The sequence below is a fragment of the Roseimaritima sediminicola genome, assembly GCF_009618275.1.
GTDB classification, from domain to species: domain Bacteria; phylum Planctomycetota; class Planctomycetia; order Pirellulales; family Pirellulaceae; genus Roseimaritima; species Roseimaritima sediminicola.
In genome coordinates this window covers 1-41,297 of sequence record NZ_WIAD01000054.1, presented here as the reverse complement: position 1 = coordinate 41,297, position 41,297 = coordinate 1, and the positions used below count along the sequence as shown (strand labels likewise).

Below are 41,297 nucleotides of genomic sequence, written 5' to 3'. Positions count from 1 at the left end.
GTCAAGACTCGCCGGAGCCTGTGGGAGCGTACTCGCGCGGCAGCATTGTCGTTCGTGTTCACAAGCTTCCGGCAGCTCTTCGAAGCCATTCTCTTGGATCGCTGTCGCAACCAAGTCTATCCTGGCCCATCCGGCTAACGGGCCGACATTCGCCCGGCCACAAGGCCGCTTCAACGTCCAAACGCTACACAGCAGTGGCTCTGACCGAGCGCACTTGATGATCGACTGTGCAGTCAACAGAAAAAGGCAGTCTTTTTCGCGTCAAGCATGGGGCGCAGTGCGGTAAAACGAGTCTTCGCCGCCTTCCACCACCATCGTCATGCCTCCAAGCGCCTCCATCTGCTCGTCGCACCCACCGCCGGGCCGAAAAACAGCCATGGCCGGGAATTGCTGTCCAGGCGGTAAACCGTGCCGAACGTTCGAAACGGCCGAAATGCCGAAAGACTCCCGCCTACCTGCTTGGAAGAGGGGGGATTCGGATCCTGCTGTGAAGTTTCCAGGCAAGCTGCGCCGATGAAGGCGAGGAGGTAATTGCAGCATTAAGGTCGGGCACGCCCGCGCATGAAACAAGGATCAATGAAAGCATATGAAGCTAAGTTGATTTGTGCCGTTCCCTAAGCACGTAGCAATGGCGGGCAGGCAGCGCCGGGGTCGGGCCTTGTCTTCGGTGTTCGAGGCGGTTAGCAGTCAAAGGCTGCTCCTTTTGTTTTGCCTCCGCAGCAGGCCGATGGGGTTGTTGTTCTCACCGCAACTATAGCAGTGAGCCAGGTTGTTCTTCGGCTTCACGGTCGCTCGCGGTTCGCCACAGCCAGGACACTGGGCGCCGGGTTCCGCATTGGTCCGGAGGGCGACACAGCCGGGACGCTCCTCTATCGTCACTGTGAGGCTTTTGTTGGTTTGCTTGGGATGGGGGCCGGCGGTTGACACCTATTTTATCTACACGCGTCCGCTAGCAATTCACACCCCGGGATAATTTCGAGTGGTGCGAAATTTGCTTACAACTAGGGTGGCCCGAAACCACCATTTCGGCAGCGTTGTAATTCAGATGCCCTAGGAATCTCAGTTGCCAGACTATCCGGTTGAACCAGTCGTTGACCCAGGTGTCTTTCAGTGGAGAACTTACGTACGTCCGCCGGCGGACACGCTCCCAGTAGGCTATAACGATCGCTATGAAAGACTTGTTGCGGAGCATCTTTCGCCAGCACATCGAACGGCCGCTGGACTGCGAGCTTTGCCAGCCGACCACACGTCCAAGGCTTCCACGCAAGCAGCGTGGCGTTTTTTCAATGATAAAGCTTCTACGCTAAAGCAAGTTTTCTCTCCGATCTTAGCCAAAGTGCGATCGCAGATCCAAAGCGATTGCCAGCAGTTTGTCCCGGTCGCATGCGACTGGTGCAACCTTCACTACAAAGATCATCATGGCAAAAAGGGACGGGTGGCGTTATCGCGAATCCAGGACCTTGGCTACGAGATGTTCAGCGGACTCGCGTTGAACGACGTCGATGGTCAGCCGATAGGCCCGTTGTGGTTTGAACTTCGAGACGAACAAGGTGTACATTCGACGCGCTGCCATGAAGTGCGACGGGCAATTTCAGTACTCGACGAGGTCGCTGCAAGCATGGAGTTTGCTGCCAGTCTGAACCTCGGGCCGGTGCCGATCTTCATCATTGACGCCGAATGCGATAGCATCGCTCACCTTCGCCAGTGGGATGCCGCCGGAATGACTTTTCTGGTTCGCGGCCAAGCAAAGAACACCGCGAAACATGAGAACAAACGTCGCAATCTCAAGGAAATTGGCGATGTGCTCCATGACTCGGGTGGCTTCACGTACGTTCGAAAAGTCAACTATGAGGGGCGCAAGCTGCAGCAGTGGGTCGCTGAAACGGCCATCATAATCACTCGGCCGGCAAGACCAGAACGCCTCGGCGAACCTCGCAAATCCATTCCAGGGGTTCCTTTACCCTTGCGGTTAATCGTCAGTGAGCTTCGCGATGAAAACGGCGAGGTGGTTGCGACGTGGTATCTGTACACCAACGCGCCAGCATCGGTAGCGAGCGCTACAATTGTTCTTTGGTACTACTGGCGTTGGCAGATCGAGGATTTTCACAAGCTTCTAAAGGCAGCGGGCCAAGAGATGGAGCATTGGGGGCAGGAGACATGTGAAGCTATTGCTCGCCGCCTAGCAGTGGCGACGATGGCATGCCTGATCGTGTGGTCGCTCGCCCGTGACCCCGGCGAGGAAGCGGCTCAAATACGCCAAGTCTTGGTTCGTCTAAGCGGACGCCAGATGTCTCGCAAACGGCCAGTGACTGCGCCGGCGATGTTTGCTGGACTATGGGTTCTGCTTGCATTCGACGATGCATTACGAAAATACGACCTCGACGCTCTGCGGCAGTACGCCGCGAACGTGCGCAATAGAATTGCAAGCATCTTCCTGTAGATAAAATAGGTTGACACCGCCGGCGGGGGCTGTGTCGCCCTGCGGGCTAATCCGTGGGTTGAGGCGGAAACAGACCACGGTTGATCACGTCGGTGTCGATCGTCGTTCCGGTTTTCAGGCAGAGTCTAATTTTTCGCTGCGTCTCGGATCGCTCTTCCTTTTTGCTGAAATACCTCCAGTTGATCCGGCTGGGCGAGAGCATCGCCAATCTCGTAAACTGCCGTAAAGCACTCTTTGCTGAACTCCAGGTCGCCGCGAGCCTTCGCTGCTTCCGCTTGGTCTATCAGGTCTCGGGCAAGGCTCGAGACTGAAGCCATGAAGTCTAAGGCCTCGGCTTGAACGGCAGTTCGTTCACCTGCTGGAAGTTCCGCGAACTCTGATTCGCTCAGGTTCAGGTACCCTCGCGGCGAGTCAGAGAACATCTGATCAATGCCTTCGGATCGCAACAAGGCGACGCATTCTTTGAAGTCTCCCTCCGCTGCAAATTGGAACGCAGCGGTAAAACCATCGGTCACGTCGCCTCCGGCTCGTGTGGAAACTGAGCCCTCGCGGCTCGAACAACCTAAAGCCATTGCAAAAAGCAAGCAGTACACAAAAGTAAATCTGTCCATTTTTTCTTAAAGATCCTTAGGTGCAATTCGACGGGTCTGCGAAATCACCACAACAGGAATGCTCAACCGCTCAACCTTTCCGCTCTGGGTCGCAATCCGAAATACAAACACCCCTAACCATCTATTATTTTCCCATACAAACCCACGTTTAGGACTGACCCGAAAGACAATATAGTTGTTCTCGTTCTCCTTCTTAATTTCTACTGTCAGCAGCTGGTCTAGCCGTGAGGAGCTGTACATCAGCTTAATAGCGTCCAGCGACGCCGGTTCTACCCGAATGCGGGTCTCGAAATTGCTGTCCTCAGGATAGACTGGACCAATTGAAACCATGGACGGACTTGCCGAAACCGTACCTTGTATAACGCCTCGCAGTGTAAGTTGCTCAGTCTCTCCCAGCTTTTCGGATGTGCTGATTGTCGTGAAAATTTCACCTGACGCCGCATTGCTCCTAACCGTCATGACTGGATCTTCCATTGTTCCGGTGGTGCCCTGTACATTAATCCCGATGGCCGCATGGTCCAATTTAGGCGAATCCACTAAAGTGCTGGAGGCAAGCTTGATCCGCCGGTGGATAGGAAGCTGCTCTCTCGCAACAACTCCGAGATCTACGTCTTGTGCCTCGACTTTTCGCGGCCGCGAAGGGGGTGCAAACGCAGTAATAACTAGGCAGGGACTGACTGGGTCATTCGAAAAAATGTAGACCGGAGTCGTCTTTCCCTGCCGCACCTCTGTTTCACCTAGTTTCATGGAAACACGCAGTTTGCCACTGCCGCCCGGCGGAATGACTTTATGTGTTAACTCCGTCTCCACGCAGCCGCAGCCGGTTTGGATCCGATGGATCAGCAAGTTGCGATCTCCGCTGTTGCCTATGACTACAGACTTTTCTTTCTTTCTTGCGGGATGCACGCCGTCAAACTCAAGGGCACCTGCTGTCGCATAAATCTTCGGGACCGGCCGTGCCGTATACAGCCAAGCTACAACTGAGCAAATTACTATTGCAGGGACAAGTAAATGGGTTTTCAACGGACTGCCCTCGTTTTTATATGTATCCACACTAAGAAGGCCACACCTGCGAACATAACTAGCGCGAGGCCGGCACGGGGCCGTGGAAACTGCTCTGAGGATCCCTCTTGGATAGGTAACGCACCTGAGTTCCTTAGCCGCTTCATATTTAAATCGTAGTCGTCTACATGACCGGCCATTGATGGCGACAACGAAAATATGGAACGGTCGACCGGCGTGTTGATTTCTATAGATTCCTCCGGTAGAAAATACTGATACCGTGAAAGCTCATCGGTCACATCGACGATTTGCGGTACCCACACTTCAGCGTCGCCTACCGCCGCCGAAAACAGTTTCCGGCTGCTTATCGTCGACTTCCTGTCAGGCAGCTCTACGTAAACCGGAAAATAATCATGTTCTGTCGCAAGCTTGACGACCGCTGAAGGCAAGCCGTTTGCTTGAGGAAACCTCACTTCGACACATTCGTAGTTCAGATGCATTGCGCCTTCCGAAATGCTAAATCCGCCAACCTTTCTTTGCTGCCAGGAATCAACATCCCTAACGTCGCTCCAGTCATGCGCCAGATCCGGAAAGAGCCAGATATAGGGAAGAATCATTGGGTTGGGCATACCGTAGGGCATTGGCACCCGGTTGTTCTTCGAGAATGACAGCGTGTCCACTTTCTGGTCAAAATTCTGATATCGTTCGCCGTCAAATGCAAAGATCATCTGCGGTTGATTCAACCCCCCTTCCCCAAAGCTGACATCGGTTCGATAGTAATCGCCAGCTTGTGTAATTTCGTAATGAAATTCCGCGACCTCACCCTCGGCGGAGGTTGTTTTCTGGGTAACGCGACAAACGTAGTTGCGAATCTTGCTAACGGCCATCGCCGCTCGCTGTATTGAAACATGATCTCTGCCTGTCTCGCCGGAAGCTGCGGCAACCGTTGTGGCTATCAGGCTAAGGATAGCTACTGCCACATTGGGGCCGCTGCGAACATTCATCAAATCTTCCCGGAGCTTTTGGGCTGGTTAGAGTGTCAGTTCCTGTGGACACGAAGCAGTCGCCATGATGTTTGCACAACATCGCGACTGCGATTCGACGGTTGCTGGAATTCGTGCCTTTGGTTTAGAAGCAATCGGCGAGCGCTGGGTCGCCGCAGTAAGTTGCAGTGGGCGTGGCACACGGATACCCAAGGTAAGGGGCATAGACCAGTCCGCAATAAGTTTGGGTCGTGTTTGGAATCCACATCGGTCTACCGTACTCGTCGTCGTCGTTGTGAGGGACAACCTGAGGGATCGACGAAATCGTCCAGCAGCACTGCCCGCCTCCCATAGAGAAGTCGCAGGGGATCGCGTCATGTGTGCAGTCTACACCATTCGCGGAATCGGAACCGCTTACGCACCTGAGCGTAATCGCGAGAATCGCACAAATTGCAGTCTTCAACATCTCAGTCTCCTAAAGAAAAAGTTTTTAGAAAACGCAGAAGCATCAGCGATGGGTGCGATCCGACCGCTCGAATTTCTTCTGCAGCCACCGCTGCTTACCATTTAAGTTCGGTTTTGCAGACCCTTTGCTTTACTCAGCGGGGATCTAGAAAAATCGCACAACTGCCGCGTGGACGAACTGGACATGCGATGGTTAATCGCAAGATATCAGCCGTGAGTCGCGTGTCAATAGTGCGGATGTGATTCTTGATTGAACGAGTGTGGATTCACGCTTTTTTGAGCGGCTCGGTTCGGTCTTTCCGATGGAGTGTACGCAACTGCTGTTTAGACCTGCCCTGTTCGTGTCACCCTCGATGTCGTTAGCCATTGGGCCGTTATGAGATGTGTAGATCCGATCAACGCAGCACCCGTTTGGCAAAACACACGGTGCAATCGACCGCATCGAGTTCGAGTGTGCATGGGCGTTTGTGGCACGTGCTCCGACTAGCGTGAGGCCGCTCCTCAAACTTAGGTCGCTCGAAGAAGTCGTCATTCCGCCCGGCGAAGAGATGATTGTCGCAGCGCCGATAGGGCTTCGGAAAGGAAGTAGAGCACTGCACGTCGCTGCGTATTTGACAAGCTGCCAGATTTGCCGCTTGCATAGGGGTGAAGGATCTGCTGCAGCATTTGCACGTGATTGATTGCGTCTTGAGTGACTTCGTCGGCCCCAGCAGGATCGTCTACAATTGCATCTCCTGGAGCGCCGGCCTGTATGTCCCTCGGCGGCTTCGCCGCTTTGCCGCGACGCGCCTTGGCTTTCTTGCCCTTGCCGCCGGCAGCCACGCGAAGCAAGCCGGCTGCGGTGATCTCCGCGCCCAGCACCGAAGCCGCACGTACGTAATCGGCGAACTGCCGGTCCGATACGGTGGCCTCTCGCTGCCACCGCTTGGACTGGTTCTGCGTGATTCCCAGATCACTCAATTTCAAACGGTCATCGTGACCATTTGATTTTCGGTCACCGCCCCTGAGCCGCAGTTGCGACAGCAGTTTTCCTGCTTTCCGCTCGGCCATCAACCTCAGCGTCGCTGCCCGGTTCTGTACTTCCAAGCTCTGGTTTGCGCTCTTGGCCCACGTTCGAATCGCTTCGGCGCGACTTCGCAGGTCGGTTAGCTCGTCGAGTCGTTCCGCTTCGGCGATGGCTCTGGAGCAGTCATCCAACATGATAATGTTATGTGTGTTCTCAGCGGTCACAGTTGCCCCTTAAATCGTCACGTTGTCGCAGCGTCAAGCTCGCCGCGCGGAAGCCCCACACGCCACGCAATCTGGTTGGTGACCGCTGATTATATGCCTTGGCGTAGGGGACATGCAAACACTTGTGGAACGTGCGACCCGAACGGAAATAACGCAGTCAAAAATACGAAGTTGTCTATTTCTGTCGGCATGATTAAATCGTTTTGCTATGATCCTTCGCTGTTTCACGCTGTTCAGCGGTTAGGGGGCAGTAGCAGTTTTCCTGAAGATTGGGTGGGGGAATGGTGCCAAGCACATGGATCGTAGTGCGTTCGCTGCTGGCTGCAGTGTTGTTGATGAGCGCGTCGGCGAAGGGGATGGATGCAGCTAGGATTCTTGGATCGGACGGACTACTTTCTTCGACGCCGCGACTTTCGGGGGTGATCGGTTTCGAAGTGTTCGCAGCTGTCTTCATCGCCCTGGCTCCCAGCCGGACCGCGCACCGGTTCGGGTTGCTCGTCTTCTCAGGACTGGCTTGCGTTGCTGCATGGGCATGGTGGACGCAAGCCGATTGCGGTTGCTTTGGCTCGGAAACACCCCAGGGATTTCCCCTGGTCGTGGATCTTATCGCAATTGGTCTTCTGCTGGCGGCTCGCCACAGCGTGAAGGCTTGTCGCATTGGCGGCGACGGCGAGTTCCGACGCCAAGTCGTCCTCGCGCTGACCGCAGCCGTTGTCTTGGGTGGGTTCGCTACAGTCGCGACAAACTGGCGAATGGATGCGACCTTAGATGAGCAGGAAATGCCCGCCTGGTTCGGCGACAATCTGGTTGGAAGGAAGATGCCCCTGCTCCATGACAAACGCTTTGCGGCGGTGATGCCAACGTCGGGCGAAGCGTTAATTGTGCTGCTCCGTCCGGATTGTGAGCACTGTCACGAAGTGGCAAAGTCGTGGCGAGAATTCGGCACGAGCGGGTCGCGAAGAGGGGTCTTTGTGGTTGGCGTTAGCGTAGCGACCGATGGCTGGACCGTGATGCCTGGAACGGTGTCGGCTGCGCCAAGTGACAGCGAAGATGAGTTCAAGCTTGTTTGGGGCGGCGCCCAAGAGCCGTTCATCGCCGCGCCGACATTCATCGCCGTTCGCGACCAAACCGTCGCTGCTGTCGTCAGTGGCGAGGATGCTTCGACACTGCATCGAAACGCGGACTGGGTTGAGCAGTTGTTATCGCGTGCCGATGAGTAGTGATTGACTCGTCGAGTATTTCGCCGGTGATGAATCGCTGTTCAGTGCGAGGATACTTTGGATGCAGTGAGGTTTTCCCGCGAAGCTTCGGGAGGGCCGGACTCTGGCTGCCAGTTTCGGTACCGCATCAGCGTGCCCAGGCACTCGAGGCCGTCGGATACCAGCCGCAGTTTCTTTCCTTCTTGCGTCCGCCGCGGCGTGTACTGCACCGGTACCTCTCGCACCGTGAGGTTCAAGCGGGCCGCTTTGGCAACGAACTCGGGACAGAACTCAAATCCCTCGCACTGCAACTGCATCGCGCGCACCCGCTCGGTTTCGGCGACTTTGTAACAACAGGCCGCGTCCGACAACCGGTAGCCATACAAGAGGCGGACCATGGAGTTGACCAGAGCCAGTCCCAGGCGGTGGGCCGTGCGGAAGCGTCGCCGGTCGGCTTGTCGCGTCCCGATCACCCAATCCACTTCGCCCTCCGTCAGCGGCGACAGGAGCGATTGGTAGGCCGATGGGCAGAGCTCTAGATCCGCATCCTGCACTAAAAAATAATCTCCCTCGGCCACCTCAAGGGCCGTGCGAATCGCTCGGCCTTTGCCTCGATTGGCTCGATGCGACAGGTGCACGATCCGCGTTGTCTGCGAATTTAAACTTTCTCGCTTCGGCATCCACTCGGCAATCAAAGCCCCCGAGTCATCCGTCGACCCATCGTCCACCACGACGATTTCTTTGCTGGTCGGTTCGGCGTACAAGCGATCGAGCAGTCGTGAGACGGTCGCCGCTTCGTTGTACACCGGAACGGCGACGGTTAGATTGGACCTGCCGCGGTTGGATGTCGATTCGGCTGCCGACGCGACGACTTCCCCGATGCTTTGGTAATGATTCAATTCGCTTACCGCATTTCATGGTTGTGAAATGAGGGGCCTTCGATTCCTGCCCTCTGTGTGATGGGGATTCTCCGGCAAGGGCGATCACAATGCAAGAAAAACTCCTTCCGGGTTCAACTTGGGAAGGCCAAGGACGGTGGATTTTCGGAGGTCTTGCGGTGGTGTCCGGATGATTTGCTGCTGTTCTCAGGAAGCTGAGTCACCTCTACAGCCAATGAAGCGGCCCGTCGTCCCTGCCGCAGTTCGACGTTGAAACTCTCGCATTCCCACGAAAGCACAGAGACAGTCATCTTCCATGCCTTCGGGCCCAATCTGGCAACTTTAACCGCGACGTGCTCGTCCATCGCGTTGGTTGTCACGGTTAAGTCGCCCGCCTTAATGGCCTGCACAAAAACTGTTCGGCTGACCGGAAAGCCGCCGCCATAATCGAGCGGTATCCACAACTTAGGGGCGGACAGAAGAAGTCCATTTTCTGGCAGCATAGTCACCGATAGCTTACCGGGGTCTACGCTGGACTGCTCGGGGAGTAAATCGATCCAGGAGAATACCTTACTGTTACGGCAAGTTCCAATTGCGGTCACCTCGACGGTGCCTTTCCAGGCATTGCTGGCATCGTCCAGCCGTATATCTTGGACTTCCGATGCATGGATCAGGTCTGGGTGAGCGGCACGGACTGTAAGCTGCGACAAGTCAGTTGCGCTTGTTACAATTACTTGCCGTTTTTCACCGAAACTAAGCTTAAGATCTCTCGGGCTTGCCGTGATAGAGGGGAGCACCTTGAGTTGGAAGCGGTCGGTTAGACGGGTCTGTTTGCCGTGTTCATCAGCGATAAGGAGGCTGTAGCCAATGGCTGTATCCCCACTCTTCAAGTGGGTATCCGACACTATCTTTATTGGCAGACGACCCGTCTCGAGCGCTAGCGGTAGGTGCCGACCATTGACCGTTGTGGCTCCAATGGCGAGCGAGGTGCAGCCGCAGTCGGTGTGGGTAGCAAGCAAGCGGAACCGCCTGTCTTTAGGCACCAATAGCTGCCTTACCGTCTCCACCGTTTGGCCTGCGATTACCGCATCGGGCAGCACCTGCCCTCCTTCTATAGCAGGCCATTGTTGGTGCGCAAGATTGCGAAGCGAATGCAGTCGAAGTACGCCGCTTCCTAGCAGTGCAAACGCAATCGTAAGCCCGATTGCCTGATAAGCCCGTCTGTACATAGCTCTCCGCACACTTGATTGGTCGTATCACAAATGCGGTCACGCAGCGGCGATACGCCTTCGCCGCAGAAGTCGCCAAGCCACGAATGCACTAATCAGTAACAGCGTCAGCGCGGTTGCCAAAACCTTAACCCTGTGTCCTGCGTTCCGCACTGGTGTCTTCTCTAGCATAAAGGCTTGCAGCTCCGTCTGGTCTTCAAAGACTTTCCCAAGCTTGCCCGATTCGTCAACAAGCTGCACTGCAGCAGTAGCGCCGTCAGCGACACTGGGGTTCTCCGGGTCGAAAGGTTGCTCAACGATCTGCACGAGCTGATTAGGGAAAAAAACCTGCGACAACCCTCTTGGCTCCGCTACCGCGTGCGTTATTCGCGTCACGCGAAAACGGCTTAACTGACGAATGTTGCCTGCGGTGCGGTCACGCGTCGAGACGTCTGTGGCCAGAAAAGCACCTTCGCCAACCTCCTCGAACTGCAGGGCTTCTTTTTCTGCGTAGACAGTCGTGCCGTCGTGAGTAACCGACTCCTTGATGCTGTGGCGAGGCAGATAGCCGTATGCAGGGTCCAGCACTAACGTGAGCTTCGAACAAGTTGACGGCGGGATCGACGCCGGCGGGATGAGTTCGACAACGGGACAGTTGCGTCCTCCCGACGATATATCGCCAGTGTAGCGGACCGACGATGCGATCTCCGACAGTTGCAAAGGAGACATGGCGTATAAATCGAAGCCAAACACGCGCAATAGATACTGCGGAGGCTGCAAGTCAAGTAGGCATTTGCCGATAGGGCGAATGTGAGCGCGGTACCGCACATCATCTGGCCGAAATCCCAGATCGTTCAAGCGTTCTGCGTTCTTCGATGTCATTTTTGCAACTCGCTGGGCTTCCGTGTCCGCACAGAAACGGGAGATCGGAACGCTCTGTCCGTCACCGCTGTCCGCACTCCGAACGAACTGCCTTTCATAGAACTGACGCCCCTCTCCGTATTCCCAAAGGTCCAGGTACTTCGTGAAAGGAGCGGAGTCCGGTGGGGTCACCGTTATTTCTGCGTCGATCCTCGGCAGTTGCCTGAGTGTGGACTCACACCGCAGCAATAGATCCGCTGCTCGGGATTTGCCTGAGCCATCGTCTTCAGCGGCAACCGCAACGCTGGACAAGCATAACGAAACCAGAGTCTGAACGCCTACAAAGGCCGACGCCATAAACACTGCCCCCACCCTGTGCATTGACCCGCTACTGAACCCGCCCATTTCCTCGGCCCCACTGGTTACTTAATTGAAGGCGATAGAACTGTTGAAGAGAAACGAAGCATAACCCGCTCTAGCCAAGCCATACACGCGTCAATAACACCGCATTGCCACCACCCTGCAATCAACTTGCTTGCAAAGCTAGGGCACGGCACAAACAGTCACAACTGGCGACAGCCCCGAACTGCCGCAATCTCATAGGCGGCAGGAAGACTGACTGCAGATATTCAACAGTAAAGGTCCCCGCCGAAGCACTGCTCCGTAGGGTGGTTCTCACAGAACCCCTCGCAGTACGCCGAGTCCCAACAGTAATTCCAGTATTGCGCATCAACACAAGTGCCTCCGGTCGTACTTGAGACGCATGTGGCAGCCGCCCCAGAAGGGGCGCAAACGCTGCTCTCTGCTGGCACCTCCCACTCACCACAGGACTTGACGGTTGCTTTGTTACATGACTTAACGTACGGGGTTTCTACCGCGTAGCAAATGCAGTGAAAACCCAGAGAAAATAGCATCGCAACGGGAACCAAGAAACGAAGCATTGCCTGCCCTCAATGTGCGAGTAGGAGAAATGTTACGGAACCCGGCGCAACACCTCTGGGTATGCTCGCTGGCATTAGCCTGGAAGGCTGCGAAGCAGGAGAAGCATTTGCGCCAGGAACAGTATATATATATTCCTGGGGGGCAAGGTGCGGTCGCCGAGAAATTCGACAATTCTAGCGGGTCGACAATTTTAACAGGTCAGGTCTCTTCGGTGTTGTCTTTGGGAAAGCGTACTCGCTTCCAGGTTCTTGGTCGCAGTGTTGCTTTTTAAGTGTAGTCGCAGGCCATGAATCGACTTGTCACGCCATTGCCGAGCGGAAGCAGGTCCAGGTGACTGTGATAGGTGGGCCGTGCGAATCGCTCGGCCTTTGCCTCGATTGGCTCGATGCGACAGGTGCACGATCCGCGTTGTCTGCGAATTTAAACTTTCTCGCTTCGGCATCCACTCGGCAATCAAAGCCCCCGAGTCATCGGTCGATCCATCGTCCACCACGATAATTTCTTTGCTGGTCGGTTCGGCGTACAAGCGATCGAGCAGTCGTGAGACGGTCGCCGCTTCGTTGTACACCGGAACGGCGACGGTTAGATTGGACCTGCCGCGGTTGGATGTCGATTCGGCTGCCGACGCGACGACTTCCCCGATGCTTTGGTAATGATTCAATTCGCTTACCGCATTTCATGGTTGTGAAATGAGGGGCCTTCGATTCCTGCCCTCTGTGTGATGGGGATTCTCCGGCAAGGGCGATCACAATGCAAGAAAAAACGTGTCCGGTGCCCTCCCCGGGCCTGAGAGCCCGACCCTCCTCCTGCGTGAGAGGGTGTTGTTATAGCGTGCTACGGAAATGATTTTGCTGACGTGCTTACGATGAACGATTCGCCCTCCACCGATGGTCAGCCGGCAAGGCCGACTCGCGATTGTCGTCCAAGATTGCTGGGCGTTGTGGTTGCCGTCGTTTTTGTCCTCTACACGTTGATGCTCGGCTGGTCGGCTTACCGCCATTCCCCGATCGCCGACGAGCCGGCATACCTGGCTTCTGGTGTCAGTCACTGGAAACACGGCCATTTCGAACTGTGCAAAGTCAGTCCGCCGCTGGTGCGACTGGTCGCCGCGATTCCCGTCGTCTTGGCCGGCGCGGAACTGGATCAGGACGCGGTGCCGCTGCACAGCCGCCATCGCATGGAACACCTGGCCGGTCGGGAGTTCGCCAAGGCCAACAGCGAGCGGGCGTTTTGGCTGTTCACCCTGGGACGCTGGGCGTGCCTGCCCTTTGCCTGGCTGGGTGCGTGGATTTGTTTTTCTTGGGGCAAGCAGTTGTATGGAGCCGGTGCGGGGCTGGCGTCACTGATCCTGTGGTGCTTCAGTCCCAGCGTTCTCGCGCACGCCCAGATGCTCAACGCCGACGTTGGCGTGACCGCCCTATCGCTGGCCACATGTTACCTGTTTTGGCGCTGGTCCCGAGCGCCGCAATTGCCGCTGGCACTGGCCGCCGGTGCGACGCTGGGCCTGGCGCTGCTGGCCAAGACCAATGCCATCGTCTTACCTCCCGTGATCGTGTTGGCTTCGTTGATTCACGGGTATGCTCAGCCGCAGCGGCAGGTCGTCCTGCGGCTGCGGCATTTGGCGTTGGCGTTCTTGGTTTCGCTGTATGTGATCAATTGGGGTTATGGCTTTGCCGGATCGTTCACCCGTTTGGGCGATTTCCGTTTCTTCAGCAAGACGTTCGTCGGAGATGCTTCGCCGGGCAGCCAGTTCCGGCTGAACGGACCGATCTGGGACTCCATCCCGGTGCCCTTGCCGGCACCGATGGTCGAGGGCATGGACCTGCAGAAGGTTGATTTTGAAAACTCCAGAGGACGAATCCGAACCTATCTTAGCGGTCAGTGGTACGACCACAGTTGGTGGTGGTACTACCTGTATGTGGTGGCGGTCAAGGTTCCGATCGGCACCTGGGTGTTGGTGATCACCGGCAGTGCCATCTGGGCCATGGGGCGAACGCCCGGGCGTCTGGAAGTGGGATGTTTTGTGGTCCTTCCGGCGGTTGCCTTGTTTTTACCGGCTTGTTTGCAAACCGGTTTTGGGGCGGGGATCCGTTATGTGATGCCGGCATTTCCTTTCGTCTTTCTGTTGGCTGGTTCGGTTTTCTGTATGCGTGCGTCGAAGGTTTGGTTGGGGGTGGGCGCGGCGGCTTTGGTGCTGGGGCCGATCGCCAGTCTGCGAACCTATCCTCACAGCCTGTGCTATTTCAACGTGTTGGCGGGCGGACCGAATCATGGGCATTTCCACTTGATCGACAGCAACATGGAATGGGGGCAGAATTTGCTGTACGTTGATGAATGGGTAAAATCGCATGCGGACGAGTCGCCGAAAGTCGCTCAGTGGAGTTTTTACCCGATCGAAGATTATGGAGTGGAATTCACCGAGCCGACGATTGAAGAAGACAAACCTATCCCGCCCGGCACCTATCTAATTTCTGTGAATTATTTACGCGGAAACCCGGACATGCGGCGGATGCCCCTGCGACGCTTTTTGGAGCTGGTTCCTGATGAACGAATTGCCTACACGACGTATGTCTACCACATTCCCGAGCGGTGAGTCGTCGGGAGTGGAGCGGTGGGACAGCCCGGGGGCTGCGGGGGCGACCAGCGGGATGAATCCCGCCAGGGCGACGGTATCGCAGCGGCGCGGGTTCACGTTGACCGAGTTGTTGGTCGTGTTGGCGGTCATCGCCGTGTTGATGGGCTTGCTGTTGCCGGCAGTGCAGGCGGTCCGCGAAGCCGCTCGCAACATGCAGTGCCGCAACAACCTCAAGCAGCTGGGGCTGGCGTTTGCGAATTACGAATCAACGCATGGCGTCTTGCCAGGCGGCGTCGGCCGCTATGGCTGTTGCTGGGGAACCTGGCAGGTGGCGGTCTTGCCGTTTATGGAACAATCCGCACTGGCCGAACAGTATCAGAACTTCGGCGGTCATGATCCCGGGCCGCGGTACGACAATCCGGTCAATCTGCCGGTCACGACTCAGCGGATCGCCATTCTGACCTGCCCGAGTGACTCCAACGGGACCACGCCGGAAGGGATGAGCAAGCACAATTATGCGGTCAATTATGGCAATACCACTTATTCGCAAACCGCGTTCGAAGGTGTGCCGTTCTTAGGAGCACCCTTTCGCGCTTACACCCGATCGGAAACGATCGATTCACCGACGCCCGGCCAGCCGATCACGGCGTTTGCGTATCGGTTTGGCAGGAATGTTTCCCTGGCAGCGATCACCGATGGGACGAGCAATACCTTGGCGGCGGCGGAGGTGTTGCAGGGGCGGCCCGGTGATTCGCGAGGGTTGACCTGGTGGGGCGGTGCCTCGGGGATCGTGACGTCGTTGCGACCCAACACCGACGAGATCGATGTGGTGGCCGGCGGCGGATGTGTCCCCACCTCGCAACCGTCAATGCCCTGCAGCGACCAACTGGGGGCCTCGCAGCCGCGGCGGATGGCGTCGCGCAGCTCGCATCCCGGCGGGGTGAATGTGGTCCGCTGTGACGGCAGTGTTGGCCAGATCGCCGACACGATCGATGGTCAGGTCTGGGAGGCGCTGGGCAGCGCACGAGGCGGCGAGGTGGCATCGACGACGAAGTGATGCGCCAGCAACCGGGGACTGACGTCCCCGGCAGGGGCTGTGTCGCCCTGCGGACTGTACTGATCTGACGCCCTGAATCGGATGGCATATTAATCTTGCGCGTCTTGCACGGCGCTCGCCTCATTGGCGCCCAGGATTTCGGATAATCTCGCTTCAGGCATTCGTAACTGTTCACGGATCATATTTCTTGAGTGACTTCGTCGGCCACAGCGGGATCGTCTGCAAGTGCATCCGCCGGATCGCCGGCATGTAAGCCCCTCGGCGGCTTCGCCGCTTCGGCACGACACACCTTGCCTTTCTTGTCCTTGCCACGGCCGGTCACGCGAAGCAGACCGGCCGCGGTGATTTTCTCGCCCAGCACCGAGGCTGCACTTACGTAATCGGCGAACTGCTGGCCCGATATGGTGGCCTTTCGTTGCCACCGTGTGGACAGGTTTGGCGTGATTCTCAGATCGCTCAACTTCAAACGGTCATCATGACCATTTGATTCAACCAAAATGCTGATGTAATATGTGTTCCCGGCGTTCAATGTTTCCTCTCCTGTGAGTATAGGGAGGATTTTGTCGTCACCGTCGAAAGCTAGGCGTGCCGGCGATTGCTCTTCAAACGGAGCGGGTTGGTTCGGCCTAATATCCATAACTGCCAGGAGAACAAGCATGCTATCTAGTGCGTGTCAAAAGCTTTTAAATATGGGCCTTTGTTTCTTGTGTGGGGTGGTGGTCACGTTCTCTTGTGGCGCATTCAATGCAGATGTCTCTGCAGTTATGGCAAGCGGTGTCGAGAACTGCACGGAGAGTTGCTATGAAAGCGCAACTTGGAGGGTGAGCGGCGTCCTTCTTGCTTTCGACACTCCAACCTGTGTAAGCAATAGTGCATATGGTTTCGGCCTGAGTAAGCGCGGGCCATGCAGTGCGCTGCATTATCAAACAAAGATGTACGAATGCGACGAAGGAAGTTGTTGCGGAAACACTGATCCGAGTATGTGCGAGTATCTTGACCGGTGTTTTTACATTGGCATGGCGAACGTCAGGGGATGTGACGTAGGCGAATATGTTTAGGTGATTTCGTCCTTGCTGTTGTCTCGTCCCTAGATGCTTTCACGTCACTGTTGCAGGCCGCACGCATGTGCTCTTGGGAAGATGGGCCGTCCTTCGCGCAAGTTGTCACTCTTGTCGTGTTTGTGAGATTCCAAGGTGCTCCTTGTTGCTTGTTTAGTTGGGGGCAGATGCTTTGGACAGAGCGTCGATTGAAGGAGTTTCGTTATGTTTAACCGACAAAAGCTGCGTTTGGTTGGCGGCAGTAACTGGCATGTCACCATGTTAGCCTATGTTCTCGTTTGTGTTTCAATCAGCCCCTCTCTGTTCTGCTCCCCAGTGCGGGGGCAAACCATCCACGGCGCGGAAATACTCAAAGTCTGGGAGGATTCACGGATCGAGAGTTTGGTTTGTGTATTTGAATACAGGGAAGGATTCAGTGGAGAGGTGGATGGCAGTTTCTCAAATGGGGTGGATATCGTCTCAGAGGCACCAGAGGAAATCCGCTCAGAGATAAAGCTGGTGTGGAGTCGGCCGCTTGGGGGGGGCCGGGTCTCAAGTATAGGTGGTATCAGCGATTACTCCTATATTGATCGTTGTTATACAAAAATTGAGACCTTTCACCCCAAAGGGGTGAATAACCCAAAGCATTTGGTCTTGCGAGGCTCCGGCGATGCAGGTATTCCGCCTAGTTCCATTTCACCAATTATGCATTGGGTTGACCCTGCGCGCCGCGATGTCGGGAAGGCTCTGCTGAGCATGCCGGAAACGGAACTGGATATCGTGGATCAAGGCTTCGGAACTGGGGTGGAGGTCACTTTAGGTAACGGTGACGTCAAAGTGTTTCTTGGTCGCGACGTCCAATGGCGTCCCTTGCGGGTGCAGGCGTTTCGTGAGGGACAGGTTGCGCATACAGAGACTTATGATTTCTCGGTTGCAGCTTCGGGCAGTAAGCCAAGGTTGCGAAGCTACCAATTAGTAGGGACGACAAGATCGGGGAGAGAAGTTGAACGCAAGTTAACTGTGCGGTCCATCGATTTAAGCCCCCCTGGAAAGGAAGCTTTTCTGGTCTCAGTGCCGGACCGCTCGCTGATCATTTCGCGTGCCGAAGATGGCAAAACTCTTCATTCTATCCGCTGGGATGATGGGGTTGGCGGCGATGTTTCGACCGGTCAATTGAAGGCGCTCGGCAACACACAGGGAAGTTGGGAAGGATTGGCCGCTCGCGCAAACGATCGCCGAATCGCAATGCAGCGCAACTCACATAATACTCGTTGGTTAGTCGTTTCGAGTATCGGATTGCTGTGTATTTTCACCTTTGTTTTGCTTTTGCGAAAGTCTAAGAATCGATATTCGTCAGGCTGATTAGAAATGGTGGGAAGACGTTGGGTATCCAATGGGTGAGAAAACTTCTGCTTTATGTAGGGGTGTTTTTGGTTGGCTGCGCAGTCGCCGGTTTGAGTTCTGAGTTCTTCCAGAATCATGTCGGATGGGTTGGGTCGTTACCTAAAGACGCTCGGGTTGTTCCGAGGATGGTCACCATTTTCCCTGAGCCGAACCAGGAATTATTGCGTACCGAGATACGTCTTCATAATGGAAGAGATTACCCCATTATGAAAATGAGGTTAGATGCAGGGTGTGGCTGCATAGCTTCCGAGTTGGACTCAGGGAACTTGAATAGCGGCGAATCAGCAGTTGTTTCCGTTGAAGTAAGAAAAGGACAGCGCGTCACGCCGTTCACTGTCAACCTGCTTTTTCAATACGAGTACAGAGGCGAGAAAGTCTCTGAGCGACTAGCAGTGTTGGTGGAGCATGCGAATGCGTATCCATAACGAGATGGATCTACGGAGTTAGCTCCGGTCTTGCCTTTCGTCAACACTGATTCGGAAGCAGGTTTTCCGATTCTTGAAACGTCAGTGGGCGGTAGTAGATCGCTAAAAGGGTTTTTCACGCAGCATTTCGCGGGCAGTCCGTCGCCTGCGATCGGCGTGCGGTGGCCGGCGGCGGATGTGTCCCCACCTCGCAACCGCGGATAATGGGCTCACGCGGCTTGCATCCCGGCGGCGTTAACGTGGTGCGCTGCGACGGCAGTGTCGGCCAGATCGCCGACACGATCGATGGTCAGGTCTGGGAGGCGCTGGGCAGCGCACGTGGCGGCGAGGTGGCATCGACGACGAAGTGATGCGCCAGCAACCGGGGCGTTCGCCGGGCTGTCGATTTATTGAGCCGTTTAGGCGAACGGCCTCGGTTTCGTCACGGCAGAACTGGGGCGTTCGCCCAACCGGCTCACACAAGCCATACGTTTTCGATTGAATCGACAGGTAATTGCGCCGGAGGCCCCTCACCCCCGGCCCCTCTCCCCGCCGGCCTGGGCAAGCTCCACTTGCCCAAGGCCGGCGGGGAGAGGGGAGAAAAGGTTTATTATTGCTCTCGAACAGCATTGTCGCGGCGCTGAATCGTTCCAACAGCTCAGCAGCTCGCATCGTCGCGGTCACGATATCACCCACGGTGTTCAACGGACCCCAACCGGCCAGGGCCCGCGAAAGCGCGCCGTCGGCTCAAGGGGTTGGCGGCGAAATCGATATTAGGTGTCCAGTGGTCGACCGTGATGATTCCTGCCGCGGAACCAGCCCGCAGGGCGGCATAGCCTTTGCCGGCGGTGTCAACCGCCGGGTTTCGTTTACCCAAACAAACCAAAGCCCCGGAGGGGCGGCATTCCCAATACGACCTGTGTCGCCCTACGGACTAGCGATCGCTTGCCGCCAGCAACCGGGGACTCACGTCCCCGGCAGGGGCTGTGTCGCCCTTCGGGCTCTCCCCGCCGCTCGCGGGCAAGCTCCACTTGCCCAAGGCCGGCGGGGAGAGGGGAGAAAAGGTTTATTATTGCTCTCGAACAGCATTGTCGCGGCACGAATCGTTCCAACAGCCCAGCAGCTCGCATCGTCGCGGTCACGATATCACCCACGGTGTTCAACGGACCCCAACCGGCCAGGGCCCGCGGAAGCGCGCCGTCGGCTCAAGGGGTTGGCGGTGAAATCGATATTAGGTGTCTAGTGGTCGCCTGTGGTGACCCCTGCCGCGGAACCAGCCCGTAGGGCGGCACAGCCCTTGCCGGCGGTGTCAACCGCCGGGTTTCGTTTACCCAAACAAACCAAAGCCCCGGAGGGGCGGCATTCCCAATACGACCTGTGTCGCCCTACGGGCTAGCGATCGCTTGCCGCCAGCAACCGGGGACTCACGTCCCCGGCAGGGGCTGTGTCGCCCTTCGGGCTGATGCCGGCCGCTCGCGGGCAAGCTCCACTTGCCCAAGGCCGGCGGGGAGAGGGGAGAAAAGGTTTATTATTGCTCTCGAACAGCATTGATGCCGCACGAATCGTTCCAGCAGCCCAGGCAGTGTCGCCTGAAGGCTCGGGCTTCAGCGCGGCCGTTCACGCTCTATCCCGATCGCGCGGTTCGCCGGGGTGAGCGCGGCGGGGGAGCGTCCTGCGGCGCCTGGGGCCGCGTGTTATCCTGTTGCCGAGGTTCACGCCTTCGGCGTCGTCTTCACCGCCCCACTGCCCCACTGCCCCACTGCCCCACTGCCCCACCTCACCATGCTCAAACATCCTTTGACCTTCCGAATCCCAACCGCCCTACTCTGCTTTGTCGCCCTCCTTGTTTCCGACTGGGCCGCGGCGGCTGCGCCGGCGGCGGGATCGGACGGTAACGCTGCCCGGTCGCCCAAGCATGTCCGCGTGCTGACCGTCGGCAATAGCTTTACGCGGAACGCGACCGAGTACCTTGACGAGTTGGCCGCGGCGGCGGGTTACCAGTTGACACTGAAATCGCTGTACATCGGTGGCTCGCCGCTGGAGCTGCACGCTCGCAAGGCGTTGGCCTTCGAACAGGATCGCGAGGATCCGCTGGGAACCTATCGCGGTGGCGAAAGCCTGCAGCAGGCGCTGCAGAGTGAGGCTTGGGATTTCGTCACGATCCAACAGGTCAGCATCCAGAGCCACGACATTCAGACCTATCGGCCGCACGCGGAGCAATTGGCCCGGATCGTACATCGCTACGCGCCGCAGGCCCAGTTACTCATTCACCAGACCTGGGCGTATCGCCAGGACGATCCGCGTTTCCAAAAAACAAATCCGGCGGCCGGCGAACCCACGACTCAGCAGGCCATGTACGAAGGCCTTCGCGAAGCCTATCGGGCGATCACCGCCGAGCTTTCCGCAAAACGGATTCCCGTGGGCGACGCGTTCTGGATCGCGGACAACGATCCGCATTTCGGTTACCAGCCGCCGGCAAAGGACGTCGTCGAGCAGGCCCAGCCGCCTGCCCTGCCGCCGCAGGAGCATTCCCTTCACGTGGGTTACCGTTGGCGCAGTCGCGACGGGAAACAGGTTCTGAGGATGGACGGACACCACGCGAGTCTGGCCGGCGAGTATCTGGGCAGCTGCGTCTGGTTCGCCTGTTTGTTCGACGACAGTCCGGTCGGAAACCGCTTTGTTCCCTCGGGCCTGCCCCTGCCCTACGCGACGCATCTGCAGCAGATCGCCCAGCGAGCCGTCCAGAACGGCGATGATGTGGTGCGTGGCAAAGCGGTGGAAACCACCGCGTTCGACGACCCCAGTCCACAGCGTTACGAGTTCCGCGTCCGCGCCAGCGAGATCGATCCGCGGGTGAAAGAGTATCCGGAAATCGGTTTCGTTTTTGGCTCTGCTGACAAGCCGGCGGATCTCCAGCACGCTGCGGTCGACACCCGCGTGGCTCCGCGTGGCCGGTTGGCCATTTGGTTGATGGGACACAACAGCGGACTGTTCGAACGCTGGAACCAGTACGGCATCCATGCCATCGATGTCAGCTACGCTCGCGCCTGGTTCGGAAAATTGGCTCAGCCCGAGCCCGCCGACGGTTTGGCTCGGGGGAAGATCCGCCTGGAAGCCGCCACGGGGCTGGACGTCAGCGACGAGCTGGACCTGCAGTTGCCCGACGGTGCGGCCGAGCGAGCTCGGCAGTTGCTGCTGTGGTTGGTTGAGCAGAATCCGCAGGGCAATTGGGAGCAATTCCTGGCCGACGACGGCTCGCGCGTCCGCTGGGACAAAGTAATTATCACCGGCGCCTCGCACGGCAGCACCACGGCAGCGCGTTTTGCCAAACACCAGCGGGTGGCCCGCGTGGTGATGCTGTGCGGACCGCGCGATCAGGATCAGGACTGGCAGGCCCTGCCCTCGGCGACACCCGCCAACCGCTTTTTCGGCTTTACCCATGTGCTCGATGGCGGCTGGACGGGCCACCATTACGATCGATCTTGGCGGCTGCTGGGCTTGAACGCTTTTGGCGGGATCGTCAACGTCGACCAGGTGCCTCCGCCCTACCAGCATTCGCGGCAATTGATTTCCGCAGCGGACGTCGGTGGCGACGCCCGCCGGGCCCATTCCGCGGTCACTCCCGGTGGTTCTTCTCCCGAGGCCCCGGGGGGCGGCAAGCTGTACGATCCAGTCTGGCGGTACCTGTACACGCACGACGTCGACAAGGTTGGCTCGCCGGAGAGGGTGGATTTCTCCGAGAGCGAAGAGTGATCAGGGTTTCGAGCCATCGGATGACGCGGGCGTAGAAACCGCTGTTTCGACAACTCGCAGATTCGCAAACACGCGCCGCAGTTCGGCGATGTCGACCGGCTTGGTCAGGTGATGATTGAAACCGGCCTCGAGGGCTTCGGCTTGATCTTCGGCTCGTCCGTAACCGGTCATCGCGATCAGTGGGGTTTCGTTGAACGCCGGATGGCGTCGCAGGCGGCGAGCCAGTTGCAGGCCGTTCATTCGCGGCATCGAGATATCCGAGATGACCACCTGCGGCTTTTGGGCCATCGCCTCCTCGACGCCTTGTACTCCGTCTTCGGCAATGATCACCTCATGGCCGATGGCTTCCAGCAAGCGCTGCAGGACGGTGCGAATGGCCGGCGTGTCCTCGACCACCAGTACCCGAAAACGACTTGGGCACGCGGAGGTGGGGGATGGTGAATCCTGTGTCGTGCTGTTGCAAGGCACCGCAACGGGCAGCCGCACGGTAAACGTGGAGCCCTGACCGAGACCGTCGCTGTGAACTTCGATGGTTCCGGCGTGCAGCCTTAGCAGCCGCTGGACCAAGGTCAGCCCGATCCCCAGACCGGCTTGGCCGCGTTGGCGATCGGTGTCGTGCTGGCGAAACAATTCGAATACCGAATCGATCTGATCCGCTGCGATCCCGATCCCGTTGTCCTGGACGGTCAACACGACCATGCCGGGCGTTGCTTCCGCACCGACGCGAACCCGGCCCCCGGCCGGGGTGTACTTGGCGGCATTGTTCAGCAGGTTGGCCACGCACTGCGCCAGCCGGGTGGCGTCGCCTTTGACCATCAGCGGTTGGGCGCCCAGGTCCACTTCGAGGGTTTGGTCCGATTGATCGATGAAGGGCTGGGACGCTTCGATTCCGGCCCGGACCGCATCGCGCAGGTCGATCGTTTGCCGCTCCAGCCGGATGCGTCCCCGCGTGATCCGCGAGACGTCCAGCAGATCATCGACCAGCCGCGTCAGTTGCTTGACCTGGCGGCGCATGATCTCGCGCAGTTCGGTTTCCTCCTGCAGCGACATCTGGCTCAGTTCCAGCAGATCCAGAGCATTTTGGATCGGCGAGATGGGGTTGCGCAGCTCGTGGGCCAGCGTAGCCAGGAACTCATCCTTGCGGCGATCCACCTTTCGCAGTTCGGCCTGGGTTCTTTCTTGTTCCTCCAGCAGGTCGCGGACCTCGTACTGCTTCAGCCGGCTGGTGATGGCGGAGCGCACGACGCTGAGCAGCGTTTCCATATGCACCGGTTGGCGCAGGATGGTCACATTGGCGACCGGCTTTCTGTTTAACCAACCCGGACGCTCTTCAGCGGTTACCAAGATCACCGGCAGGTCGGACCAGGTGGGTTGCCGTTCGAGCGTTCGCAGCAGGGGACGCACGTAATCGGCCGACACGATACGGGCATTGATGAGCACCGCGGCGGCGCCCAGTTCCACCTGTTGAATCAACTGGCTGAGGTTGCCACAGAAGTGTACCTCGATGCCGTCTTCGGCGAACAATCGCCCGGCTCGGCATTCGTCCGCTCTGGACGCCGCGACCATCAACAGTCGTTTCTCATTGCGACTTTGAAGGGTCATAACCAGTTGCTAGGAAAGGATAATGCGGGGCCAGCGCTGCCGGCGCGGGAATGATTACGGCTTGAGGTTTAACAGCGGCTGGTCGTCGCCGAAGTATTCGGGGGTGCCGGTCAGCACGCCGCGGAACTGATCCAGGGGGGGACCGATGCGGATGCCATCGCCCGAAAACGCCAGTTCGCGGATGGCCGTCTCGTGCCCGCCGGTCCGTTTCTTGATCACGCTGATGGCTTTGCGCACCCGGCCCTGATGTTCGAAGTAACGAAGGAGGATGTTGGCGTCGGCCAGGTAACTGGTTTCTACCGGCGATTCCACGTTCACTCCCACCATGCCGTGCTGGCTGAGGGTGATCATGGTGGTTACGCCCTTGCTGTTTAAGTAGCTGAGCAGTTCATGCAGTTGGCCGCGGAGGTAATGCGCATCGGGCATCGCATGCATGTAGCCGTTGAGGCTGTCGATGGCCACAAACGCGACATCGTCCTGTTCGACTGCCCGGCGGATATGCCAGGCGAACTCCGACGCCGACAATTCGGCCGAGTCGACTTGTCGCAGCTGGACTCGGCCTTCGTCGCGGTACCGCCGCATAGGAATATTCAGACCCTCGCAACGTTCAAGATAGTTCTGAGCGGTTTCGTCAAATACATAGATGGCGGATCGCCCACGCTGGTCGGCCGAAGCGACCGCGTAGCCGGCCGTCAGGGAACTCTTGCCGGTACCGGCCGCGCCCAGAATCAAGGTGCTGGTGCCGCGCTGCAAACCGCCGCCGAGCAACTCGTCCAGCTCCGGGAAGCCTCCTGAAACGGCTTCGTGCCGGAACCCGCCCCGATGCTCGGCGACTACCAGCCGGGGATAGATCTTCAAGCCCCCGCGGATGATCGTGAAATCATGGAAGCCGGTGCGGACCTGATGACCGCGCATCTTCGATACCTGCAAGCGACGACGGACGCGGCCATAGTCCGGAGTATGACGCTGCAGTTCAATCGTGCCGCGGACGACGCCCTGCAGTTGCAGGTCGACCTTTTCCAGGCGATCGTCGATCAATAACACGGTGCACTGTTTGGAACGGAAGAAGGATTTCAGAGCGATCAATTGGCGGCGGTAGCGAAGGTCGCTCTGCGATAAATGACGCAGCTCACGCAGGGTGTCGATAACAACGCGTTTCGGCTTGTGCTGTTCAAAGGCCGATGTGATTGCCTGCGTCAATTCCGATAGTTCCACCTCCGAGGGATGGAACATGGTGGATTCGTCCACGCCCAACAGCTCGCTGCCCGGCGAAAGATCGATGATCGTCAAGTTGTCCAGATCGAAGCCGTGCGATCGAGCGACACTGCGCAGCTCTTCCTCGCCTTCGGAAAGGGTCAGATAGAGGACCGGCTCGTCTTTCCGCAGGCCTTCCAGTGCGAACTGTAGGGCCATCGTGGTCTTGCCCACGCCGGGATCGCCCTCGACCAGAATAAAGCAGTTTGGCGACAACCCCCCACCGAGGATGTAATCCAGCTCCGGGTTGCCAGTGCTGATCAAATCCGGCGATTGGGCTGCGATTCGCGTTTCAAAGGATTCAATCGCATCCATGTTTGGGCTCGCTGAACAGAATGATCTTGGAACGAGTGCAAATGATCTCCGGACAAGTGCAAATGGTCTCCCACCGGGCGATAGAACGGCCTTCTAGCCCCCCGTTTTTCGGGTGATTCCCGCGGTGCCCAGCGAGGTCCGTCCATGGGTTGCAACTTCCATGCCGGAGTGCCGCCGGCCCCTTCGCCGGTCCCCTCCGCCCGTTGCGTTTCCCGCCGATGACGTTCGTCTCGGCCACAGTCTTGGGACTGCACGGCTGTTAAACTATGATCGAATTCCGCTACCTCCCTCCTCCCCCTTGTCCCCCCCTTTTTTTCCGAAGGACCCTCCGTCGATGCGAAAGCTTTTTCTTTACTGCAGTGCGCTGGCGACCCTAGCCGCCGTCGATGTGTCTCTGGCCCAGCACCCGCTGAAGTTCGAAGTCAAACTGCTGGCGGTCGATAGCAACGAAGGCTGCGACGTGGCGGACGTCGACGGCGATGGCAAACTGGACGTCGTGGCCGGTCGCAACTGGTATCGCAACGGTGACTGGTTGCCGCGGCCGGTCCGGCTGATCGAAGATCGCAATGGCTACGTCCAGTCCAACGGCGAGTGGGCCTACGACGTCAACGGCGATGGGCGGCCGGATGTGATCAGCATGAGCTTCTTTTCGGGCGGCGTGTATTGGTACGAGAACCCCGGTCCCGAAGGGCTGGCCAAGGGGCATCTGTGGCAGCCGCATTTGTTGGTCGACACCGGTTACGGAACCAACGAGAGCAGCCATCTGTACGACGTGACCGGCGATGGACGTCCGGAGTGGATTTCGGATCAGTGGAACAAGGCCAATCCGTTGATCGTGTGGGCGTTTGCCGATTCCGATGGGGACGATTCCGGTGGAGACGGTGCGAAACCGACGTTGACCAGTCACTTGATCGGTGCGTCGACCGGTCACGGGATCGGCTTTGGCGATGTGAACAACGATGGCCGCGAAGACATCCTCGTCGGCAGCGGCTGGTATGAACGACCCGAGGGCGACCCGTTGGCCGGGCGTTGGCCTTACCACCAGGACTGGCAACTGCAGGCGCCCTGCCCGATGGTCGTCGAGGACATCGACGGCGATGGCATCACCGATATCATCGTCAGCCAGGCCCACGGCTTTGGAATCCATCTGTGGCGCGGTCTGGGCGAAGACGACAACGGCCAACTGGCGTTTGAAAAGACGTTGATCGACGACAGCTTCTCGCAGGCGCACTGCCTGCATATGACGGACCTCGATGGCGACGGCCGGCGAGAACTGGTGACCGGCAAACGCGTGCGCGCTCACAACGGCAACGATCCCGGGGGCACCGACCCGCCGATCATCCGCTACTACGTTTGGGATCCAGACGCCAAACAGTTCAACGGCTACACCGCCAACGAAGGCCAAGTCGGGACGGGCTTGCAGATCCGCTCGGCCGACATCGATGGCGACGGTGATATGGACCTGGTGTTCGCCGGCAAGGACGGAACCCAAATCCTGTTCAACCAACGAAAGGATTAACCAGCGACAGTGGCATAGGCTTCCAGCCTGTGAGCAGTGGCATAGGCTTCCAGCCTGTGAAAAGTGGCATAGGCTTCCAGCCTGTGAAAAGTGGCATAGGCTTCCAGCCTGTGAAAACCAAAAGCCTTTGCCCCTCCACCCCGCTCAGGAAGCGTAGGGATTGTTCGGGTCCAGCGGCTGGGGACCGGCGGCCCACTGACCGGGATCGCCGCCGGCGATCGCCAGTTGCTCGGCGCGGCCCTTACACTCCCAGACCTTTACCAGATACATCCCGATGAACACCAAGGCGGCGATCGAAAACAGGAAGCCGATACAGGGGATGATTCCGCACACCATCAGGATTGCGGCCGTCATGCCGGTTTGTTCGCCGCAGTCATCGGTGGGCTGGTTCATCGCCATGAAGTAGTCGATGAACGCGATGATAGATTAATTCTCCTAGAGCGTTTTCTCGACCGTGTCGGACCTTCGTCACGCGTCGTTTTCACTTTTTCACTCGACAAAGGGTCGACGGATGTACGCGAAACCGCAAAGCCAGCATCAATGGTTGGATCAGTTGCTCGGCGAGTGGGATTTTGAACACCGCTGCAAACTGCCCGACGGCAGTGAGCCCGTGACCACGGGCCAGATGCGATGTCGGTCGCTGGGCGGGTTGTGGTTGATCGCAGAAAGCGACGGCAAGACCGAGGATCAGCCCTGGTCGGCGATCATGACGCTGGGGTTCGACCCCGCCAAAGACGCCTTTGTCGGCACCTTTGTCGCTTCGATGATGGCCAATATCTGGCACTATCACGGCAAGCTGGACGCCGATGGCAAACGTTTGCCGCTGGATTCCGAAGGACCGAAATTCGATGGCAGCGGGACGTGCCGGTATCGCGATACGATCGAAGTCGTCGACGCCGACCAGTGGCTGATGTCCAGCGAGCTGTTGGACGAGAACGACCAGTGGCAACGCTTCATGACCGCTCGCCATACGCGTCGCTAAGCCTGTTTAAACGGGGCCATCCGGGTTTCTCGTGGGTTCATCCCAACTGCGGGTGCCTCCGAAAATCCACCATCCCTGGCTTTCCCACGACAAACCCGGAGGGACCAATCAATAGGCTCCTTCCTTCAACCGACCCGAGAAAACCATCATGCGACGCCGAATCCTTACCTGCACGCTACTCGCCGCCCTCGCCGGTTCGACCGCTTCGGCGGACCAGCCCCAGCAGTGGGACATCGATTCGCAGCAGCAGTGGCAACAACAAACGGCCGCCTCGGAAGGCCTCGAACTGCAAGAAGGCCTGGCCCGGCCCACCGGTAAACAAGCCACCTGGACCAGCAAACTGCGACGCTTCGATGCCAAACGTTCCGCCGCCGAAATCGTTCTCAGCCAGTGGGACCAGTGGAACAACTGGGAACCGACCGAAAACCTGGGACCGGTGAATCTCGGCGACGCCCCGGTGATGCTCAGTCTCGGTCCGGACAATTACTGGATGTTCGGACGGTATCGAAGTCCGCGTCGAGGCAAGCAAGCGGCTGCGTTCCAGCCCGAGCCCGCGGAACTGGAGGGCTTTGACATGCCGCTGCAGACCACGCCTTTCCAAAACCAGTTCGACGCTCCCGGCGGACTCAAGCCACGACTGGGCGGTTACCACGCCTGGCAAAGCAAGGACATGGTGAACTGGGTGCATCACGGTCCGATCACGGAAAAGCATGCGGCGTGGATGACCACGGCCGAATACGCCGATGGCAAAGCGTACTTCTACTACGATTTTCCCAACGACCAGGATCCTCATGTCTACGTCGACGACAATCTGTTCGACGGTTTGCCGGGCGAGGACAAAGGCATGGCGTACGACGACCCGTCGCACGGATCGGACTGCGGCATCATCCGCGATTCTGAAGGCCGCTTTCACTTGATCCTGGAAGACTGGAGTCCGATCAACGCCCGTACGCACGCCTGGGATTCGCCTTTGGCCGCCCATGCGGTCAGCGACAACGGGATCGATGGTTTCAAACTGTTGGACCCGCCCGTCGACCACCGCACCCAACCCACGGGACGAACCGGCACCTACACGCATCCGCACTGGGTGAAGGAAAACCCCGAACGCTTCAAAACCAACGTCGCCGAGTATCAAATTCATGAACCGGAGCAGAATGCGTATGGCGACTGGGCCGCGATCGCGATCGGCGGCCAGTACTACCTGTTCTGCGACTTCGACCCGGCCGACAGCAAGCAGATGAGCGTCGGCCGGTTTATCTCCAGCGACATCAACAAACCGTTTCAGTGGTGCGGTCACGTGGGCAAAGGCCACCCCGACCCCGATGTGATGTTCGCCAAAGGGCAGTTCTATCTGGCGACCCAGCAGGACAGCGACTTTGTCAGTCCCGGGCCGTGGGTCGAAAGCGTGCGGGTGCGCGTCGGGGTGGACACCGACAACGACGCCGCGGTCGATCAGTGGACCGAGTGGCAGGAGGTCAAAGAACGCTACGACCACATCCCCGGCTTTGCCAAACAGATCGCTCGCGAGCCTGCTCGATTAGGTTTGGACGAATTGCCGGCCGGTTATGGGTTCCAGGTGGAAGTCAAGATCGACGACCAAACGGAGAACGAATCGAAGCCCGTACTGGACGCGGTGACGGTGAAATTCGAATCGTAACGTAGCCGCTCGTCGCCAGACTTTGGGACGCTGGAGTCCAGGCATTAGCCGCCGGAGAGCAGGTTCCGGTCGCCTAAAGGCTAGACTCCAACCACGATGGCATCGGGGACTTCTCGCAGAATGAACGCGACAGTATCCGCACGCCGATGCAGTGGTCTGCGGAACCGGCCGGCGGCTTTTCTCTGGCCAATGCGGAACACTTTATCCGGCCGATTGTCAGCGACGGTGCGTTCTCCTTCCGCGAGGTCAACGTCACGGACCAACAATGCGATACCGATTCCTCGTTGATCGCAGTCCCACCGTTAGGGCGGTGTCACGGAAGCAGGCGTTCTCCTTGGCGTACGTCTTCTCCATTGCCGGCCGCACCAGTCGCAGCAGACCACGGAGTTTTTTGCAGCGCTTGCGCAGTTGATGGACGGCTTGGGGACGCGACAAGCGGGGATCGTCCAATTCCGCAACGGCTTTGTCGATCTGTTCGCAGGCGATTCGGCGAACGGCCTGCTCAAGCGATTCCTCGCGTTTGATTTGGTAGCTCATGGTGGGGGGTGTTTTTCGTGACGCTGGGGAACCGTGGGCTAGCGCCCGGCGGCTGATGAACCGCTGGCAGGGGCTGTGCCGCCCTTCGGGCTAGGATAGTGGCATAGGCTTCGGTGCCTGTGAACAGCCCCTCCGTGGCTGAGCGGCTACCGCGTAAACACCAGCACGCTGTTGGGCGGGATCGTGACGCTGGCCGTGGCGGGCAGGCCATCGCGCGACTCCCGGTGAGCTTCGACGCTGCCGCCGTTGCCGCGCGGGGCGTAGTCGTCGTAGGCATCGCTGTTGAATCGCTCGCGCCAGAAACCGGCGTGGGGAAACGCCAGCTGGTAATTCCAGAACACGTCGTCGTTCCAGCTGACCACAACCACCACATCGCGGCCCACATTCGGGATCCAGCGTTGGAACGCCAAGATGCGGTCGTAGGGGTTGGCGTGAAACGGATTTAGGCCTTCTCCCCGCAGGGCCGGTTCGTCGCGGCGCAGCCACACCAGGGCTTCCATGTACCGGTGAAAACGTTGCATGTGCAGGTCCTTGCCCCCATCGAGGCCCTCCCACCAGATCAGCAGTTCGGCGTGGTTCGCGGCGTCGTCGGCCCAGCGTTTGTCTTCCAGGAACTCCTGTCCCATGAACAACATGGGAATGCCCGGGGCGGTCAACAGCAGGCCGGCCGCCACGCGGGCGCGGCTGCGCGCGTACCAGGAGCGCGTGTTGTGGGCATCGCCCAGCCGCGGCACGCGGTGGCCCCGCCCTCGATAGACCTCGTCGTGGCTTTCCACATACTGGACCGCTCGCCAAGCATCCAAGAAGTGCGGCGCCCATAGTTGACTGGCCAGCCGATCCACGTCCACCGAAGACGACTCGCCAAAACTGGCGCTGCGAACTGCCCCGCGGATGCTGGTGCGAAGCCCGTCGTGCCAGCAGGCATCGAAACCCGCCCCGCCGTGTTCGGTAAAACGGACGACGTGCGGGTCCACGCCCCAGTACTCGGCGATCTGGACCGCCGAAGGGTCGACATAACGCACGGTGCTGGTCAGATCCTGGCAGAACCTCCACCCGTCGTTGGCGTTTTGCTCCACGATCACGCTTGTCTGGTCGTAGCGGAAGCCGTCGACGTGGTATTCCTTCAAAAACGAGACGGCGTTGTCGATCAACAACTGCCGCACTTCGCTTTTCCAGATCGCCCACACCGGTCCGGTGTGATCCTGGTCGGTGAAGTACAAACTGTCATTGGGATCGGTGCCGGCCGCGCGATCAAAGAAGTACAGGCTTTCCGGATCGTCCTTCACCTTGCCGCCGGCGTGGTTGTAGACGACGTCCAACAGCACGGCGATATCGTTCCGATGAAATAGCTCGATCACGACTTTTAATTGGTCGCACTGGCTGTCCAGACCCTGCGGATCGATCGCCGGCAAGCCGTGCCGGCTACGCAAGCCGTTGACCATCGGTAGGTAATCGGCCAACTGGTCGCGAGCGACCGTGTAGTCCATCTCTGGCGAAAAGATATCCGTGCCCTCGTAGCCCAGGCTGCGCGGGTTCATGAACTCCACCATCGGCAACAACTTGATCGCGTTGATGCCCAGGGCCTTCAGGTAGTCGAGCTTGGAAAGCAGATCAAAGAAGGTGGCAACCCGCCGCTCGCGGTTTGGACCGTAGAACACGCCCACGTGCAACTGGTAGATGATCAGGTCGTTGAAGGCCGGCGGGCGGTAGTCGTGGTCGTGCCACTGGTAGCGATCGGGATCGCGGACGACACAGTCGCTGTTGGGCCAGTTGCGGGTCAGCTCCCGCGCATACGGATCGCGCTTCCAACCGGTCGAACCGTGGCCCTCGACCCAGAATTTATATTTGTCGCCATCGCGGGCTCCAGGAACAAACCCCACCCAGTAGTCACCGTGGCGAATGAGTCCCGCGGCTGGCGGCGGGGGCGTTTCCCAGCCATCGGTCCAGCCGGCAAAATCGCCACGCAGATACACGGCTTTCGCACGCGGTGCCCAGCAACGAAACGTCACTCCGGATTTGTCCGCCACGACGTTTGCACCCATGGCCAAGGCGGTAGGGTTCTGTGGTTCCAGAATCAGCATTGAGATCCGCCCCAAAAAGAGTCGCTCGGCTGTCCAAAGTAGCTCGGCTGTCCAAAGTAGCTCGGCTGTCCCAGCCGAAAAGCCGAAAGGCCGAGAAGCCGAGAAGCCAAAAAACATCCTACTCCAATCCCAGGTCGGAATCGCCGCAACATTTGATCAGCTACGGCGGCGGAGCGCCGCGCTGGAACAATTCCAACCAACCCAGCGTCAGCGCTTGCGGAATCGTTTCGGCCCCGCGCAATTCCTCGGGCGTCTGGCCCCAGTAAAATCCGATCCAACCCGCGGCATGCTCGCGTGAGGCATCGAGAAAAACGCTCAGTTCCTCGGCACTACACTTCAGCGGAAACGTTTCCTCGATGACAACCGGCTTGCCTGCGGCCGCGAATCCCCGCAGCGTCTCGATCGCTTCGTCCACCTTGCCCGTTTCCGGATACAGGTGCACGGCGATAAAATCCAGGTCCTCGGCCACCTTTGTGGGATCAAATCCTGAGGTCATCCCCGGGCGGTCCAGGCTCCAGGGCACCAAGCCGACGGTGATCAGATGCCGCCCGTCGTGTTTGCGGATCGCCGCGACCAGCTGCGCGATCCACTGTTTCGCCACCTCGGATCGCTTGCGTCCGGCGCGATCCAGCGAAATAAATTGCACGAAATGCTTTCCGGCAAAGGCCGGTCCCAGCCAATCCTCGCGAGGCTTGTTGCCGCCGGGCACGACCGGTTCGTTCATCAAGTCGTAGCAGAACACGGCAGGGCTATCGGCACAGGTCTCGGCCACCACTTCCCAGAACGCGGCTTGCGCCTGCCAACGCTCCGCCTCCGATAGAGCGTCATACCACGCCGGCACGTCGGCCTTGTGATAACAGCCCAGGCCGGTCAGGTCCAAGTACAGCCCGGTTTGCTCGGCCAGCCGAAGCAGACGGGTTAACTTTTGCCGAGCCCTCGGCCGAGCCTCCGTGGGACTTTGCATCAGCGCGGCGAACTGCAAATGGATGCGAACCACGTTGGCCCCCAGGGCCTTCATTTCCTGAAAGTCCTCGATCACCCGCGGCCATTCTTCGTCCCAGTACTGCTCGATCAACTGACCGTTGGCGTCGCGGTCGTAGTTGAACCCCCAAGGCACAAAGGCGTCCTGTGAATTGGCCAACTTAAATCCGCGGCCATCGTCGGAGATCTGGACCCGTGGCATGTCCGCAGCCGATACCGAGGCCAGCGAAATCCCGTAATAAACAAGCAAGACAAGACGCATGGAAAACCTCCAAGTGGAGCGGATGCCGAGATTGTATCACGCCTTTATGGCGTGACGCCGAAGATGGAAGAACCTCGGCGAGCGTTTCCCCGGCGTCTCCTTGGGCGACGGTGCCACCACGCGGGCTTGCTTGAAGTCGCCCGACTTTGCGGGTGTTATCATGGAAGGTCCAAACTCTGGCGCGTTTCAGCTACGGAAAATAGTTATTACTTGGAGCAAGCATGAACCATCCCCGGCCCCTTCGACGGCTCGGCCGCCGAGCCTTTCTGGAAAACGGCACTCTTGTTCTGGCCGCCGCGTCGCTGTCGCCGGTCGCCTCGCTGGCTGCGGCCGACGCGCCCTCGGTCCGGCTGGGCCTCGTGACCGATCTGCACCACGCCGATAAACCGCCCGGCGGATCGCGTCACTACCGGCAAACGCTGAACAAGCTGGACGAAGCCGCTCGGCAATTCGCCCGGGACGAGCCGGACTTCCTCGTCGAACTGGGCGATTTGATCGATGCTGCCGATTCGGTCGCGACCGAACAGCGGTACTTGAAGACCGTCAACACAGCGTTCGCCAAGATCTGTTCGCAGCGACACTACGTGCTGGGCAACCACTGTGTCGACACGCTGACCAAAGCGGAGTTTCTGGGTGAGGTCGGACAGGCCAAGTCGTACTACTCGTTCGACCGCGGCGGCTTTCACTTCGTGGTCCTCGACGCCTGCTTCCGCAGCGACGGCCAGCCCTACCAGCGAAAGAATTTTGTCTGGACCGACGCCAACATCCCGCCGGCGGAACTGGAGTGGTTGGCCGCGGACCTGGCGGCCACCGACAAGCACGTGGTCGTGTTCGCCCACCAGCGGCTGGACGTCAGCAATAGCCATGGCGTCAAGAACAACGCCGCGGTGCGCAAGATTCTGGAAGCCTCCGGCAAGGTGCGAGCCGTGTTCCAGGGGCACAGTCACCGCAACGATCTAAACGAGATCGGCGGCATCCATTACTGCACCCTGGTGGCCATGGTTGAAGGCTCCGGCGCCGAGAACAACGGCTACTCGTTGTTGGAAGCGGCCGCCGACGGTACGATTCGCCTGACCGGTTTCCGCCAACAGGACAATTACCAGTGGAGCCGTTCGCCCTCGGTGGACGCCGAGCCGGACCCCTGAAGAGATGCATCTGAACAACACAAGGTAAGCAGCATGAACACGCCGCTGGAACTGTTTCCCGAATTGTCGCGGTTCCTCGCCGCGCGGGAGGCCGAGTTCGACAAGATCTCCTCGGCTAGGAGAACCGAACTGAAGCAGCTCGGCCGCTACGTGCAGGACCGTCTGGCTGCCGGCGACGCGGCTCGGTTGACCTTTATCTGCACGCACAATTCCCGCCGCAGTCACCTCTCGCAGATCTGGGCCCGGGTCGCTGCCGACGCGGTAGGACTCTCTGGTGTACAGACCTTCTCCGGCGGCACCGAAGCGACGGCCATGAATCCGCGCGTGGTCGACAGCCTGCGGCGCAGCGGCTTCCGCGTCGAGACCGACGATGCCAACTCCACCAATCCGGTTTATCAGGTGCACTACGCCGCAGGCGCCGATCCGCTGGTGTGTTTTTCCAAGGTCTACGACGAAGCGCCCAATCCCTCGTCGGGTTACTGCGCCGTGATGACCTGCTCGAGTGCCGACGATGCCTGCCCCATCGTGCCCGGCTGTGAGCTGCGTCTGCCGATCCGCTACAAGGATCCCAAGGACGCCGACGACACGCCCGAGGAGTCGGCCGTCTACGACCGGCGCTCCCGCCAAATCTGCCGCGAAATGCTGTTCGCGATGCAGCAGGCTTGACGATACACGATAATTAATTGACGACTTTCGTTTCGTGTATTAGTATTCGCTTGTTGCCGCTGGTGGTTGGAGAGGCCGGTGGTGGTTGGGGAGGCTTCGTAGAACCCGGTGCGAGACATGAAAACCAGCAAGCGAGGACGGCGCGGGGCGTTGCCCAAAGGCTCCGGTGGCCAGCCGGCCCGAGCCGCGGAGACGAACCGCAGCGGGGCGGCGGAGACGAACCGCAGCGGGGCGGCGGTGCCCTGGACTTTCCTGACCAACCATGCGCACGTGCTGATCGTGCTGGACTCCGAGCCCGATCTGGTGCTTCGCGAGGTCGCCCTGCGGGTAGGGATCACCGAGCGGGCGGTGCAGCGGATCGTCCAGGAGCTGGAGGAGGAAGGATACCTGAAGCGTGAACGCGTCGGGCGGCGCAATCACTACAAGATCATCGACGCGGAGCACTTGCGGCATCCCGTAGAGTCCCACTGCACGATCGGGCAGGTGCTGCAGTTGGTCAATCGAAGCTAGCCCCGGCGGGCGGCTGATACTCGTTTTGAGTTTGCGCCTATGATCGCCGAACCCCCTTCTTCGCTGTCGACATTGCCCGGCGTGCTGGTGCGAATCAGTCGCGAGTGCGAGTCGGCGATCGAACATTTGCAGGCCGAGCAATTGGTTCGCGAAGCCCGGACGGCTTGGCCCGGAAGCGAGCCGGAGCACTGGGCCAAGTGGTTGACCGAGGCTTGTCGGAGTCTGAATCTTCGCGTCATCGAAGCCGACTTGGAGCTGGAAGCTGCGCGGCGTCTGGCCGACGATGGAGCGACCGTGGTGGGGCTGTGGCGACCCGATGACGGGCCCCTGATCCTGCTGGGCCGCAAGCACGTTGCCGAAGGAGAGATCGATGAACGGCGGCGGATCTCGACGGCCCATTTGAGAGCCGCACGGGAGGCCTCTCCGGCCCCGCAGCGGTGGTTGGTCGTGACGCATGCGGAGCACTTCGAGGCCGGGGCAGGCGAACGGTTGGCCGAGCGGCCGCTGACCCGCCTGCTGCGGCTGCTGCAGCCCGAATGGAACGACATCTGGTTGGTGCTGCTGTTCGCGTTCTTTGCGAGTGTGCTGAGTCTATCGGTGCCGATCGCAGTGGAAACGCTCGTCAACACGATCGCGTTTGGCCGAATGTTGCAACCGGTCGTGGTGTTGGCAGCGATCCTGTTCGGTTTTCTAGCGTTTGCTGGATCGATGCGAGCGATGCAGACCTACGTTGCCGAAATCATCCAGCGTCGACTGTTCGCTCGCGTCTCGGCCGACTTTGCGCATCGCCTGCCCGGTATCGACCACGCTCGCTTGGACGGCGCCTACGCACCGGAGCTGGCCAATCGTTTTTTGGCGGTCGCCACGATGCAGAAGGTTGTGGCCCAGTTGCTGCTCGACGGTGTGAACATCGTCCTGGCGACGCTTGTGGGGATGACCGTATTGGCCTCTTACCATCCCTGGCTGCTGGGTTTCGACGTGTTGTTGCTGGGGTTGGTCACGACGGGGTTGGTCGTGCTTGGCCGAGGGGCGATCCGCACGGGGATCGACGAGTCGAAGTACAAGTTTCGGCTCCAGGCCTGGTTTGAGGATCTCACCCGCTGTCCGACCGCCTTCAAGGCCGAGGGCGGCGCGGAGTTTGCCGCCGACCACGCGAACCTGCTGGCCACCAGCTATCTCCGCCACCGCCGGGCTCATTTCCGCGTGCTGTTTCGGCAGATCGTGTTTGTGCTCGCCTTGCAGGCGATTGCCGGCACGATTCTGTTGGGCGGTGGCGGCTGGCTCGTGATTCGCGACCAGTTGTCTCTGGGCCAGCTGGTCGCGGCGGAGCTGATCGTGTCGATGATTTTGGCTTCGATGGCCAAGATCGGAAAACATCTCGAGGGCTTCTACGATCTTGTAGCGGCGATCGACAAACTGGGGATCTTGTTTGATTTGCCGCTGGAGCATCACGACGGCATGCTGGCGCTAACCTCCGAAGCGGAGGGCATCCGCGTGGCGCTGAAGAACACGCAGATCGCTGGCGTCGAGGGGCTGGCCTCCGAAGGCCTGCACCTGCAGATCTCGGCGGGAGAACGCGTCGCGTTGTATGGGCGGTCGAATTCGGGAAAGTCGGCGCTGTGTCAGGTGTTGTATGGTGCGAGCAAACCCCAGGCGGGGCGGGTTACGTTGTCGGGCTTGGAACCCACGGATCTTCGTCCGGATGTGCTGCGTGATGCCGTGGCCCTGACGGCCGAACCCGAGATCTTCGATGGGACGCTGGCCGACAACGTTCACCTCCGCCGCCGCGAGCTGGGCACCAAGGAGACCCTGGCCGCGTTGGAAGCCGTGGGATTGCTGGAGACTTGTCTGGACCTGCCCCAGGGCCTGGCGACGCCGCTGACCGCCGCGGCCGCGCCGCTGACCGGTGGCCAGCAGCGGCTGTTGATGTTGGCCCGCGCGATCGCGACCAAACCCAAGCTGTTGTTGATCGATGCCACGCTGGATGCCTTACCCGACGAACAACTCGATACGGTCCTTGCTGCTGTGCTGGATCCGCAGCAAGCCTGGACCGTGGTTCTGGCCACCGGACGCCGCGACATCGCCGACCGGATGCCGCGAACGGTCGAGCTGACTCCGCTGCCCTCGCCCGGTCTGGCTGCCTCGTTGACTGGGAGAGAGTCATGAAACGAAGTCGACCCCACGGCCTACGCCTGCTCCACCGACGGTCCGCTCGGACCACGGTTTGGAACGAGTATGAGGAAGAAAAATTCCCGGCGCTGCGGTTGGCCCGCGTGACGCGTTCGGTCCGCCGTCTGGGCCGCTTGCTGGTCGTCCTGCTGATCCTGACCACTGTGGCGATGCTGTGGGCTCCGTGGCAGCAGTCGATCCGGGGAGCGGGGGCGGTCGTCGCGTTTGATCCCTTTGAAAGACCGCAGACGATCGAAGCGCCGGTCAAGGGGCGGATTGCCGAGCGCGGCGAAGGGGTCGCCGAGAACGCCTACGTTACCAAAGGCCAGCTGCTGTTTCGCATCGAGGATCAAGACCCGCTGTACCTTTCCCGCCTCGAACAACAGGTCGCCAATGCGCAGGCCGAGCTGGCCGTCGCCCAGGAACGTTTGCAGCGCAGCCGCGAGCTGAAGGAGAACAACCTGCGGATCGTCCAGGTCACTCGCGACGAACTGGCCGCCATGCGCTCGGCCCGCGACGAATTGGTGGCCGCCTACGACCGCTTTGTCGAACAAGCCGCCAACAAACTCGCGGCGCAACAGAGCAAGTTGGCCGCCGCCGAAGCCAAACGCTGGCAACTGCAGATTGATTTCGAACGCAAACAGCAGCTTTTCCAGGAAGGTATCGAGTCGCAGCTGAAGGCTCAGGAGAGCGAGCAAAAGTATCGGGACGCCGAAGCCAACGTCCAGGTGGCCCAGCAGGAGATCGAAAACGCCCGCAACGGACTCGAAGGCAAACGCCGCGAACGCGAAGCCAAACGCCAGGAATGGGAAGCGAAAATCAACAAGGTCGCTTCGGAATTGGAAAAGGCCAAAGCCGACGTGGGCAAGGCCGAGATCGATATCAACAAGACGTCCGAGGAGATCAACCAAAAACAAACCAAGTTGATCGATCAACAACGCAAGCTGGCCGTCCAGCAGACTCAGGAAGTGCGGGCTCCGCGCGACGGCTACGTGATGAACCTGGCCGTCGTCGATTCCTCCTCGATCGTCAAACCCGGTGATCAATTGTGCCGGATCGTGCCTCAGACCGAGAACCCCGCGGCGCAGGTGTGGGTTTCGGGCAACGACGCTCCTCTGGTCAAACCGGGCAGTCACGTGCGGCTGCAATTCGAAGGTTGGCCGGCGGTACAACTCTCGGGCTGGCCCAGCGTGGCGGTGGGCACTTTTGGCGGTCAGGTCGCACTGGTCGATGCCACGGACAACGGTACCGGAAGATTTCGGGTGGTCGTTGTCCCGGACCCCGAAAGCGAGCCCTGGCCGGAGTATCCCTACTTGCGACAGGGCGGCCGCGTAAATGCCTGGGTCCAGCTGGACCAGGTGTCGCTGGGATACGAGGTCTGGCGAAGAATGAATGGTTTCCCGCAGTCGCTCGATGCCGTTGGAGAACTCCCCAAGGAAGAGAAAACCAGCAAGCCGCCAAAGGTTCCAATTTAGCTGGTCGTTAAAGTCTGCTGTGTGGTGGCAGGCTTTGCGGATTGCTGCGGCTCGGTTGATCCGCTTGGTCGGGTTGTGCCGATTGCATGCTAATGCCCGCGCGAAGTGCGGCCGTGCAGCGTGCTGTTTTCCTCTCTGGCTCTCCGATGCGTCCTCTTTATTCTCTCTGCGCCACCATCGCGGTCTGCCTATCGGGCTGCCAAAGCGGCGTCCCGCACCGCGCAGTGCCTGAGCCGCAGGCGCTAGCCTCGGGCCTCACTGCGCAAACCGACCACCACCGCACGCCTTCGGCAACAACCGGCGGCGTCGCCCCCACCGTCACCACGGTCGCTTACAAACCCGACGCCCCCGCCGTATCGGACGTCCCGGAAACCGGATCAAAACCGGTCGGTGGCGTCGTCGACGGTCCTGTGGAACAGCTCCGCATCCCTGCCGACGAACCCGTCGACGAACCCGTCGACGAACTTTCCGTCCAGCCCCTCGACGACCGGGCCGCCGACACAACGGTCGAGTCGATTTCGACGCCGCAGCCGATCTCCACACCCACGGTGACGGCCTTGGCCGCGTCGGTCCGACGGCATTACCCGCTGATCCAGCAGTCGTTGGCGGCGCGCACGATCGCTTCCGGCGAAGTCCTGGCGGCCAACGGCGCGTTCGACCACAAACTGGAAGCGGCCAGTGAATCCCAGCCGCTGGACTACTACGAGAACTACCGTCACAACATCGGCGTTAAACGAGATACCTACTGGGGCGGACAGGTGTTTGCCGGATACCGGATCGGCCGCGGTGAGTTCGAACCGTGGTACCGAGAGCGGGAAACGAATAAGGGTGGCGAGTTCAAAGCGGGAATTGTCGTGCCCCTGGCAAAGGATCGAGCGATCGATGCGAACCGAGCTGAATTATGGCGTGCCCAGCTGGAACGCCAGCGCGTGGAACCGGAGATCCGTGCGATGGTGATCGCTTCGGTTCGCGACGCGACGGTCGCTTACTGGCAGTGGGTCGCGGCGGCGGCTGGCTACCGCATCGCCGAAGGCGTTTTGAAGTTAGGTGTCGATCGCCGCAGCTATCTCCAGCGCCAGGTGTCGTTGGGCGAGAAGGCCGAGATCGAACTGGTCGACAACCGGCGAATCATCCTTTCGCGAAGTGCCAAAGCCGCCGACGCCCGTCGCAAGCTGCAGCAGGCGGCCAGCAAGCTGTCGCTGTATCTTCGAGATGACGTCGGGCGACCGATCGAGCTGGACATCGACACCGCCCGAGCGACCTTCCCCGACGCCCTGCCCCCGGAGGCCTGGGGCGACGCGCCAGACCTGGCCCTCGCCCAGCGGAACCGTCCGGAACTGGAGCAGCTTCAGCTGGCCCGGCAACAGTTGATGGTCCTCTTGCAACAGGCCCGCAACGAAACCCTGCCCGAGCTGGACGCCGGGCTGCTGGCCGCTCAGGACGTGGGCGAACCGACCAGCAGCAAACGCGATAAGTCCGAATTTGAAATCGAAGCGGCCGTCACGTTTGCGGTCCCCGTCCAGCGACGCAAAGCTCTGGGCAAAGCCCGGCAGCTGCGGGGCAAACTGGCTCAGGTACAGGCCAAGACCCAGTTCGCCGCGGAGAAGATCACGATCGAAGCGGAGGTCGCCCACGCCGCTCTGCTGGCCGCCGCCCAGCGCGTCGAGCAAACCAGCGAAGGGCTGGAGTTGGCCCAGCGGATGCAAGCCGCCGAGCAGCGGCTGTACGAAGCCGGTCAGAGTACGCTGTTCAACTTGAATCTGCGCGAACAGCAGACGGTCGAAGCGGCGGTCGATCGCGTCGCAGCCCTGTACGACTACCACGTGGCCGCGGCCGACTACGCCGCCGCCCTGGGCTACCAGTCCAGCGAAGCGTTGCAACCTTAGCATACCCTAGTGGCATAGGCTTCCAGCCTGTGTCGATTCCGGCGACACCCAAGCGACTACTGCGCAGAAGAGGGAGGTATCAAGCCTCCTGACTCCGGCGGATTCTATGTGCGGCTCGGAACGATAGAATGTAACGTTTTCTCCCCTAGTATCTCTCGGGTTGGCAGTTTCCATCTGTTTTGAACATGCTGGTGGCTGTTGATGCTT

31 protein-coding genes are annotated in these 41,297 nt (G+C 59.4%); 16 read left to right on the top strand and 15 right to left on the bottom strand.

Annotation, left to right across the window (positions count from 1 at the left end):
• Positions 1–1,231 precede the first annotated feature (1,231 nt).
• Positions 1,232–2,440: a flagellar biosynthesis protein FlhF gene (locus tag GE027_RS19270; RefSeq protein ID WP_153558856.1), complete on the top strand. Its 1,209-nt coding sequence runs from the start codon at positions 1,232–1,234 to the stop codon at positions 2,438–2,440.
• A 125-nt stretch (positions 2,441–2,565) separates the two neighbouring features.
• Here GE027_RS19270 and GE027_RS19265 read toward each other — a convergent pair whose 3' ends face one another.
• The 4 genes from GE027_RS19265 to GE027_RS19255 form a co-directional block, all read right to left on the bottom strand.
• The gene (locus GE027_RS19265) at positions 2,566–2,955 is read right to left on the bottom strand and encodes a hypothetical protein (protein WP_153558855.1); all 390 of its coding nucleotides are present in this window, start codon (positions 2,953–2,955) and stop codon (positions 2,566–2,568) included.
• A 102-nt stretch (positions 2,956–3,057) separates the two neighbouring features.
• A complete protein-coding gene (locus tag GE027_RS19260) occupies positions 3,058–4,074 on the bottom strand; it encodes a DUF1573 domain-containing protein (RefSeq protein ID WP_162006827.1) in 1,017 nt (338 codons plus the stop codon).
• Positions 4,071–5,057: a hypothetical protein gene (locus GE027_RS22880; protein ID WP_162006826.1), complete on the bottom strand. Its 987-nt coding sequence runs from the start codon at positions 5,055–5,057 to the stop codon at positions 4,071–4,073. Before GE027_RS22880 ends, GE027_RS19260 begins: the two co-directional genes overlap by 4 nt.
• A 972-nt stretch (positions 5,058–6,029) precedes the next feature.
• Entirely contained in the window at positions 6,030–6,731 is a 702-nt protein-coding gene (locus GE027_RS19255) for a hypothetical protein (RefSeq protein WP_162006825.1), read from the bottom strand.
• A 305-nt stretch (positions 6,732–7,036) separates the two neighbouring features.
• Between GE027_RS19255 and GE027_RS19250 the strand changes: the two genes are divergently transcribed.
• Positions 7,037–7,951, top strand: a complete 915-nt coding sequence (locus GE027_RS19250) for a MauE/DoxX family redox-associated membrane protein (protein WP_153558852.1) — start codon at positions 7,037–7,039, stop codon at positions 7,949–7,951.
• A gap of 41 nt (positions 7,952–7,992) precedes the next feature.
• On the opposite strand, the gene GE027_RS19245 is transcribed toward GE027_RS19250, so the two are convergent.
• The 4 genes from GE027_RS19245 to GE027_RS19230 all read right to left on the bottom strand — a co-directional run bounded on the left by GE027_RS19245 (position 7,993) and on the right by GE027_RS19230 (position 12,480).
• Entirely contained in the window at positions 7,993–8,829 is an 837-nt protein-coding gene (locus GE027_RS19245; protein WP_153558851.1) for a glycosyltransferase family 2 protein, read from the bottom strand.
• 113 nt (positions 8,830–8,942) lie between these two features.
• Positions 8,943–9,908 carry a hypothetical protein gene (locus GE027_RS19240; RefSeq protein ID WP_153558850.1) on the bottom strand — a complete coding sequence of 322 codons (966 nt, stop codon included), beginning with the start codon at positions 9,906–9,908 and terminating at the stop codon, positions 8,943–8,945.
• Positions 9,909–10,076: 168 nt separating this feature from the next.
• Complete coding sequence (locus GE027_RS19235) at positions 10,077–10,898, bottom strand: hypothetical protein (protein WP_153558849.1); 822 nt, start codon at positions 10,896–10,898, stop codon at positions 10,077–10,079.
• Positions 10,899–12,009: 1,111 nt separating this feature from the next.
• Entirely contained in the window at positions 12,010–12,480 is a 471-nt protein-coding gene (locus GE027_RS19230; RefSeq protein WP_153558848.1) for a glycosyltransferase, read from the bottom strand.
• 204 nt (positions 12,481–12,684) lie between these two features.
• On the opposite strand from GE027_RS19230, the gene GE027_RS19225 reads away from it, so the two are divergent.
• Together GE027_RS19225 and GE027_RS19220 are read left to right on the top strand one after the other, a co-directional pair.
• A complete protein-coding gene (locus GE027_RS19225) occupies positions 12,685–14,412 on the top strand; it encodes a glycosyltransferase family 39 protein (RefSeq protein ID WP_153558847.1) in 1,728 nt (575 codons plus the stop codon).
• Positions 14,387–15,451, top strand: coding sequence for a DUF1559 family PulG-like putative transporter (locus GE027_RS19220; protein ID WP_237607660.1), 1,065 nt, complete (start codon positions 14,387–14,389; stop codon positions 15,449–15,451). The genes GE027_RS19225 and GE027_RS19220 overlap by 26 nt, the downstream gene beginning before the upstream one ends.
• 178 nt (positions 15,452–15,629) lie before the next feature.
• On the opposite strand, the gene GE027_RS19215 is transcribed toward GE027_RS19220, so the two are convergent.
• Positions 15,630–15,980 carry a hypothetical protein gene (locus GE027_RS19215; RefSeq protein ID WP_153558846.1) on the bottom strand — a complete coding sequence of 117 codons (351 nt, stop codon included), beginning with the start codon at positions 15,978–15,980 and terminating at the stop codon, positions 15,630–15,632.
• 733 nt (positions 15,981–16,713) lie between these two features.
• On the opposite strand from GE027_RS19215, the gene GE027_RS19210 reads away from it, so the two are divergent.
• The 3 genes from GE027_RS19210 to GE027_RS23470 all read left to right on the top strand — a co-directional run bounded on the left by GE027_RS19210 (position 16,714) and on the right by GE027_RS23470 (position 22,049).
• Positions 16,714–17,850 (top strand): hypothetical protein, encoded by a 1,137-nt coding sequence (locus GE027_RS19210; RefSeq protein WP_153558845.1) that lies wholly within the window; start codon positions 16,714–16,716, stop codon positions 17,848–17,850.
• Between the two features lie 670 nt (positions 17,851–18,520).
• Positions 18,521–18,667 carry a DUF1559 family PulG-like putative transporter gene (locus tag GE027_RS23615; RefSeq protein WP_153558843.1) on the top strand — a complete coding sequence of 49 codons (147 nt, stop codon included), beginning with the start codon at positions 18,521–18,523 and terminating at the stop codon, positions 18,665–18,667.
• A gap of 1,411 nt (positions 18,668–20,078) precedes the next feature.
• A complete protein-coding gene (locus GE027_RS23470) occupies positions 20,079–22,049 on the top strand; it encodes a BPSS1187 family protein (RefSeq protein ID WP_237607659.1) in 1,971 nt (656 codons plus the stop codon).
• On the opposite strand, the gene GE027_RS19185 is transcribed toward GE027_RS23470, so the two are convergent.
• Entirely contained in the window at positions 22,050–23,651 is a 1,602-nt protein-coding gene (locus GE027_RS19185) for an ATP-binding response regulator (RefSeq protein WP_153558842.1), read from the bottom strand.
• Between the two features lie 54 nt (positions 23,652–23,705).
• The gene (locus GE027_RS19180) at positions 23,706–25,220 is read right to left on the bottom strand and encodes an ATPase domain-containing protein (protein ID WP_153558841.1); all 1,515 of its coding nucleotides are present in this window, start codon (positions 25,218–25,220) and stop codon (positions 23,706–23,708) included.
• Between the two features lie 334 nt (positions 25,221–25,554).
• On the opposite strand from GE027_RS19180, the gene GE027_RS19175 reads away from it, so the two are divergent.
• Positions 25,555–26,739, top strand: coding sequence for an FG-GAP repeat domain-containing protein (locus GE027_RS19175; protein ID WP_153558840.1), 1,185 nt, complete (start codon positions 25,555–25,557; stop codon positions 26,737–26,739).
• Between the two features lie 144 nt (positions 26,740–26,883).
• Here GE027_RS19175 and GE027_RS19170 read toward each other — a convergent pair whose 3' ends face one another.
• A complete protein-coding gene (locus tag GE027_RS19170; protein ID WP_153558839.1) occupies positions 26,884–27,132 on the bottom strand; it encodes a hypothetical protein in 249 nt (82 codons plus the stop codon).
• A 118-nt stretch (positions 27,133–27,250) separates the two neighbouring features.
• Here GE027_RS19170 and GE027_RS19165 point away from each other — a divergent pair, with 118 nt between their 5' ends.
• Positions 27,251–27,721, top strand: coding sequence for a DUF1579 domain-containing protein (locus GE027_RS19165; RefSeq protein WP_153558838.1), 471 nt, complete (start codon positions 27,251–27,253; stop codon positions 27,719–27,721).
• Between the two features lie 145 nt (positions 27,722–27,866).
• Complete coding sequence (locus GE027_RS19160; RefSeq protein WP_153558837.1) at positions 27,867–29,378, top strand: hypothetical protein; 1,512 nt, start codon at positions 27,867–27,869, stop codon at positions 29,376–29,378.
• A 252-nt stretch (positions 29,379–29,630) separates the two neighbouring features.
• Here the strand turns inward: GE027_RS19160 and GE027_RS19155 are convergent, their stop codons facing one another.
• From GE027_RS19155 to GE027_RS19145, 3 genes are all read right to left on the bottom strand, one after another.
• Positions 29,631–29,915 (bottom strand): CHAD domain-containing protein, encoded by a 285-nt coding sequence (locus GE027_RS19155; RefSeq protein WP_153558836.1) that lies wholly within the window; start codon positions 29,913–29,915, stop codon positions 29,631–29,633.
• A gap of 146 nt (positions 29,916–30,061) precedes the next feature.
• Positions 30,062–31,996, bottom strand: coding sequence for an alpha-amylase family glycosyl hydrolase (locus GE027_RS19150; protein WP_153558835.1), 1,935 nt, complete (start codon positions 31,994–31,996; stop codon positions 30,062–30,064).
• A gap of 160 nt (positions 31,997–32,156) precedes the next feature.
• A complete protein-coding gene (locus GE027_RS19145; RefSeq protein WP_153558834.1) occupies positions 32,157–33,239 on the bottom strand; it encodes a cellulase family glycosylhydrolase in 1,083 nt (360 codons plus the stop codon).
• Positions 33,240–33,460: 221 nt separating this feature from the next.
• On the opposite strand from GE027_RS19145, the gene GE027_RS19140 reads away from it, so the two are divergent.
• The 6 genes from GE027_RS19140 to GE027_RS19115 all read left to right on the top strand — a co-directional run bounded on the left by GE027_RS19140 (position 33,461) and on the right by GE027_RS19115 (position 41,090).
• Positions 33,461–34,384: a metallophosphoesterase family protein gene (locus tag GE027_RS19140; protein ID WP_153558833.1), complete on the top strand. Its 924-nt coding sequence runs from the start codon at positions 33,461–33,463 to the stop codon at positions 34,382–34,384.
• A gap of 33 nt (positions 34,385–34,417) precedes the next feature.
• Positions 34,418–35,050, top strand: a complete 633-nt coding sequence (locus GE027_RS19135; RefSeq protein WP_153558832.1) for a low molecular weight phosphatase family protein — start codon at positions 34,418–34,420, stop codon at positions 35,048–35,050.
• Between the two features lie 117 nt (positions 35,051–35,167).
• Entirely contained in the window at positions 35,168–35,560 is a 393-nt protein-coding gene (locus GE027_RS19130; RefSeq protein ID WP_153558831.1) for a helix-turn-helix transcriptional regulator, read from the top strand.
• A gap of 39 nt (positions 35,561–35,599) precedes the next feature.
• Positions 35,600–37,726 carry an ATP-binding cassette domain-containing protein gene (locus GE027_RS19125; RefSeq protein WP_153558830.1) on the top strand — a complete coding sequence of 709 codons (2,127 nt, stop codon included), beginning with the start codon at positions 35,600–35,602 and terminating at the stop codon, positions 37,724–37,726.
• Positions 37,723–39,204: an HlyD family secretion protein gene (locus tag GE027_RS19120; protein ID WP_153558829.1), complete on the top strand. Its 1,482-nt coding sequence runs from the start codon at positions 37,723–37,725 to the stop codon at positions 39,202–39,204. Before GE027_RS19125 ends, GE027_RS19120 begins: the two co-directional genes overlap by 4 nt.
• A 224-nt stretch (positions 39,205–39,428) precedes the next feature.
• A complete protein-coding gene (locus GE027_RS19115) occupies positions 39,429–41,090 on the top strand; it encodes a TolC family protein (protein WP_162006824.1) in 1,662 nt (553 codons plus the stop codon).
• Positions 41,091–41,297: the final 207 nt, after the last annotated feature.

What these genes read in the sequence shown, in the direction of transcription:
- GE027_RS19185 (WP_153558842.1), bottom strand. Translation starts at nt 23,651, where the DNA reads ATGACCCTTCAAAGTCGCAATGAGAAACGACTGTTGATGGTCGCGGCG.
- GE027_RS19170 (WP_153558839.1), bottom strand. Translation starts at nt 27,132, where the DNA reads ATGAACCAGCCCACCGATGACTGCGGCGAACAAACCGGCATGACGGCC.
- GE027_RS19135 (WP_153558832.1), top strand. Translation starts at nt 34,418, where the DNA reads ATGAACACGCCGCTGGAACTGTTTCCCGAATTGTCGCGGTTCCTCGCC.
- GE027_RS19145 (WP_153558834.1), bottom strand. Translation starts at nt 33,239, where the DNA reads ATGCGTCTTGTCTTGCTTGTTTATTACGGGATTTCGCTGGCCTCGGTA.
- GE027_RS23470 (WP_237607659.1), top strand. Translation starts at nt 20,079, where the DNA reads ATGCTCAAACATCCTTTGACCTTCCGAATCCCAACCGCCCTACTCTGC.
- GE027_RS19210 (WP_153558845.1), top strand. Translation starts at nt 16,714, where the DNA reads ATGTTTAACCGACAAAAGCTGCGTTTGGTTGGCGGCAGTAACTGGCAT.
- GE027_RS19175 (WP_153558840.1), top strand. Translation starts at nt 25,555, where the DNA reads ATGCGAAAGCTTTTTCTTTACTGCAGTGCGCTGGCGACCCTAGCCGCC.
- GE027_RS19225 (WP_153558847.1), top strand. Translation starts at nt 12,685, where the DNA reads ATGAACGATTCGCCCTCCACCGATGGTCAGCCGGCAAGGCCGACTCGC.
- GE027_RS19140 (WP_153558833.1), top strand. Translation starts at nt 33,461, where the DNA reads ATGAACCATCCCCGGCCCCTTCGACGGCTCGGCCGCCGAGCCTTTCTG.
- GE027_RS19130 (WP_153558831.1), top strand. Translation starts at nt 35,168, where the DNA reads ATGAAAACCAGCAAGCGAGGACGGCGCGGGGCGTTGCCCAAAGGCTCC.
- GE027_RS19220 (WP_237607660.1), top strand. Translation starts at nt 14,387, where the DNA reads ATGTCTACCACATTCCCGAGCGGTGAGTCGTCGGGAGTGGAGCGGTGG.
- GE027_RS19150 (WP_153558835.1), bottom strand. Translation starts at nt 31,996, where the DNA reads ATGCTGATTCTGGAACCACAGAACCCTACCGCCTTGGCCATGGGTGCA.
- GE027_RS19125 (WP_153558830.1), top strand. Translation starts at nt 35,600, where the DNA reads ATGATCGCCGAACCCCCTTCTTCGCTGTCGACATTGCCCGGCGTGCTG.
- GE027_RS19180 (WP_153558841.1), bottom strand. Translation starts at nt 25,220, where the DNA reads ATGGATGCGATTGAATCCTTTGAAACGCGAATCGCAGCCCAATCGCCG.
- GE027_RS19155 (WP_153558836.1), bottom strand. Translation starts at nt 29,915, where the DNA reads ATGAGCTACCAAATCAAACGCGAGGAATCGCTTGAGCAGGCCGTTCGC.
- GE027_RS19235 (WP_153558849.1), bottom strand. Translation starts at nt 10,898, where the DNA reads ATGACATCGAAGAACGCAGAACGCTTGAACGATCTGGGATTTCGGCCA.
- GE027_RS23615 (WP_153558843.1), top strand. Translation starts at nt 18,521, where the DNA reads ATGGGCTCACGCGGCTTGCATCCCGGCGGCGTTAACGTGGTGCGCTGC.
- GE027_RS19165 (WP_153558838.1), top strand. Translation starts at nt 27,251, where the DNA reads ATGTACGCGAAACCGCAAAGCCAGCATCAATGGTTGGATCAGTTGCTC.
- GE027_RS19120 (WP_153558829.1), top strand. Translation starts at nt 37,723, where the DNA reads ATGAAACGAAGTCGACCCCACGGCCTACGCCTGCTCCACCGACGGTCC.
- GE027_RS22880 (WP_162006826.1), bottom strand. Translation starts at nt 5,057, where the DNA reads ATGAATGTTCGCAGCGGCCCCAATGTGGCAGTAGCTATCCTTAGCCTG.